This is a genomic window from Bacteroides sp. AR29, assembly GCF_900217715.1.
GTDB lineage: Bacteria > Bacteroidota > Bacteroidia > Bacteroidales > Bacteroidaceae > Bacteroides > Bacteroides uniformis.
Genome location: NZ_OBMS01000010.1, coordinates 16,410 through 74,080 on the forward strand (window position 1 = coordinate 16,410; position 57,671 = coordinate 74,080).

Genomic DNA, 57,671 nt, shown 5'->3' on the forward strand with positions numbered 1-57,671 from the left:
TTACCTGCGAAGTAACGGAATACTTTGTAACAAAACAAGTATGCGAAAGGGGTTCAAAATGAGAGATTATTCACTTTTTATTTTTTTAAATTTATAAATTTAAAGTTTTCAATTATGAACAAAAAGTTTCTAAGTGTGATCCTGTTCAGCGCCTTAATGGTGGGCACTGCAGGAACGTTCACGTCTTGTAAGGACTATGATGACGACATCGAAAGCTTGGACAACCGCGTATCAGCAGTAGAAAAGCTGGTAAGTGACCTTCAAGCTAAGATTGACGCTGGATCGGTCATTACCGGCGTTGACAAAACAGAAGATGGCATTGTCATCAAATTAAGCAATGGCGAATCTTATCCTATCAAGAATGGAACAAACGGCACAAACGCTCCCGTCTGGAGTATTGTAAAAGACGCTAACGGTGACTATTGGTGGGCTAAAGACAATGTACAAACAGAGTTCCCTGCACGCGGTGAAAAAGGTGAACCGGGTAACGGTAGCGCTGGTCAAGACGCTAAAACCATCTATTACTACCCAGGTACTGAAGAAACTGGCAAGTTGCATGGCCAAGCAGAAGCTGGCTACTGGGTGAAAGTAACAGAAGAGAAGGGTAAAGATCCTTTGTATGAAGTACAAACAACAAAATGGTTACCGGAAGGGACTCTTTCAGCAGTTTGGAATACAAAAGATGAAACTCTGACCCTTGGTAACATGAAGGATGAGAACGGCAAATTGGTTGAAAAGACTATTTCTCTGACTACTAAGTTGAAAGCATTGGTATTCATTCCTGATTTGTATGAAGACGGAGTAGAAGCTACTAAATACAAATATGCCAACGGTGATTTCATCGAAGCTGAAAAGAAGGGAATAAGCGGTAGTAAAGACGATCACGGAATAGATTATGTAATCAAAGTAGGAACAAGTGCCACCAATTGGATTGCCTTGAAAGATGCCAATAAAAGAACTTATTGGATGCCTTCAACCAGCGCAATGTACTATCACTTGAACCCGCTGAATGCCAAGCTGAAAGATATTGAGTGGAAATTCTTGGCAGCTACTCCGGAATATGTAACTACAAAAGCTGCTCCTGCTGTGGTAACCCCTATCTTCCAAAACGCAGGTAAGACCATTGACGGCGAAAGAATGTATGCTACATACAAACTCTCTGTAGAGGATTTGAAGAAGGGCAATTTGAGCACTCCCGGTGAAAACAACTATATTTCTATCGCAGCTCTGGAAGCAACATTGGTTAATGGCGAAAAAGAAGGTGAAGAAAAGTCTACAGTTACTTCTGACTATGCAGCCATCATGCCGATGATTCAAGGTTTTAAAGCCATTGCGTATACCGATGACAGCAAAATCGTAACAAAAAACACTTGTAAACCTGAACTGTATAAGACAGCTAAGGAAGCTATCGAAAACGTATATACTGTTCCTGCACAATACAATGGTGGTTCCATCGAATTGGCAGATTTACTGTGTATCCATCATGTAGAAAACTTTGGAGAGAAAATTACTGCAACCACTCACAAAAGCATGAGTCTTGCTGAAGCTGCCCAGCTATATAATCTGACTCTCAAGTTTGAAGCTGTTCACTATATCAGCGGTAACAATGATACAGAGGAAAATGCTTACTCTCAATTGGAAGAAGACGGTACTTTCACTCCTTGCTATGTAAACGACAAAGAAGAAAGTGTAGTTATTCCTGAAGGAAGTACAGAAAAGATTGGTAGAAGTGCTATCGGTCGTCGTCCGGCAGTATTGGTTAAACTGGTTGATGCAGCAAATAATGTAGTATTAGCAGGTTACATCAAGTTGGAAATCACTGAAAAAGCCGCTACTCCTGATGCAATTGTTATTGACAAGAGCACTCCGCAGTTGCCGTACTTGTGTGGTGAACAAGCTGTATCCATCACTTGGAAAGACATGTCCGGTAAGATTCTTGAAGAACTGGGTATGACCAAGGAAGAATTCACAAAGGGTTATACATTTGTAAAAAACGAAACTTATGTAGCAGACGGTAAGGGTGGCTTCATTCAAGTAACAGCTGCTAATAAATTTGCAGCAGACAATACTTACGGTGTAGTTACTGAAACTCCTGACGGTAACACTAGTACAAATGCTATCCTGAACTGGACTAGCAATAAGACTCAAAGAGACCAACTCATCAAGGATTACAAAGATCGCACCTTGACACTTTATGGCAAGTACAAACCTGTAGCAGATGGAACAACTTACGCTATTTACGTAGGTATCAAGATTTCCATCGCAGAATTGCCGACTACAGCAAGTTATGGTAACAAACGTGATGCGTTCTGGTATCCTGCTGAAACAGCTTTGGCTGACAGAGATACTGTACGTACCAATGTTCCTGCTCCGGATGCAGCAAACAATGTAGCAAATTATGTGAAGAATCTTGATGACTACTTCTATCACTACGTAACAGAAGCTGGAAAAGAAGTTGAAAAATCAGGCATCGAATTCATTGTATCAGAAGCTTCTAAGCCGGTTTATGGTGAAATCTGGAACAACAAAGACAAAGGTATGGAAATCAAGTACAGCTACTTGTTCTCTGCTAAGAACGATGGTCTGACTATAGGTGGAAAGAAGTTGTTTGTAAGTACAGTTGAAGCTGACAAGAGCAAGAGCAGCACTAAGTTATACTGGGGTGAAAAGAGAGCAACCGCTTCTCTCATCGCAACTCTTGATAAGACAGCCAAGACAATTACTTATGCAAACAACGATGAAGCAAAAGTATTCTTGAACCTTTTCGGTCATAACGAAAACAAGCCTAACCAACAGTTTGCCATCATCGAGGTATCCGCTGTTTATGGTGACTGCGAAATTGAACTGGCTCCCGCTTACAACTTCAACGCTCGCTTCTTGCGTCCGCTGGATATTGAAAGCAACGACAAAGCCAAGTTCTTGGATGCAGAGGCTAACGGTTCTTCCGTATTACTTGGTAACTTGTTCAAGGCCAACGACTGGCGCGACAAACCGGTTATCGTATACAATGATAAAGACAAAGTATATGAAGCTGCTAAAGAAAACAACGTTAACTTGTACGAATACTACGGTATCAGCGCAATAACTTTGGATATTGACAATGCAACTTGTGACGTTAATGTTATCGGTGAACAGAAGCCTATCAACAAGGACGTTATCAAGCTGACAATCCTTGATAAAGTAGGTGGTACTGCAATTTCTAACCCGATTGACATCAAAACTACCAACATCAGCAAGTTGAACTCTGTAGTATTGAACTACAAGAACAATATGGGTAACACTAAAGACTTCACCATCATGGTTCCTGTAAAGGTCACATACACATGGGGTACAGTAAGTGCTAAAGTTGCCATTGCTGTTGATGGTACTATTGCCAACAGATAATTTTGTAAAGAACTCATCGCATCCTAAAATGCGGTAATATAATAAAGGTGCGTCATAATAAGGTGACGCACCTTTTTCTTTAACAATGCATGATTAATAAATATATCGACAATGAAGAATAAACAAATCCTTTTTATGCTTTTTCTCTCAGCAGGCTTTCTACTCGGAGCATGTTCAACAAAAGGACACGAAGAGAAGATGAAGACACAGAAAGAGGCAGAAGACGAGTTTGTAGCTACTTTGACTGCTGCAGACTCAAGCGCTGTTCTTACATTATGTACACAGTGTATGGATCTTCTAAAAGCTAAAGAGACTGACAAAGCTCTTGATATGCTTTACTCCATTGATGAAGCTGGTATAGCCAAACCCCTAACGATACAGCAACGGGAAGCACTGGCCAAACGTTTCCAGCGTTTCCCGGTAATTCGTTATCGATTGGATTACCTCAGCTTCTCTACACAAGGAAATAATGACGTGAAGTACAAAATAGAATTTACGCCACGTTCAGATTCTGACACTCCAGGTAGTAGTATGGGGTTCATGTTCAACCCCATAAAAGCAAATGGGGAATGGGTACTCGCCATCAAAGACGGTAGACAGCCTAGTCGCGAAGCTGCTACCCCACTCCATGATGATGCACCTGCCCCAGTAGATGTAATTGTAGAAAAGTAATCAAAAACACAAGAAAGGCCCTCCTTTTTGTAGGAGAGCCTTTCTTTATATTCCACAAATCGTTTTACTACATTTAGAAGAGATACGCCGCAGACACCTGCCAAGTCTTATTCTTGGCACCGAAAGCCTTACCCGCCTCCTCCCACGTAAATGAGTCGCCCATCGGGAGCTGATAGGTCACGCCAACCTGGAGATGCTTCAGCAGCTTCACACCGGCACCCAAATTAAGTGCCACTTGAGCCTTCTTGCGGTCTACGTAATCCTTCTTCTTGAAGTCGAAGAAGAAATCAGGACCGGCTGCCACATAAATACCCAACAAGCTACCCAAGCCAATGGTATATTTCAGATTTACGGGTACTTCAAGTCCTGTTTGCTTCACCTCGTCCTTGCCGCGCTGAGAGAACAGCAAAGCACCATCAACACCCAAGCCTACAATGGGAATGGTAAACTCAGCCATCGGACCAATAAAGAAACCGGTAGAATTATCCTTGTTTCCCTTATATCCACCATCCCAATCTATTTTCGTCATATTCACACCACCCTTAACACCCCACTTCAATAGTTGGGCCTGGGCAGGCATAGCCATAAACATACAGCATACAGCTATCACGAAAGCACTAAAAATCTTTTTCATAATCAATTGTGTTTAATATTACGGGACAAATATATGCAAATTCTTCCTAAAGAAACAACATCTATTAGCATTTGTTCATTTAAGAGAACAATGAATCACAAAACGCATTACCTTTGCAACCTAAATCAAAGAAAGATACCACACAGATAAAATAAAAAGCTATGATAAAAATCAGAAAGACGCAACCCACAGACATTACAATCCTTATGGACATCTTTGAACAAGCGAAGCACATCATGCGGAAAGACGGAAATATGCTGCAGTGGAGAGGCAACTACCCTTCCAGGGAAATCGTCATAGCAGACATCGAACAAGGAAACAGCTATGTGTGCACCGACGATACCGAAGAAATTATCGGAACCTTCGCCTTTATCCGTGGAAACGACCCCACATATACGCATATCTATGAAGGAAAATGGGTGGAAGATACGCTTCCTTACGGCGTCATTCACCGGCTGGCAAGTACAGAACACAGCAAAGGAGTGGCCAATGCCTGCCTGCAATGGTGCTACGAACAAATACCCAACCTACGTGCAGATACCCACCGGGACAATCATATCCTGCAATACATACTGAAGAAGCACGGATTCAAATATTGCGGCATCATCCTTCTGGCCAATGGAGACGAACGGCTGGCATTCCAAAAAGTAGAAGGATAGACAAGGAAACCACGAATCTTTCATTTAAAGGAGTTATCAGCCGACAAGTCGGCTTAGGAGTTAAAGCCAATACTCGTGCGTATGTATTCACAGAAGTATCGGCTTTAACTTCTTCAACTCCTGACGGAGCGGAGCGAAGTGATAACTCCTCCAATTCCTTTAAATGAAAGAACCGGGCAAGAAAACTCAAATAATCATAACCCTTCAAACATTATCTGCCATATAATTGTATATATAGCAGGTTTCCACAATGTTGTGGAAAACAAAAACAAGATAACATATGAAGGATTATAAACGTATGACAGTCGGCGAAATCGTAGCCGACAACTTCAACAATGCCGGGATATTTGATAAATATGGCATTGATTTCTGCTGCCATGGTTCCGCACTGCTTCCCGAAGCCAGTAAAACTGCCGGAGCCGATATGGAGAAGGTGATAGAAGAAATAGAGCATCTGGCTCCGACAACCTCCGAAAATATTGATTTCAAGAGTTGGCCTCTGGACTTATTGGTGGACTATATTCTCAAAATCCACCACCGTAATATCCGTACACAAGGTCCCGAGATTGAAGAACTGCTGGATAAAATATGTCGCGTACACGGTGAAAAACATCCGTCACTCTACAATGTGCAGGCTCTCTTTCATGATTCCCTCTCCGACCTCAATGCCCATCTCGACAAAGAGGAACTGGTACTGTTTCCCTACATCTATGAGATGGTAAAGGCTAAGCTGGAAAATACTCCCCTGCCCGAATTCCACTGTGGAAGCATCGAAGCTCCCATATCCGTCATGATGGCAGAACATGACATTGAAGGAGAACGCTATCGCCACATAGAGCATCTGACCAACGGCTATACAGCTCCAGAAGATGCCTGCAACAGTTACCGCCTCGTACTCCAACAGCTTAAAGCATTTGAAGAGGCCTTGCACCAGCACATCCATCTGGAAAATAATATCGTTTTCCCACGCTCCATCAAAATGGAAGCAAAATTAAGAGAACAGCCATGACACAAATCAGAATCAAACGGGTATATGAAGAACCCGATGCAACAGACGGCTACCGTGTATTGGTGGACCGGCTGTGGCCTCGCGGCATAAAAAAGGAACATCTGAAATACGATGTCTGGGAAAAGGATATTACCCCTTCACCTGAATTAAGAAAATGGTTTCACGAAGACCAAGCGGAACACTGGGAGGGGTTTGCAGCCATGTATCGCAAGGAACTGGAAAATTCGGAAGCCGCCCTTAGGTTCATTGACACCATAAAACACCACCATACCATAACCTTACTATATGCTTCCAAAGCACCGATATACAACCATGCACGCATCCTGCAACGGTTTCTGCAGGAGCACTTAGACTAATTACTCACAATCTTTACAGTAAAAGCAAAGATGAACTGTAACTCTGGAAAGGCTGTTCAACGAATTAGTGCTACAAGGACACAAACTTCTTTTTCAAGTCGTCCACTCCCATTCCCGTAAAATAATCCTCGATAAAGTCCCAGCGCTGTTCATCCGTCAGCTTATCTGTTCCGAAGAAGAAAGAGAACAAGTCAATCTGCTCCTGGAATATCTGCTCGTTGGTATCCAGAATCAGATTGCGGTAATCATCGCCAAGCGCAAGTTCCTGCAGAGTTTCGGGGTCATTGAAACGGACAAATACGCAAGGCGTACCGCCACCCTCCACACTGAACGAAAGGCAGTCGAGCATAGAAAGCAGATTAAGCAGCATATTCAAGTCCGAGAAAGGAGTGCAATAAAACAACAGGCGGTCTCCCTTACTGCCCACTATACGTTGGCTAAACAGTTTTTGATAGCGCGATAGAAGCAAATCAAAGCCTTTGGTCACCGTAAAAGAGAGTTCATTGGAATCTTTCTTTTTCACACTGCTGATATAGCTCACACTGCGGCCTTCCTCCGTGCGGCTCTCCAGCAGGGAACCGATAAAGCGTTTGGCAGAGCGCACGTCCATGCCATGCTCGGCAAAGACAGCCCGCAGTTCTTCTTCATCAAAACGTCCTTTCGACTTTATCAATGCCGTTTTCAGCATCATTGTCAGACTCTTGAACAAGGCATCCATCCGCTCACGGATGACAGTGGCATCTTCCTTTAACAACACCTCATGCTTGCCTACAGACACAGTACGGGCACCTTCCCACAACGTTCCATTATTCAACTTCTGTTTGAATTCCTTGTAGCCAAGCTCAGGGAAACGCTCTTCCCAAAGCGCTTCCAGACGTGCGACGTAAACCCCGTCCTCCCCTTCTACCTTTGTCAGATAGCTATGGAATTCACGGGCAAAGACATCACCCGTCTTGTCCTGGACATATCCTTCGGTCAACAGATTCTTGGGACTGATTTCAAGCAGATGCCTTCCATAACGCTGCATCAAATCGTCTTCCAGCCAAAGCAAGGCAGTCTTGATGAGCTGTCCCAACTCTGCTTCATACTCCAGCTTGTTCTTTGTACGCGGCAGTTTCACCACAAACTCAAAATCGGACAAAGACACCATGATTTCCGGTTTTTCCCCTTTCATGCGGTACACTTCCATGAGCTTTCTCAGAATAAGCACCAGCTGTTCCTGGGCAATGTTCCCCGTCTGATGCAGACGCTTCATATAATAGAAGTCACGCTCATGGTAGTCGGTAGCGGCAATACCCTGTATCTCCGTATCACGCGCAGCACGCCCTATCTCCTGAATATAGTCGACAAACGTACTGGATGGCGCCACATGATATACACGGTCTATATCACTGATGTCCACTCCCATACCAAAAGCTTTCGTAGCCACAATCAGTTTCTTGGTTCCTTCCTTGAACTCCTGCACAATGACAGCTTTCTGTTCCTTGTCCTTCTTGCCATAATAGGAGGCGACCAGACGCCAGTCTGCCGGCTTCACCCACGTCTTCAGGCGCATGTCGATGCCACCCGCAAAAGGATAATAGAGCAGTGTCTTGTGACCGTCCAGGAAGTCTTCGACCCGCGCAGCAACTACGCGCTGCTTTGCCTTGTCGTATGTCTCCCCGTCCTCCATCTCCATCTGACGGATGTCAAAGCCAATATTCCGGCGCTTCACCGTACCTACATAAAGCACACAAGGCTCCATCTGCAGGGAACGGATAGTCTCGAATATCATGTCATTGCCCCCTTTGGGATTCCAGACAGCCGTGGCGGTCAATGCAAACAACGGGAAATTATAACCGAGAGTCTGTTTCAGCGTATTCAAGTAACGTCCCAAGAACCAATAGTCCACACGGAACTCCTTGCCCCATGTCGTTACCGTATGTGCCTCATCGACCACTACCAGACCGATGCGGCGCTCGCCTACAAAATGCTTGATGTCGTAAGAGAGAAGCAATTCCGGCGAGAGATAGAACAAATCAATCTCCCCCTCACGCACCTGCCGGTAAACCTCCATCTTCTGTTCCGGCGATAAATCGGACGAGGCGTATGCCACACGCGTATACCCCAGTTCTTGCAGACTTTCCACCTGGTCTACAATCAACGCCTTCAAAGGGGAAACCACAATGGTAAGCAGATTATACTCCTTCCCCAGATAGATGGCAGGAAGCTGGAACAACAAGGATTTTCCGGAGCCGGTAGGGGCAGTCAGCAAGATATTGTCTACCTGCGTTTCACCTTTCCAAGCCTTTTCAGCCTCCAGTATAACGTTCTCTATCAGCTGTCCCTGCGAAATGCAGAGTTTCTCTTTTCCCTTGGACAAGTCATCGTAAATCTCAAGATTACGAAACTGTTCGTAGCCGTAAGTCTCCTTTAAAATCGTGTTTATGGTTTCGCGGCAGTTTTCAGGCAGATGCCTTTCCTTCAAATCCGGTAACCGGCGTGTTGTTGCTTCTTGTACATTCATTATTATTGTAGTGTGGGGGTATTAAAAAGAAAAGAAGCAATTCTTCAACCATAGTTATCGGTTTTGGAATTACTTCTCCCTATGTTTCAAAATATTACCAGACATACCGGTAAGTTTTTTCTTTTAAAGCGTATCAATATTCCTCCTCGTTAAAGAAAAAGTCCTCTTTACTGGGATAATCGGGCCAAATATCTTCTATGCTTTCATAAATCTCGCCCTCATCTTCCATTTCCTGCAGATTCTCAATCACTTCAAGCGGAGCACCCGAACGCATGGCATAATCTATCAATTCATCCTTAGTTGCCGGCCAAGGAGCATCTTCCAATTTAGATGCTAATTCCAATGTCCAATACATAGTCTCTAGTATTAAAATTGTGAATATTAAATCCTATTTCTATTTTTCGGCAAAAGTATAACAATTTATTTCACTTGCAACTATTATTCCAAAATATTTCACCTTTTTTGTCGTCTTGATTCATTTTACGGGAAAGGACGAACAAATAATCAGACAAGCGGTTCACATAAGCCAATAATTCTGAAGAGATTTCCACTTGCTCGGCCAAAGCAAGAATCCGACGCTCTGCACGGCGGCAAACCGTACGGCAAACGTGGCAGAGTGCCGCACCGCGACTTCCGCCGGGAAGAATAAAGGCTGAAAGAGGAGGCAAAAGAGTATCCAAACGGTCTATCTCCCGCTCCACCATTTCCACCTGCTCCGAGCTGATGATACTGGCTTCTTTCAGCTCCATTTTCTCCCGGTCTGTGGCCAGATGAGAGCCTACGGCAAAAAGTCTGTCTTGCACTTGCTGCAGAAAATCTTTATCCTTTCCGTCAAGCAGGTACGTGATGAGAAGACCCAGATTGGAATTTAGCTCATCCACCGTACCGTATGCCTCAAGGCGGATATGCGTTTTAGGTACACGGGTTCCGCCTACAAGAGAGGTGGTTCCTTTATCTCCGGTTTTGGTGTATATCTTCATAAAGGATTAATGTTTAGGGGTTAATGTTTAGCAGCTAGTAAGTGGAGCTAATCACTAACCGCTGTTCACTATTGAAACGCCTAAAGATAATCAAAAGTTGACAATATAGTCTTGTTTTATCTTTGTTTTATCGAAAAATATGATACCAAGGTCATAAAGGTCGAACGTAATACCTGCCTGTCCGTCCTGCTTCATGCGCTTCCAGAGGGCAAACATCTGCGGAGTGTAACGGATACCTTCAATTACAAAAACAGACTTTCCCCTGGTACGGGTGGAACAGATGCGGAAGACCTCCTCTACAAAATCGGGATGACGATAATCGTGCAAATAAAGGAAATCAACGGGAACGCCACTCTCCAGAAAGAGCTCGGAAAGGTCGGAAGCCGAAGTATAATCTGCCCCCTCCTTCCCCGCTTTCAAATAGAGGGCAGAAGCGGCAAGCGTACCGGCATCTACAATGGTCTCCGGCTGGGTATAGTTTACCAGACGGAACAGAAGGCGTTTTACTTTCTTCGATTCGTACTTCCAACGTTTATCTTTCTCCAGCTCCAGTTGCTTCTGTGCCTTGGCCAGCTCTTCATATTTATAATAAGCCGTACTTTCGTAAATTACATGCGTAATCAGGTTAAAGGCAAAAGGAGAATGTACACCGTAGCCGCAACGGTGCCGGAAACGGTACAGCCAGATAAAAGGCCGTTTTAGAGTAAGCAAAATACGATTCATTATTTTAATGTGCTAATGTACCTTCGAAAGTCACCCCTTCACCCGAAGAATAATTCTCCGTAACAGTCAGGAGTACCTTGTTATCCTCAAAGCAGAGCGTAAGCCCAAGAGCGCTTATCCAGTTGACATAATGTACTTTCAGTTGCAAAGCATCAAGTGACGCCCACGCATAACTGCCTGCCACCTGGAAAGGGCCTTCTATACCCTTAAAACGCCCCTTTGCAGCAACCGAATACGGAGGATAGCCATCAATTGCCGCTTTCGACCATTGCTTATAGCCAAACGGAAGACTGTATGTCTTTCCGTCTTTCTCCACCACAGTCATCACTACTTCTTGCTGCTTGAATTGCAGCTCGATGGATTGCCATCCGTATTTGTTCTCTCCGAGCAGGATGCGCTTGCCTGCGTATTTCTGTGAAAGGGAGGAAGCAGCCTTTCCTTGCACTAACGGCAGTTGATAAGAACGCTGTTTCTTCTGCAGGCGCTTGTAGTCCTTACCGGGCGCTAATACCTGGTCACCGACCTCCGGCAACAAGCGGTTCCAGACCAGACGACGCTGCCGACGACCGTCTATCAATGTACATTCGGTAATGACCACTACCATATCCTTATCCGGAACAATCAGAATGTATTGTCCCAAAGCCCCGTCAGCACGTACAGCACCCGGATATTCGCAAAGCCACATCTGATAGCCATAATCTCCTATCTGTCTGGTCATCATCTGCTCCACCCAGGAAGCCGGGAGCAACTGCCTGCCTTCCCAAACACCCCGGTTCAGCAGCAGCAATCCGAATTTTGCCAGTGACTCGCTCTGAATATGCAGTCCCCAGCCACCGGTATTGATGCCTTCGGGGCTTATCTCCCACGCAACGTCCGTGATATGCATCGGGGTGAAAAGCTTCTGCTTCAGATAATCCAGCAAGGTCATGCCCGTCACCTTCTGCACGATAGCAGAAAGCATATAGGTACTAATCGAATCATATTCAAACTTCTTGCCCGGAGTTTTCACCGGTTTGGCAAGGAAGGTACGTATCCAGTCGGAAGTGAGGTTGCGCATATTCCAGTCGGGAGTGATACCCGACGTCATGGTAAGCAGGTCACGGACAGTCATGTCTGCCAGATTAGCGGAAACCGAATCCGGAAGAAGTTCCGGGAAGAAGGTACCGACACGGTCTGTCAAGAGCAAACGGTTGTCTGCAATGGCAAGTCCTACGGCAGCCCCGACAAAGGTTTTGGAGCAGGAATACATGGTATGGCGATATTCCGGCGCGAACGGAGCCGGATAGATTTCTCCGATGACCTTGCCGTGACGCAGCACGACCACGCTGTGGATGTCTGTTTTTGGCAATGCCATCAGTGAATCAAACAAGGCAGTGACAGCCTTGGAAGGGACTCCTTCTGCCTCGGGTGTGGAACGTGGCAACTCATTGATTTGTGCATGAGCTGCCAACGCTCCCAGCAAGCCGAGAAACAAGAAGAAAAAACGTACTCTATTTTTCATAATTATCTAAGATATTTGTTCTACATGCGCTGCAAATGTACAGCATTCGGGCGCGAAAGACAAATAACTTGATAATTTTGTCGGAAGGGAACGTTCTTATAAGAAATGTATGGTCGCCGCCTCTCCCTTGTTCAAGTCCAACGAGAATGCCGGTTTCTTGTAAGTATGCGTATGTCCTCCTACCTTCACCTCGGCACGGACAGTACTTGCGGGCATCTTTACTGTAAATTTCCCCGGAACAAGAGCGGTAACAACAGCCCTCGTTGCCCGTCCATCCTTCCAATCCAGGTCTATGGAAGCACCGCCGCGTACGCGCATTCCACGGAAGTTGCCGGTAGTCCAGCTATCCGGCAGGGCAGGAAGCAGATGGATAAAGCCTTCATGACTTTGCAGCAGCATTTCGCCGACTCCCGCCGCACCACCGTAGTTGCCATCAATCTGGAAAGGAGGATGCGAACAGAACAAATTAGGGAAAGTGCCGCTACCATGACCTCCCGTCGCAGCATCGACAGCAGGATGCAGCAAACTCTTGAAGAGTTTCCAAGCACGGTTTCCGTCACCCAAACGAGCCCAGAAGTTTATCTTCCAAGCACGGCTCCAACCAGTACCCTCATCTCCACGACGGTTCAAGGTCATCCGGCAGGCTTCGGCAAGCTCGGGGGTGGACTCCGGCGAAATCAGGTTTCCCGGATGCAGGCCGTAGAGATGGGAGACATGGCGGTGGTGCACATCCACTTCCTTATAATCCTCCAGCCATTCCTGCAAATATCCTTCCTTACTGATTTGCATGGGTGGGAATCTCTTCAGGTCCGCCTCAAGCTTCGCCACATAATCCGCATCACAATCCAGCAGGCGAGCGGCGGCGATGACATTAATATAAAGCTCGGTGAGCAGTTGCACATCCATAGTGGGACCCATACAAATGCTGACGGGAGTCACGCTGTCACCCGGCACATAGAAGCTGTTTTCCGGAGAAGAAGTGGGGGCAGTTACCAGCCAGCCATGCGAAGGCTCCTGCACGGTAGTGGAACTAAAGAACCGGGCGGCACCTTTCAAGACGGGATAGATACGGCGCAGATAATCCTTGTCCTGCGTATACAGATAGTGTTCCCACAAATGGGCACACAACCAAGCGCCACCGGTATTGGTAGCTCCCCAGGAGGGGTGTTCGCCGGGAGCGGTATAATTCCATACGTTGGTCATCATGTGGAGCACCCAGCCATCTGCCTCATCGCCATAGAAGGTACGCGCACTTGCCTCTCCCGAAGGGATAAGGCGCTCCATCAGCGTCGTCAGCGGCTGATAGAGTTCGGAGAGGCCGGCTTGCTCCAAGGGCCAGTGGTTCATCTGGATATTGATGTTCGTATGATAGTCCCCGTTCCAGGGAGTCGATACTCCATTTGCCCAGAGTCCTTGCAGATTGGGCGGCAAGCTGCCGGGACGGGTACTGCTGATGAGCAGATAGCGTCCGTAGTTATAGTACAGAGCAGCCAATGCCGGCGACTCCTGCTGTGTGAAGCGGAGGATGCGCTCGTTCGTCGGGAGCGTATCATCCGGCGTGGCAGGAAGCGTCAAGGAAACACGGTCGTAGAGGAAACGGTGGGCAGTGACATGGCTGGAGAATGAAGAATGGAGAATGGAACATGGAGAATTAGCGGGGGCGGTGAAAGGACGGAGCAAGCTGTCGCAGACTTCCGCATAGCGTTCGCCCGGGAAGTCGGTACCGGCAGCGGCATAGGAGGTAGCGGCAGAAAGTATCAGCCAGGCTTCCTGCCCGTTCTTCAAGCGGATACCGTTTTCCGGGCTGACAGACGATTCACCACCGTTCTGCACGAGTTGCATGGCCACACGGTATTTCATACCGTCCAAACCGGGCTTACCGCTTTCCAACATGCCGTCCATCAAAAGGGTGTTCCCTTGGACAGTCACCGAGCTATGTTCCGCACGGCTCAAACGGGCAGAGAAATTCAGAGCTCCTTCACGTCCGGCAACCAGATGAATCAGCATGACATCACGGTCACGGGAAACAAAATACTCACGGCGATAATCGACATCTTCCAGCCTGAAAGCCGTATATGCCACCGCATCGCGCAAGTTGAGCCAACGGCGATAGTTGTTTAATGGAGAGTTGAGAATGGATAATGAAGAATTGTAGGTAAAATCTATATCCAAATCGCCCAATACCTGATAGGTTCCATATCTCCCGTCAGTCTCCTGCTTCTTCGGAACAAAACTGCTGTACATCAGCTCCTGTGCCTCTCGGTTCTTTCCCTCAAACAACAGTTGCCGGATGGCAGGCAGACTCTTCGAAGCATCCGGATTGCTATAATCCGCCTCCATTCCGCTCCATAATGATATTTCATTCAGCACAATGTGCTCACGGAGAATGCCTCCGTCGGGCATCATGCCCAAGCGTCCGTTGCCCAAAGGAAGAGTCTCCTCCCAGATAGCGGCAGGTGACGTATAATACAACTGATGATTACAACTGTCGGCAGGCGCATCGGCTGCACGAAGCAGCAACGAGGCTGCAAGCAGAAATAGAGTGGCAAGTGTCTTCATATTGTTTTTTGATTCTGATTTCAGGCTGCAAACTTACTGCATACACTTTGCAGCATTGCTGCATACCTTTTGCAGTGACGCTGCAAAGCAATTGCAGTAGCGCTGCAAAAGGTATGCAGTACCACTGCAAAACAGTTGTACTGATTTTGCAGTGGTTACGCACTGATTATAAGATTATTGCATTTCGAACGAAACTACACCACGGACGTCGGCAGACGAAGCGCAAACGTATGCCTTGAACTTACCCGGTTCGTACTTCCAAGCTGCGGAAGCCTCATCGTAGAACTTCAAATCATCCGGAGTAAGGGTGAAAGTCACACTCTTCTCCTCGCCCGGCGCCAAACCGACTTTTGCAAAATGTTTCAGTTCCTTTACAGGACGAAGCACACTGCATTTATCATCGCCTACATAAAGCTGTACAATCTCTTTTCCGGCAATGCTACCCGTATTCTTCACGGCAACTGTCACCGTCAGCGTACCGTCGGCAGCCATGGCCTTGGCAGAAGCCACCGGTTTGCCATATGTAAAGGTAGTATAGCTCAAGCCATGACCGAAGGGGAAGAGAGCCGGAATCTCCTTGGTGTCGTGCCAACGATAGCCCACCAGAATATCTTCCTTATACTCCTGCTTAATGCTGTCGCCCGGATAACTGAGTTCATCAAAAGCATGTGCACCGCAATCCGTCAACTTGGCAGGGAAAGAAAAGGGCAACTTTCCGCTTGGATTCACCGCACCACTCAGGATGTCAGCCAGAGACTTGCCACCCATGGAGCCTAAATACCAGCCTTGCACAATGGCAGGAACCCGGGATACCCACGGCATTTCCACCGCATTACCACTGAGAAGCACCAGAACCAGGTTCTTGTTTACCCCCAGCAAAGCTTCAATCAGTTCATCCTGCCCGAAAGGCAAGCCGTATTCCAGACGGTCGCCGCCTTCACAATCCTGGAAGTGGTTCTTGTTCAATCCGCCTACCAGTATCACCAAGTCTGCCTTTTTCGCCATTTCTACGGCTTCTGCACGGAGTGAGTCTACCACATTCTGCGGAATTTCATCTGCACGGCCGTACATCGGACGACCGGCGGCATAGCCTTTCGCATAGGCTACCTTATCACCATAAACGGCACGCAAGCCATCCAGCGGAGATACCATATCCTTCACTTTCAGTTCGGAAGAGCCTCCTCCCTGATTCAGCAAGCGTACGGCATTATCGCCCACCACCAGGATATTCTGATACTTGGCTGCATCAATCGGCAGCAACGGGGCACCTTTCTTTATCACCGGAGCATTCTTCAACAGCACAATTCCCTCATTGCCTATCTCGCGGGCAGCGGCATAATGCTCTTCCGTAGCTACCGAACCATAGGGTTTCTGACGGTTCATCGCCGTACGGAATATCAAGCGAAGAATGCGGGAAGCCTTGTCGTCTATTGTAGACATCGGCACTTTGCCATCTTTCAACATCTGGAGATAAGGGTTGGCAAGGTAATAATCGTTATAGGTAAATACACTCTCGGACGTCAGACCGTTGGTGTAAGAACCCATTTCAATATCCAGACCGTTGACGGTAGCTTCATAGGTGTCGTGGGCACCGCCCCAGTCGGTAATGACACAGCCGTCGAACTTCCAGTCATCTTTCAGAATCTTGTTCAGTGTGAAATCGTTATGGCAGGCGTGCTGGCCGCGAATCTTATTGTAAGCGCCCATAATGCTCCAGGCACCTCCCTCTTCTACTGCAGCCTTGAATGCCGGCAGATAGATTTCATACAGAGCACGGTCGCTAAGATTCACATCAATATGTCCGCGCCACAGTTCCTGGTTGTTCAGCGCATAGTGCTTGACACAAGCTGCCACTCCGTTCTTCTGCAACTCCTGGATGTAAGGTACGCACATCACACTGGCCAGATAAGGGTCCTCGCCCATATATTCAAAATTACGACCGTTCATCGGAGTACGGTAGATGTTGACGCCGGGGCCCAGCAACACATCCTTTTCACGATAGCGCGCTTCCTCACCGATGGCCTTGCCATACTTGGCAGACATGTCCGGATTCCAGGTAGCGGCCAGACAAGTCAAGGCCGGGAAAGCGGTAATGCTGTCATTGGTCCAGTTGGCATATCCCCAGTCATTCCAGTTGATTTCGGCACGGACACCGTGAGGGCCGTCGCTCATCCAAAGCTCGGGAATGCCGAGCCGCGGAACACCCGCACTGCTGAATTTACTCTGCGCATGGCAAAGGGCTACCTTCTCTTCCAGTGTCATCCGGCTGAGAGCATCCTTTACACGTGCTTCAATAGGTTGTGCATCGTCCATATAGACCGGTGTCTGTGCAGACACGGTACTGATGGAGCATGCAAGAAATAAGGTTGCTAAAAATTTATTCTTCATGTCTTAATTGGTTAATATGCTAATGTGCCAATTAGCACATCAAATTATCATTTAACTTTAATCGCCGCCGTCGCCTTCTCCAGTCCATCAGCCGTAGCCGTCACCTTGACACCACCCGGTTCACCGTTGTTCTGCAGTACCACCAGGCACTTTCCGTAGAAAGCCTTGCGGTGGTTGTCCTTGAACTTCTCCATAGAGATGGGGCTTCCGTTATCCACTCCAGCAATGAAGCCGGCACCTTCTACGGCAAAGGTCACATCGTTTTCGGCATTCGGACACAAATTTCCATCTTTGTCCAGAATCTCAACCGTAATGAAACTCAAGTCTTTGCCATCTGCCTGAATGGTACTGCGGTCGGGGCTGAGACGAATCTGCGCAGGTTCGCCCGCTGTCCGGATTTCCTGCTCGGCCACAGTCTTTCCTTCCTTGCGGGAAACAGCCTTTACCGTACCCGGCTCATACTTCACGCGCCACATGACGTGGAAATCGTCTTTTCCCTTGCTGCGCACACCCTGCGACTTTCCATTCACGAAAAGCTCCACTTCGTCGGCATTGTTATAATATGCCCACAAATCGATGTCTTGTCCCTCCGTCCAATTCCAATGCGGGAAAAGATGCAACACCGCCTTATCCGGACGCCACTCGGACTGATACATGTAGTAGACATCCTTCGGGAAGCCGGCCAAGTCGATAATGCCAAAGTAAGAGCTGCGTGCCGGCCAACCGTAAGGAGTAGGCTCACCGATATAATCGAAGCCCGTCCAGACGTATTGTCCACTGATAAAGTCGTTGTTCTTCACATGACGCATAGTACCTTCGTGACGGTTGCCCCAAGGAACATGACAGTTGTCGTAGGAGGAGCAAGAGAACGAGGCATCATAGAAAGGCTTGTCCCAACGTTCGGGCCAGATGAACATCGAATCACTCGGCATCCGGTAGTAACCGCGTGTCATCAGGCCGGAAACACTTTCCGTCACGATGAACGGCTTGCCGGGGAAGTTCTCGGGAACACCTGCAAACCAGTCGTCATGGTAATTGAAGCCGATAATATCAAGCGCACCGGAACGGAACAAATGATTGTTCGGGTTCGGCTCGTTGCAGCCTGCCGTCACGGGGCGCGTGGCATCGAGCTTTCTCACCATATCTGCCAGTTTCTTTGTCAGCAGTGAGTTGACGGACATTTCTCCGTCCTTTGCCAGCATATCCGCACTGTGACCGAAGTTCAAGACCAGATTGGCCTCTTCCAGACTCAAGGTGTCGGCTTTGGCATCCGTCCACTGCTCCAGCACTTCGTTGCCGATGCTCCACATGAAGATGGAAGGATGATTGCGGTCACGCACGATAAGGTCAGTCAAATCGCGTTCGTGCCATTCGTTGAAATAGCGTGAATAGTCGTGGCGGGTCTTTTTCTTGCGCCACATGTCGAAAGTCTCGTCCATCACGATGAAGCCCATACGGTCGCAAAGGTCGAGCAGCTCCGGTGCAGGAGGGTTATGGGAACAACGGATTCCGTTGCAACCCATTTCTTTCAGAATCTCCAACTGGCGCTCGATGGCGCGCGTATTCACCGCAGCTCCCAGGCAACCCAGGTCATGATGCATGCAGACACCGTTTATCTTCACTTGTTCACCATTCAGGATAAATCCTTTTTGTGCATCGAAGCGGAAAGTACGGATGCCGGTAGGAGTATAGTAACGGTCGAGTACCTCGCCGGTCTGCTTATCCTTGAGGATGCTTTCTACCTTATACATATAAGGTGCATCAATACTCCAGAGATTAGGATTCTTCAATTCTATTTCCTGCTCCATTTCTGCCGGAGCGACAGGCATCAGCTGAGCTTCCGACACAGCCTCACCCACCACATGACCGTCGGCATCCACTAACCGGGATTGCAGGACGACATCAATCAGAGGAATAATTTCCGAATCGAACACAACATATGTACCGTCGGCCTGCTGCACGGAATCTTCCGTCTGCGTCTCTACATCGTACTGTAAACTGGTACGTATCTTCAACCGGGCACTGTTCTTCGACACTTCTTCTGCCGTCACGTAGGTACCCCACTGTGCCACATGCACCGGATTCAGTTTCGTCAACCACACATTACGGTAGATACCGCAACCGGAATACCAACGTGAATTGGGTTGTTCGGCATTGTCCACTCTTACAGCAATCACATTCTTCTCCCCCCATTTGATATAAGGAGTCAAATCATAACTAAACGAGATGTATCCATAGGGGCGTGTTCCCAGTTCATGCCCATTAATATAAACGGTGGAGTTCATATAGACACCATCGAAATCTATGCGATAGCGCTTGCCCTCATCGACCTTATCGGCAATAAAAGTCTTACGATACCAACCTATACCACCAGGCAGAGCACCTCCCCCTGTTCCTGACGGATTGTCCCGACTGAACTCTCCTTCAACAGCCCAATCGTGGGGCAAGTTCAGTTTCCGCCAGTCTGCGTCATTATAATCCAGACGGGCTGCCGCCGTATCATCTCCCAAGCGAAAGGCCCAGTCGGCAGTAAAATCCAAGCTACGGTCATCGCCAGCTACCTCTTTAGGAGCATTGCAACCGGCCAATAGGGACAGCCCGATGGCCAAAGACAATATGATTTTATTCATGGTAATAAATATCTAAAAGATTATCGAGTGCCTACTCCTCTCTCACAGCTATTCAGAAGTGGGGAAGTGCCCGGCACCGAGGAACGACGAGATCGGTACCGGGAAGATTTCTCTCCCTGGCACCGTCGTCTATCATTCTGATTATAATTTTACGGTTTGTGCTTTTCCGTCATACTTCACCGTTGTACCTTTAGCCTTTAAGTCGAACGGTTGCGGCCGGTCTTTGCTTACCTTCACTACATTGAAAGTACGTTCCTTCAGCATACCAGGGAAGTCACCCGTACGGTCGCCGATAACCAGTGTACCCTCAGCATCGTTATAGGCAAACGGTATAGTGGCATATTGTCCCTTCTCATAATTATAGTTCACACCTTCATCCTCATAGAGCGTAAATGCGCCGTCCTTACCCGTATAAACATAGAGGGTGATTTCCGAAGCCGGTTTTTCATCACTGTATTGCATGTCCGGACCATAAGGTACAATGGCACCTTCGCATACGTAGAGCGGAATACGTTCATAAGGAGCATCTACTGTCAACTTCTGGCCGCCATCCACATACTTGCCGGAGTAGAAGTCATACCAACCACAGCTTGCCGGGAAATAAACCTCGCGGCTGCGTGCGCCATATTCGTAAACCGGAGCCACCATCAAGGCAGAACCGAACATGAACTGGTCACCTATATTGTTGACGTTTGCATCAGCTGTGAAGTCCATTACGAGCGGACGCATGATGGTATAATCATTGAAATAAGTCATACCTGCCAAAGAATAGATATACGGCATCATGTTGTAACGCAGCTTCGTATAATAAACGATGGAGTTGTAGCACGGATGTCCTGCCGGAGCGATATTCCAAACCTCACGGTACGGATACTGGCCGTGTGCACGGAACAACGGGCAGAAAGCACCGAACTGATACCAACGGGTATTCAACTCTCTCCATTCCTTGTAATCAGCATTTTCACGTCCAGTCTTGTTGAATTCCATCTGACCAGCCACATAACGGTTCTCTACACAGAATCCGCCGATGTCCATGGTCCAATAAGGGATACCGCTGACAGCAAAGTTCAAGCCGGCAGAGATTTGCGCTTTCATATCTTCCCAACGGGTAGCGATGTCACCACTCCAGGTGGCAGTAGAATAGCGTTGCAACCCTGCAAAGCCGGAACGTGTCAACAAGAAGACGCGCTTGTCCGGTTCCACGCCGCGCTGTCCGTCATAGATAGCTTCGGCATTCATCAGTGCGTATGCATTGAAGAACTTGGCAGAGGGGCCAAGTGCCGTCGGGCCGCAAAGGTCCTTGCGGTATTGCAAATCCGTACAGTCGCGTATGTTCGGTTCGCTGGCATCCATCCACCAAGCGTCAACACCCAGAGGATAGTAGTGGTCTTGCATCTGCTTCCAGAAGAGCTTGCGTGCATCGGCATCGTATGCGTCATAGAAAGAGCCCAGATAGCCGGGGCCTACCCAGTCTTTGATGCTGTCTTTGATAGCCTGCTGATACATCCAGCCTTTTTCGTCAAATTCCTTGAAGTGTTCGGTCGTAGCATAGAACTTGGGCCATACGGAAATCATCAGACATCCGTTCATGGCGTGAATGGAGTCGACCATTCCTTTCGGGTCGGGGAAACGTTCGGGGTCGAACTCATGGCTTCCCCAAGAATCCTGCTTCCAGTGCAGCCAGTCGATTACGATATTGTCGATAGGAATCTGACGTTCACGGAATTCCTTCAAGGTGGAGAGAACCTCCTCACGCGTATTGTACTTCTCACGGCTCTGCCAGTAACCCATCGCCCATTTCGGCATAATCTGGGATTTACCTGTCAATGTACGGTAGCCGCTAATCACATCGTCCATATCATCACCATAAACGAAATAGTAGTCTATTTCATTCTGCATTTCACCCCACCAGGAGAGTTTGTTCTGTTCTTCATCAGCCACCGGACTCAATACCCGCAGACCGCAGTAAGAAACACCGGCATCAGGCTTCCACTCTATCTTCAACGGAACGCGCTTGCCCGCTTCCAGATTGACAGCAAACTTATAACTGTTAGGATTCCAAGCCGTACGCCAACGTTCGGGAACCACCAACTCATTATCAATATATACTTTCATGTAGCCTGCATAGTAAAGGATGAAACGGAATAAGCCGCTTTCTGCCGGTTCTATTTCTCCCTCATAAACTACATCAGACCCTCCGAACGGGAAACCCGCAGGCAAATTAATCACCTTACTCAGATGTGCGGCACGGTCCAGATGTTCAAAATAAAGAGAATCCTCACGACGTACAAGGGTTTCCACATCTTTCTTGCCCGGAATATATGTACCGGTCAAAGCACCTTCCTTGCCCTCTTTATCATAAAGTTTGAAGACATCACCCAGTTGTGAGTAGTCACGCGGGTCACCGAAACGGCAGAGCGAATAGCTGTCCCAAAGCACACCGTAGTTTTTATTAGACACGATGAAGGGTACAGACACCTTTGTATTGTACTGGAACAGTTCCTCATTCTTACCTTTATAGTTGAACTCATCCGCCTGGTGCTGGCCCAAGCCATAGAAAGCCTCATCATTGCCTGCCGACTGGAATACCTGACGTACTGTATATCCTTTCGTACCTTCCACTTCCACCGGAGTAAAGGTCCGCCCGTCAGAGTCTTCAGCCAGAATCTGCTTGCCGTCGGCATCCGTGAAGCGTACCTCACCCGTTGTCTTGGACACAATGGCACATAATTCCGATGTCTTGACAGTCACTTCATCGCCCTGCTCTTCGACCTTAAAGTCGGTCTTATTCTGTTGAGGGATCACAATGAGACTCTGCTCCTTTGAGAATTCCTTCTCAGGAGTAGCCGATACATGAATGAGCTTCTCGCCCATTACTTCTAATCTTACTTTACGCACATCCGTCGGTTGCTGCTGCTTGACTTCCACAACAACACCGTTCTCGGTCTTTTGGAATCCGCCTCCGGAACATGCGGCGAGCATCCATCCGGCAAGCAAATAAACTGAAGTGTTTTTCAATTTCATATTACTGTTTTTAAAGTGAATTTTCTCTGATGTAAAAATAGAAAATTTCCTCCAAAAACGAGCCCCCCTGATGTTGAAACAAAAGGGCGCTTTTGATTCCCCTAAAAAACAATATGTTTCCATAAAGGGTATCTTTTGTTATTTGCCCTCTCTTTCCTGATAAACAGAGGGCAAAACACCGAATTCATCCTTGAAATATTTGCTGAAATACTTGGGGTTGTTAAAGCCCAACTGATACGCTATCTCCGATACATTCTGCTGACTCTCGCGCAGCATCTGCGCCGCTCTTTTCAGACGGATGACACGGATAAATTCAATGGGTGTCTTACCGGTTATCTGCAAGAGTTTCTTGTAAAGATGTACCCGGCTCATACCCAATCCCCGGCTCAACTCTTCTACGGACAAGTCACACCGACCGATGTTCGCCTCCACATATTTGATGGCATTTTCCACCAACTTTTCGTCCAGCGAAGTAATGGCTATCTCGCTCGGTTCGGGGTCGATGAGCGACTTTGCCTTGCGCTTCTTGCTCAGGTCAATCAGCTTGCGCATACGCAGAATCAGGATTTCCACATTGAAAGGTTTCGTCACATAATCATCTGCACCGATGGTCAACCCCTCCACTTTATCTTCCACAGCCTGCCGTGCAGTGAGCAATATCATCGGAATGTCACTCGTGCGTTTATCGGTCTTCACCCAGCGACACAGTTCATTTCCATCCATCTCGGGCATCATTACGTCGCTGACAATAACATCCGGCATCAGTTCCGGTATTTTCTGCCAAGCTTCCCGGCCATTAGAAGCTGACTGTATACGGAAATACAAGCTCAGACTATCTTTCATGAAGGCAACCAAATCTTCATTATCATCCACAATCAGGGCCAACGGCTTCTCTTTTTCATCTTCATTATCCTCCTCCATATCGTCCGGCAAATCATCCGGAAGCGGTTCCTCTTCCATATCCGGCAAAAGTTCCTCATGCTCTTCCACCTCTTCTGCAAGCGGTGCAGGCTTGGAAGGACTTACATGCACATGTTTAACCGGAAGCTCAATCAGGAACACACTACCGGACCCCACATTGTCAACAACGCGCACCGTGCCCTCATGCAGCGTCACAAAGTCGCGTACCAGGCTCAAGCCAATACCGCTACCCGTTGACTGGTGTTCCGGTTCTTCCTGCTCCACCTGATAGAAACGTTCAAAAATTCGCTCCTTGTCTTCATCCCTAATGCCAACACCGGTATCCGATACCTTTATCAGCAATCTTCCGGACATCTCTTTCGACATTTCCAATGCCACATCCACACGTCCCCCGTCCGGGGTAAATTTGAAGGCATTGGATAGAAGATTCATCACAACTTTACCAATTTTATCCTCGTCGAATGACATATTCAGCGATTCCATGGCCGAAAAAAATGTCAGATGTACATGTTTCTTTTCAGAAAGCATCAGGAAAGAAGCACAGATGCTACGCACATACGCCACAATATCCCCCTCGGACAAAGTGAGATGCAATCCTGCCATCTCATTCTTACGGAAATCGAGCAACTGGTTGACCAAATTCAACAAACGCTGCGCATTGCGGTACATCAGTTGCAGCTTGCCATGCAGTTTTTCGTCCGTAATCTCCTTCATCATACTTTCCATCGGCGATATAATCAGCGTAAGCGGCGTACGCAACTCATGGCTGACATTCGTAAAAAAGCGGAATTTCATCTGGCTCAACTCCTCCCTCTTCTTCGCATCTTCCTCTATCTGGCGGATTCTGAACTTATTACGTTCCCTCCGTTGTACGGCATAAAGTGAAAAGGAAACAACTCCTACTATCAGAAGAGCATAAACGATATATGCCCACGGAGTCATCCAGAAAGGCGGAAGAATGACAATCTTGAGCGAAGCCTCTTCAGTGCCCGCATATCCGTCACTGTTTGTAGCCTTCACTTTTAAGATGTAAGTCCCCGGAGCCAGATTGGTATAGGTAACGCGATGCATATCGGACATACTCGTCAGCCAGTTCTCATTAAATCCTTCCAATTTATAGAAATACTGTGTCTTTTCGGGCAGCACGAAATTGTCCGACGCAAACAGCACCGTGAACACATTCTGCTTATAATCCAAGACAACTTCTTCTGTTTCATTCAAAGCTTCCTTCAAGATGACACGTCCTGCATACTCCTTGCCCACCTTCACGTCTTCATTGAACAACTGGAAACCGGTAAACATAACCTTGGGCAACGTACGGTTATACTTTATGTTGCCCGGCTGGAAGCGATTCAGCCCATACAGTCCTCCCACTACAATCTCGCCCGTATGCAGTCGTTTGAGGGAACGCTGGTTGAAGTCACAACTCTGCAACCCGTCCTTGTCATTATAGGTATAGCAACGGAACACGGGCTGCTCCGTCTTGCTGTCAACGGACAACACCACGTTTATCAGTTCTCCTCCGGTGCTGATCCATATACTTTTGTTTTCATCTTCCGTAATACCTAATATCAATAGTTTGGAGAAACCGGGCTTGATAGGCACTTCGTACAATTCATCCCGTTTGCTGTCATATACATTCAAGCCTTCACGCGTGGCTATCCATAGCAAACCGCGACTATCTTCGTAAACTTGATTGATATTTTGGTTGGAAAGTCTGGTCTTACCCGATTTTGTACCTGCAAAATTTGTAATCTCGCCGGTCCTCAGGTCCATGAAAGCCATCCCTGCCGAAGTACCGATAACCAGATTATTGTCACAGCTGATGCAGAGGGATGAGATATAGTCCGACACAAGGTTTGAATTACCTGTAGAATAGGTGGTAAATATCCCCGTCTGAGGATTCAGGCATTGCAATCCTCCCCCCAACGTACCGATCCAGATATTTTTGTCCGCATCTTCTGCCAATGCCCATACATTGTCGTAGACCAGTGAGTTACTGTCTCCCTTACGGGACCGGTAATGGATAAAGCGGTTCCCATCATAGCAATTCAGTCCGCCCCAGAAAGTACCTGCCCACACTCTGCCGCTACTGTCCCGAAGAAGGCAGACTATGACATCACTCGAGATAGAGTGGGGATCTGCCGTATGCGAAAAAACCATACGTTCATCTGTCACGCTATTCCAGCGCACCAGCCCGCGGTCGTTGGTTCCCAGCCATACGATGTCACCGCCTCCGTCCTCCACGCAATTGATGTCGCCTACATCGGCAATACCGAACTTGAAAATGCTTTCATTATAGAAAGAGATGCCTTTCTTGTAGGTTCCCACCCACATCGTACCGGCCTCATCTTCATAAAGAGCCGTTATTGTATTGTTGGACAGAGTACGCCCGTTATTAGGTTCATTCGCCAGACGGATTTTCCGTCCCGCCGGTTCTATCAATTCAACGCCATCCTGATCCCTGCCTACCCATATACATCCGTATTTATCCTGTGCCACTGCACGTACGGTATTGTAGGTGTCCGTTCGGGGAGAACGCTGTTCCCAAACCTTCTGAGAAAGGCTATAAATCCACATCCCCTCCACACTGAATATCCACGCCCGCCCACTATGGTCGACAAACAAATCAAAGGTAGCATTCTTTACTTCCCTGCAATCTTCGGCAATGTCCGGATTGGTCCACTTGATATTTTGCTTTTCCTCATCTATACAAGCCAAGATACCGTTACTCAGAACCAGCAGGATTCCTTCGCCGCATTCTTTCATGTCGGACACTTCGGCTTTCGCAAGCAGTTCATCCGCCCCCTTTACTGCTACGGCATTTTTCTGTTCCTCTCTATAGCTGTAAACACCTTTACCATTAATATAGATCCAGAAAGTCTTTTCCTTATCAATATAGATAAGCGAAGGATTTCCGGTCAGACCGATGTTCCACATCCAGGCTTCCACATTACGGTCAAAAACATCGGAAGCCGAGTTGTAAATGGCATACCCGCCTCCCGTACGTATCCACAAATTACCGGACGTATCTTCTTGTATATCCTCGACATAACTATCGGGAAGAGATTTCTCATCATCTTTCTGGCTGCGATAAATCTTTATATTGTAACCATCATAGCGGTTCAGCCCCGAAGCTGTACCAAACCACATGAATCCGTTTGAATCTTTATAAATAGCATTAACCTGATTATTGGAAAGTCCGTCTTTCACTTCCAAATGTTTAAACATGTAGTCGTGTGAAGCAGCAGAGAAACATACCATCCAAACCCACAAGAGCAGTAGTTGCAGTCTTTTCATACTATCAGAGCTAAGGGAAGTTATTTTTATTGCAAATGAAGTGAAAAACGAACAGAAAAGCAAGAAAAGGCAAGGATTTTTAAAGAAGGAGAAGCATATCCCTCGCGGACATACTTCTCCGTAACCAATCAAAAAAACTATATCAACAATCCTTGTAACCTATAAAACCTATTTGTATGATACTTTTAAAAACTGTCTTTTATTCTATCCACCACTCAATCAATAAGGGTATTGACCGGCTGCGGCTCCCTTCATGATGCCCTCAATGGCATAAGCCTCCTTCGGCGTACCCGTACCACGGTTCATGTCACCGCCGGTTTCCCAATAGAAGGGGACACAACCGTGTTTTTTGGCCTCTCGGGTGACTACCTCATTCCAATAGGCGCGGCTCTTGTTGTGCATCTCCCGGTCAATGTCGGGATAGGCAAGTTCGGAAGTACCCTCTATCTTGTCTTCTTTTGTCCGCTTCATGGCGCTGTACTCGCCTACAATCACAGGAATTCCCTTATCTGCATAGGCTGTCTTCATCTTCTGGAATTGCTGCTTCACATAATCTTCTTCGTAACCGGTGGCGTTATGAATGGAACCGGATACATGATTGTCCTTACCCCAATAAAGGAATACCTTGCCCCAAGTTTCGTCATGGTTCATCATGGTGAACTGATAGGGATCATAGAAGTGAACTTCCACCATCAGACGGTCGGGTACCTCATCCTTGGGCATCGTGTAGTCGTTCACCGTTTTGTCGATATTGGTATAAGGACCTTGCACAATCAGGCAACGGCTCGCATTATTCCCTCCGGTGGCACGCACGGCATCAATGAAGGTCTGTTCGTATTTCAAGATGACATCTATGGCCGATGTTCCAACGTTCCCCTGGTCTTGCTGTCCGGGTTCGTTACATCCGGCAAAGAGCAGGTGTTCGTCATAAGCATTCAGTTTATTGGCAATCTGTGTCCAGATAGCTTTCTGCTTGGCATCTACTTCGCTGCTGTAACCATGAGTGATACTCTCTTCAAGCCAACCGCCATCCCAATGGATATTGACAATGGCATACATATCATTGGCTACACAGTAGCCCACCACTTCGCTCACACGGTCGAGCCATGCAGCATCTATCTCATAGGTCGATGGATTCACAATGTAGTAATCCCACGCGCAAGGGATGCGCACCGCATTAAATCCCAATGCCTTCAGCCCTTTGATATATGCCTCGCTCACTTTAGGATTTCCCCATAACGTTTCGCTCGCTATCTTGTTCTTGTTATCACAAGCTTCCAGCGTGTTGCCGATATTGATACCTGCATACATCTTGGCGGCAAGTGTCCTGGCGTCGCTTCCCATATTGCCGACCTCGCCCGCAGCCTGTTTTACGGTCACAGTCTCCGTCAGGCTACCCAAAGTAAAAGTGATATGGCCTTCGCGCGCTCCCAGAGGATTGGAAGAGACGGTAAACTTGAAAATCTTGTCTTCCATGGCACGGGTATTGACCGCCTTTATCCAAGAAACATCAGAAACGGCTTGTACGTCACCATTGGTTTCCACCACCACAGAAACATCTCCTCCCGCAGCTGGCAGGTCGAAAGAGGTAGAGTTGGATATGATTAATCCGTCCGCAGCCGTTTGTTTCACTGTGAAGCTCCCTACTTCGCTGCCTCCGGCTTTCACCGTTACCTTGGCTTCACGGTCACTCGTGTCCGTATTGGCTTCTGCCATAACGGTATACTTCAAAATACTACTCGAAGCAGAACTTTCGGCAGTAACCTTACACCACTCCGGTGCACTGCTGGTAACTTCCAATGCAACGTTCGACTTGATGTTCAGCGTACTTGTTCCTCCGGTCTTGGAGAAAGTCATTCCATCCGTCAGAATGTTCGCGGGAATCGTTATTTCCGGAGTCACAGTATCATCATTGCCGGAACATGCGGCAACGAAAGAAGAGAAAAGCAGTGCCGACAGCACCAGGCAAATTTGGAATTTTTCAATGATATTCTTCATCATGTCTTTACGTATTAAAAATAATGGTTAAATCAGTGAAAGCAAAAGTAACGGAAAAGGCGGAAAACACACCGATGTCATGTTATCTGCAACGGTATCATTTGTTTCCGAATAGGGTTCAAAAGTAATCATTGAATGACATCGGACACATCCGGCTTGTTTGAACCGAAGGAATACTTTATTTTTGCGTATAAATACTTCCTTCAACTACTGATTCGTATATCTGATAAACTATTTAAAATACAATGTACTTATGAGAAAAAAGATGATGTTATTTTTAGGACTGGCGCTCAGCCTGTCCTGCTTTTCACAAAACCGGCAAGGTTATCAAAATCCCGTTATTCCCGGTTTCCATCCCGACCCGAGTGTCTGCCGCGCAGGAGATGACTTTTATCTGGTCAACAGTAGTTTCCAATATTTTCCGGGCGTACCGTTGTTCCACAGCAAAGACCTCATCAACTGGGAACAAATCGGACACTGCCTGACGCGCCCCTCACAACTGCCGCTTCACGACGCCGGCCCGTGGGGAGGAATCTATGCACCCACCATCCGCTACAACGACGGTACATTCTACATGATTACCACCAACGTGTCCGACAAAGGCAACTTCCTTGTACACACTACCGACCCGCGTGGCGAATGGTCGGAACCCGTATGGCTCAAGCAAGGCGGCATAGACCCGTCCCTCTATTTTGAAGACGGCAAGTGTTACCTTGTCAGCAATCCGGGCGTAGGTATCTATCTGTGCGAAATCAACCCCAAAACCGGCGAACAACTCAACGAGTCCAAACGCATCTGGAACGGTACGGGCGGACGGCACCCTGAAGGGCCGCACATTTACAAGAAAGACGGCTGGTATTACCTGCTGATTTCCGAAGGCGGCACGGAATACGGGCACAAAGTGACAATAGCCCGTAGCCGCGATATAGACGGCCCGTACGAAGAGAACCCCGCCAATCCCATCCTGACCCACATCAACAAGAATGCACAGAACAGCCCGATACAAGGAACCGGCCATGCCGACCTGATACAAGCTCCTGACGGTTCGTGGTGGATGGTGTGTCTCGCTTTCCGTCCGCAAAGCGGCAGCCATCACCTGCTGGGACGCGAAACGTACCTTGCTCCCGTGCGCTGGGACAAGAATGCCTGGCCGGTAGTAAACGGAGATGGTACAATAGCCCTGCAAATGGATGTACCAACCCTACCGCAACATCCTCTTGCCCCCAAGCCTGCACGCACCGATTTCAAAAACGGCAAATTAGGTCCCGAATGGGTTCATATCAGAAACTATCATCCGGAAAACTATACTTTTGCTTCCGGTAACCTCCGTCTGAAAGCAACCCCCGTAAACCTGAACAACGGGAAAGGCAGTCCTACTTTTGCCGGCCGCCGGCAAGAACATATCGACTTCACAGCCACCACTTCCATGCAACTGAAAAAAGCCGCCAGTGGCGACGAAGCCGGCCTGACGGTCTACATGTTCGAATCGTCCCATTACGATTTATTAGTCAAGCAATTGGCAGACGGGAAACAAGCTGTAGTATTGCGCTACCAATTGAATGAATTGACCCATACGGAAAAGGAAGTTATTCTGCCCCAGGGGAAAGTACAACTCCGTGTAAAAGGCAGCAACGAAATCTATTCGTTCGAGTATGCCACAAACGGAAAGGACTTCAAAGAACTGGGCCGAATGAATACGCGCTATATCAGTACAGAAACTGCCGGTGGCTTTACGGGAATCATGCTGGGATTGTATGCCGTCTCCGGTTCTCAAACCTCAAAAGCATATGCAGACTTTGAATACTTTGATTACGAAGGAAAATAGCAGCCAATCTTAGAGAAAGCCCCTGCTTTTCTCCGCTTCCGCCCTTTTGTCTGTCCGGTTCAGTACAAAGATTCATGAACGGCCCACTTAGGTGAACAAGTTTGTTCACCTAAGTGGGCTGATTTGTTCACTACTATGAACAAGGCGGACCACTTTAGTGGAGATACCATAAAATCACTATGTTTATCGCAATAAGTACCCATCCCGTCCGAACAAAGTACAAGGCAAAGAGCTATCAAAGCGCCGCCTTACGGACCACCTCCTTTATTTTATTCTCTCTATGGTTCTTCAATCTATATCAGAACGATGCACACCGGTGAGGGCAAAACAAAAAATCCGGGATGGCCTGCATCCCGGATTTCCTATCTAACCAGTATATTTCCGTCTATCCCTCTTACCATTCAGGAACAGAGAAAAGAGTGTGGAACGTGAACTTCACTTCCATAGAACTGCTGAAACCAAGTTCCTTGATAACATCACCATCAGGAGTACCGAAAGCGCACCCTTTATCCTTTGTTGCCCCATAGCAATTCCAAAGTTCCAGACGATACTTCGGGGATTCATTGGCATCGAGCACTTTGGATGCATCAAATGTCACTTCCTTGCCATCCAGATAGAGGTTGTCAAGTGTGGCATGTAAACCGGGGAAATACTTGTAAATGTCAGCCACTTCAACGAAGGTCATGATGGAACCTGCCGCATAGTCGGCAGATTCGTACTTAATGTCGAACTGAGAAGCCACAAGGCTGTACTGGAAGTTCTCGTATTTCACCTCGAACGTAGCTCCTGCGTTATATCCCCATGCACTTCCCCAATCCGGATTGACAGTAACCAGATTGGGCGTATAAATACCTGCACCGGTACCGTCGGTAATGACGGTGCAGACAATCTCAAGCTTCTCCTTGAAATGGATGGCAGGCTCGGTACCTTGATTTTCTACATTGCTGAACGGACTGAGGGGAACTGCATTGCCTACAGAACCAGCCCCATAAGCATTGAACAACTGAACACGGTACTTACCGTTTCCTTCAATGTCGCCATAATAGAAGCGGTTGGCATCAAACCGGATGGAAGTACCGTCCAGCTTGATGTCGTCAATGCGTACAAACGAATTGGGATAGCGCTTCGCCATACCGGCAAAGTCAAGCGTAAACACCATAGCATCGGTACAAGTTCCCTCGAAAACAAACGTGTGCTGTCCAGCCAAGTCTTCGGGTGAAATGGCTACAAGCAGTGCATCCCAACTTCCTGCCCATGATGAATCGGCGATATTGAGCAATACAGGAACCTGCGCATCGGCATCGGCCTTGGCCTGGCTGTAATAGTTCAACGAATAGCCATAGTCGCCATCGGGCAGGGCAATCTGCAGGCCGTCGGCAGTCAACGACAGAATGTTCAGCTTACCACTCTTCGTGCCAATCCAAGTATTGGCACAAAGCACATCTATGTCGATGTCAATCACTTTATTCGCCTCGTCAATCGTAAACTTACCGGTTTCATCGGTCACGGTACCGTCTTCGGCAATACGATGAATATTCACCGTACCGTCCTCCTTGAGCTCCATATAACCATAGTCCTTTCCGTAAGTATAACCTATCCAGCCATTATCCGTACCCATCTCCCAATGAATCTGCTGTTCAATGTTGGGTTGTCCGTTGGAAACCGTACTCCAGTTGTCCGTAACACCCCACTGCGTGAAAGGTCCTTCAAACGCGTGCTGCTTACCGTCCTGGCCATTGTCAAGATACCACTTCTGATAGAGCAGAGCCTTGTTGAACGGTACGTTCTTGGCTGTGGAAACAGCGCGTACAGCCATACCTTGATAAACTGCGGCAGTGATACGGTGATTGACAGAAGCTGCAAACTGGTAACCTACCGCAAATTCTGTATTGGAAGAGTTGACAGTACCGGTGAGGTAATATCCTTCAGTACCCAGCGCTGTCACATCGTTTGCCACACGCGTACCGGCTGCAGGCAGGAAGATGGAATTACCATTAGGACCGGTGAACTTGAAACCTGTCACTCCATTCTGCTCAGTCCACTCTTTCTGGCACAACGTGAAGAGTTCCTCGAAATCATCGGCAGTAGGCAGTGTGGCACGCCCTTGAAATGCACGGAAAGCCAAGTCGGAAGCCGTTTTATAAGTATCGGCCGAAGCATAGTCGGCAGGGTCGATGCTATTGTTGCATCCGGTCAAGTCACCGAATCCGAAAAGGCCACCCAGTCCAGTCTCGCTCTTGGCACCCACATTGAAGCGAGCCCACATCACGGAGAGTCCCAGGTCGACAAGGTCATTGTCGAGATTGAAGTCATAGGCAGGAGTAGTGAAGCTCTTCACCTCACCATACACAATGCCGCTACCCAGATTGAGGTAAGCCGCATAATAGTATTGCGTTTCGGGCACCAACCCTTCATGGACGAATGAATAGCTGTCCTTAAGTTCCTCACTCTTCACTATAAGGCCTGCACGAACCGCTTCTACATCGGATGAAGTAGAGATAACAACACCACAAGTAGCATCGGCCGTAGCATCGGTCAGCGTTCCACCCAATACAGCCGAAGCGAAGTCGACAGATGCGGCATCGGCAGTAGCCACCTTGGCATTGGTGGTGAGCAGACTCTTCACCTCGCCCCTGTAATACACCTTGCCCTGCAAGCATACATAAGCCTGATAATAGAGCGTGGAGTTATTGCTCAACCCATTCAACTGAGCACTGAAGGCGCTGCCGTCATAAGCAGCCTGCACGTCCTCGGGCAGGTTGTCTTGCGCAGAGCCATAGAAGAAGCCGGTCTTATAGCTTCCGGCATCCATGCCATCCAACCCGGAGAGCGTGGCATGGAGCGTAGCGGTAGTGGCGGTCACATCGGACGACCCCGTCACCACCGACGATTCGTTCAGAATCGGGGTGGTGTGGATAGTATAGTCGTCATCTTCACTGCACGAAGCCAGCGAAAGACCCAATGCAAGTGAAAGTATTCCTAAATATATCTTTGTCTTCATATATACTAAATTCATTTAAGTGGTTATTCAATGGTCATCGAAATTATCTCAACCTTCACATCCGGCTGTCCGTCTTCGGTGGCAGCCACAGTAGCAAGTCCCTTATTCTGGATACCGATACAGATACAACTGCTTCCTTCGTAAGTCACAGTGGCACCGGTGGTATTGGTCACGGACACAGTCTGTACAGCTCCTTCGGCAGTGTCAAAGGCCACGGCGTGAGCCAGGTTGTAGCAGTCGTCTTCCCAAGCATTTCCGATGTTATTGTCCATAATCACGGTCTTAGGAGTCGCGCCCTCGTTCCAAGTGATTCCACTCAGCACTTTGTACTGTATCTTCAGCGTCTGGTTCTTTTTCAACTTCACCTTCGTGATGTCGATCGGCCATCCCGCGTCACCACCGCCCCAAGGATTGTAGAACTGCAAGCGCAAACGATCGGGATTTCCGTCACCGAAAAGAATTTGTACCTTGCTGTTGTCTACCTTGATTTCAGTAGGCCCGGTAGGTCCGGTAGCGATAGGTTTGTAGTTGAGGTTGGCACAAAGATAAGAATCCACGGCTCCCTTGTCATTGGTCGTTGCAGGCACACCCATCTGGAAAGAGCTGGTGACATCGCAAGCCATTACGGTAAACTCGCTTCCCTTCACTTCCACCGTGCGCTTATCACCGGTAGCGGTGAGGACGGTTATCTCAACCGGATTGCCGTCGGCATCCATAAATTTCAATTTGCCGTCTTCAATGGCAAGCTTACCGGCATTGGTACCGTCATCCCATTTGTAGCCATCGGCCGTGCTGCTCAATACCAGCTCATAGTCGGCAATGGAAGCATCGGCCACAGGTGCCCATGAAGAACCGTACTGTCCCTTCACTACGCTTTCCCAAGCAGCAGAGCCACCATTCCACCATGTCCAGTCATAAGGTTCTTCATCATTGATGAGGAAGCGTGCCTCATTGCCCACATAGGTGACACCGTTGATTTCAGTAGTGAACAGTTTGGTTGCCAAATCTTCAATGGCAGGCTGTTGTACTTCGGCAGGCTGAAGCAAACCCGGATCTTCAGTCGGTATGATACTGGGGTCATTATAAGCCTCTTCGGAAATGAAGTTCCACACCAGCCACCACGGACCTTCGCTATTGGTACGCATCGTAGCTACCTGCAGCAGATAAGGAGTACATTCTATAATCTTGATGTCGTTGGTATAGTTGGAACAGACATCATCAAAACCCTCGTTATGCAATGAATAGGTACCGCCATAGAAAGATATGACAGGGCGTTTCGGGTCAGACACATTCAAGTTGAAAGTTCCGGTGGCATCCGTCGTGCCCGAAGCAGCCACCCGATGAAGTTCCACCGTACAGCCTTTCACAGCATCCAGGCCGAAAGTGATGTACGACTGGAAATAGGGGTCGTCTGCCGGAATGAGCCACGATTGGATACCCGGATCCCAGTTGGGAGCCCAATTGGCGCTACCAATCATAAGGTCGGTAATATTGCTTCCATCATTTTTCACATCAGTGTGGCTCATGTACATCACCGGTCCCGAACAACGGCCAATACCAAAGTTCTTGTCAATGGGAACCCACTTACGGCTCTTGCCCACTCCACCTGCAAGGTTAGCCCAGATAGGGTCTTCGAGCATGGCAAAGTTATTGGTCTCTACCTTGAAGGTATATGGTTCGCCATATACCGGACCTGCCGGTGTGGAAGCGCCGAAAGTCACGCTATATTCTCCGGCAAAAGGAAGTGCCAAGTCAAGAGTGGTCTTTTGAGAAGGACCGCTTGGAGTGACCCACAAGGGAGTGGCTCCCTTGATGAGCGAAGTCAGATGAATCGTATTAGGATCATTGGCATCAGGGGTCACCGTATAGGCGATACCTTCCACCAAATCATCGGAGACATAGGTTTTTGCCCCCATCTCGTACTCTTCGGGCGAGCAAGCGGAAAATATCAAAGCCGCTCCTGCCAATATGGAAAAGAATGATTTAAGTCTCATATCTTATTGTTTTTATTTTTTATTTACTCTATTAATGGTACTCACCATCCGGGATTCTGCACAAGTACACTCTGTGAAAGGTTAATTTGATTATAAGGAATCTGGCTCAAGCCTTTGGTGGCTTTCACACGGTCGGCCCGTATGGTTACCGCATCATCAGTGCCTCCACTCTTCACCTTGACACCATTCAAGGCGAGCTTCTCGGCTGCCACGTCTATACCTTGACGCAGGAGATCCCAATAATTAATGCTTTCAAAAGCAAATTCAAGACGACGTTCTTCCATAATAGCTTGTTGAGACACACTCTTAGCTTGATAGTTGGCCGATACTGTTCCGTTGTCATCAACCTGATAAGCACGCTTACGCACTTGGTCGAAATAAGTTTGCGCATTGGGGCTGCCCAGTTCTGCGGCCATCAACAATACGTCGGCATAACGGATAATAACGTAGTCTTGGCGGTTCTGTGTCTGGAAGTCACCGCTACCATCCTGCTTACCGGCATGGCTTCCATCGGCATAGCAAAGGGGAGCATACTTCTTCACAGCATAGCCGGTATATTCACGCCAGTCATTAAAACTGGTGGTAAAGTCGGCCGAACCGGTGATTCCTTCCCCTACCAAATCAATGATAGAAGCCGAACGGCGGAGGTCACCAGAGGGAAACGCTTCCACAAAATCAGGATTTACCGTCAATGCGCCCCATCCCTTGCAATAGGGAGCAGCATTAAGCTGGCGCATACCCAACATCACCTGCCAACGGTTGGAGTCATTATTCCCGTTATAATCCTGAGTAGCGGTAAATTTCAACGCAAGAATGGTTTCCTTGTTTCCATCACCGGCATATGTACCCTTCAAAGTTTCATAGTCTCCTTTTTCGGCCACTTTTGCAGAAGAAGCCGGCCATAAATTCTTGAATTGCGGTACCAAACCATATTCTCCTGAAGCGATTACGTCTTCTACAGCAGCCAAAGCTTCGGCACGAGTCACCTCTACAGGTTCTTCACCGTAATATCCGGTATAGAAAAGATAGGCACGTGCCAGCAAAGCCTCGGCGGCATATTTTGTAATATGTCCGTCGTTCTTGGTATAGTCGGCCTTGGGATAAGCGTCACCGGGAATATTCTCGATAGCATATTTTAAGTCAGTAAATATGGCACTGAACACCTCTTTGGCAGGTGAAGGAGCGCGATTTTCGTTTACCGGTTCCAGAAAGAGTGGGATATTCCCCCATAAACGAACCATATCCAGATAAAGCAATGCACGCAACGTACGACATTCGCCCATATAGATACCACGTTTGCTATCCGATTCATTCCATACAATCTGCTCTTCATGAGCTATCAGCTCGTTGCAACGATAGACGCCCGCATAATAATTTTTCCAGTCACCTTCGTATAGGTTGAGGTCAGCCGGCGATTGGGAGATGTCAAAACGGTCAATGGCCTGATAGCCACGTCCATCGGCATTTCCGGTAGCGCCAAAACACTCGGCACTCATCACCTCGGAAGCCATATAAAACCCTACCATCATGGCTGATGAAGTCTGGCGCCAACCATCATAACAACCTATCAGAGCACGATAAGCATCTTTTTCAGTCTTATAGAATGTACCGGTTGAAGATTCAGTCTTCGACGTAACATCGAGAAAACTGTCGGTACACGAAGCCAGTCCCAAACTCAGGAGCAGGACACTTGCCATAAATATATTTTTGTTTTTCTTCATATCAGTCTATATTTTAAAATTTCAAGTTAACGCCAAACAATACGGTACGGGGACGGGGGTAATAACCTAAATCAACGCCCGACACCCAACCTTGTCCGTTATCTCCTTCGGGACCATAACCTATTTCCGGATCCATGCCGTCATATTTGGTAAATGTGAACGCATTCTGTACCTGAGCATAGATACGGCACTGGCTGATGGCCTTACATCTCAGTAGCTTGGCAAAGTCGTAGCCCAAAGTAATGTTACTGATTCGCAGGTAATCACCATCCTGCACGTAAAGGTCGGAGAACTGCCAGTTGAGATTCTGGTCTGTGACACGAGGTATGCGATTGCTGGTTCCCTCTCCTGTCCAACGCCCTAAAATAGCAGTAGTATAATTGGCTTGCTTGGAGGTATGGTTACGGTAACTCTGGACAATCTGCTGCCCGAAAGCGCCGTTGGCCACTACAGAGAAATCAAGCCCTTTCCAGTTGAAACCGAGATTGAAGCCCATGGTGAAATCAGGAATACCGTTGCCAAGATCGGTCTTGTCAAGCTCGTTCACCCGTCCGTCATGGTTGATGTCCACAAACTTCACGTCACCCGGTTGTACGTCAGCCTGCAGCACACCGTTACCGGCCTTAATCCAATCCTCTATTTCCTGATTGTTTTGGAATACGCCTGTTGTCTTGAAACCATAGAAATAACCGATAGGCTTGCCATTCTCGGCACGATAGAATTCAGGAGTATTGTCATACAACTGGTTGGTAGAACCATGAATGATACCATCGTCGTTAGGAATCTCTCCGACCTTATTCTTATTGTAGGCACCGTTGATACCGATATTGTAACTAAAGTCCTTGCCTATCTGGTCATTCCAAGTAAGATTGAGTTCCACACCGGTGTTTTTCACTCCACCGCCATTAATATAAGGAGCACCTGCTCCGGCAGTAGCAAGAATAGGAGCCACCACGAGCCAGTCTTTAGTATCTTTAATGTAGAAATCGAAATTAACACCCAGGCGACTGTTGAGGAATCGGGCATCAAGACCGATATTGGTCTGCTGTGAAGTCTCCCACTTGATGTTCGCATTAGCCAGACGACTGGGGTAAGCTCCCCAGTTGGTTCCGAGCTGTGCCGCAGCATCCGAATCGCCGTAACCGCTACCGAAAAGATAGTGAGTATTGGTACTCTTGATAGGAGCCAGATATTGGAATGCGTCAATGTTGGCATTACCCACTTGTCCCCAGCTGGCACGTAGTTTCAGGAAGTCGAGCCAGTTTTGCGTATTTTCCATGAATTTTTCGTTAGTAATGGTCCATCCTGCCGATACCGAAGGGAAGTAACCAAAACGGTTGCCTTTGGCAAAGTTGCTCGAACCGTCTGCACGCAAAGTAGCATTGACCATATAAGTTTCTTTCCAGTTCCAACCCAATCGGCCGAAATAGGACACCTTGCGGCTCTCGGTATGCGGATTGCCACTGGCACCCAAGCCGTTGGTCGAATCGGAGGCCGTTCCGTTGCCCACAAAAGCATGTTCCCAATCATCAAAACCTTCTTTCAGCATACCATTTTTAGCTTCGATATAAGTGCCCTCGTAACGATAGGCTTCCATACCCAGCAAGGCGTTGAACGAATGTTCTCCCATAGTCCAGTCATAAGAAGCCGTATTGGTCCATGTCATACCCAAAGAGTGATTGGCATTCTGAGATACGGTAGTACGTTCTTCATTATATATATATTGGCTGAACTTGTAGAGAGGCTTGAAACTACGGTATTCGCTGGAACCATAAACCACACCGAATACAGACTTTATCTTCAAATTCTTGACAGGCTGCAATTCAGCATAAACATTACCGGAAAAAGTAGCCGTTTTGTTCTCATTGTTGCTGTCGGTCATCATTAAACCATAAGGGTTTCCATCACCTTTATTCCAGTCACTGGTACTGGTGTCATTGTAAGGCGAATCATAAAGATTATTATCGCTATAGACAGGAGCGATAGGCGATGTTCCGAATGCACCGCGTAAGGTATTATTATATTGGTTGCCTACACTGATACCGTTATTCATCTTATATACAAAACTCACCTGCTCGCCCACTTTCAAAATATCCTTGAAAAGTTTGTGCTCGCTGTTCACACGGAAATTGTAACGCGAATAGTTAGACACATCCGAACCGCCGACAATACCTTCCTGACTCATATATCCTAACGAAAGGGCATAAGTGGAAGTTGCGCTTCCACCAGTGACACCCAGCGTATAGCTCTCCGTTGTGGCATTATCTTTGAACATAGTATCTACCCAATCCGTATCATACACATTGCCGTTGGCATCGTAAATAGACTGGTATTGGCTCCAATCGTAAGCCGAAAGTCCGCTATTCAAAGCCTGCTCATCCATAATGGCCATATACTCTTTTGCATTCAGCATATTGGCCTTACGAGCTACATTCTGTATTCCATAATAAGCATCGAAACTAATCTGCGCTTTACCTTCGCGCCCTTGCTTGGTAGTAATAAGCACTACACCATTAGCACCGGCCGAACCGTAGATAGCCGCACTAGCCGCATCTTTCAGTACATCTATACTTTCAATATCGGCAGGATTCAAAGTAGAAATATCACCACCCACACCATCAATCAGATAAAGAGGAGCACTATTTCCCACGGTACCAAGACCACGGATACTCACTTTCATGTCAGCACCCGGTTGACCGGAAGTCGAAGCAATACTTACACCCGGTGTCTGTCCCTGCATAGCCTGCAAGGGATTGGTTGTATTCATCTTGGCTATTTCGTCACCCTTCACCTGAACAGTGGCACCCGTCACCAATTTCTTCTTCTGGACACCATAGCCCACTACAACCACTTCATCCAACATTTCCGTGTCCTCCTTCAGCACCACATTGATGACGGAAGAAGTACCTACCTTGATTTCCTGTGATTGATAACCGATGTAAGAAAACACCAGTGTCTGTCCTTGTTGGGCACTTACCGAATACCGGCCATCAATGTCGGTAATTCCACCCGTAGCGGTTTCTCTCACCTGCACGCTGACACCTATCAACGGCTCACTATCCGTAGCCGATGTCACAACACCCGAAATGGTCTTGTTTTGAGAAGGATTAGCCTGCAGGCTACTGATTGCAGGTACAAGAAACAAAAGTACCAATGCAACACGGCATAAACGCAGATTTATGCACTTTTCCAAGAATGTTTTTCTCATTGTACATTATTTAATGGTTAATATCAAAGATTCATTGTGTTCTTCAATTAATACCAAAGAACTCGGATGCAAATGTATGGAGGAACAAGAAAAGAATGTCGAGAAATTGTTACGAAGAGTATATGATTTCGTTAATCAAGGCTTCTAAAATGTTACTAAAAAAGGTATAATTTGTTTTCCGTCCCTTCTCTAAGCCTTTTGAAGAGGGGCTATTCTTCCCATTCCCCTCAATACCGGAATTGGTTTCACCTCACTTTTCCATCCCCAATATACTTTCTCCGGAGTACAAAGAACCATTTCTTTCTAAAAACGTTCTCAAGGAAGAACAACCTAAAGCTTAACAGATAATGAAAAAATTAGTAGTATTTGCAGTACTTGCCGCAATCGTGGCAAGCTGCGCCGATGACAATCCGCCCCAGATAGAAAAAAGCAGTGAGTTGGTATCACCACGACTTTTGATGGACGTGTCCACAGAAAGCGGACAAAGCCCGCTGACCGGCATACTGACCATCATGCCCTGCAAGGCGGGCACCTCTATTTATTATGGAAACTACATAAACCGGAAGCTGACACCTTTTTACGGTTACTACCAAGTTAAAGACGGAGCTTTCTATAACGATGGCGTCAATCGAGAGTTATCCTTACCCGCAGGTCTCTATAACATGATTTATTGGGGAACCCCTAAATACGAGGAGCCGATTTATGCACATCCTCTCATGAGGGACCCGGTCTACATCTTAGGCGAAGACATGTCCCGGCAACACTTCTCCCTATTCAAAATGGAAGCGGACACAACCTATTATCCGGTATTCGACCTGGTACACGCCGTCCAGCCTGCCAACATTGGAAGTGAGGACCTGAAAGCATCCCTCAAACGGGTAGTGACCGGACTGAAAGTAATCATCAAGGACAAGAACAACGGCATCCTCAGTTCGAGCATCGACAGCATGGTGGTGCGCATCACCAATATTGCTGGAGAACTGAATTTCTACACCGCCGCTCCTCAAGGAAGCCCACGCACAGTAGCCTTCCCTCTGGTCCGTTCCGTCGACGGTACACAAATGAGCAACGCCACCGTCATGCTCTTCCCTTCTTTCGGGAAACCGGAATTCCAGATGAGCATCATACTGAAAAATGGAAACGTGAAAAGTTTCAAGCAAACATTGAACGGACCTTTGGAAGCAAACTCCAAACTGACCCTGACCCTCACTCTGGGAGACATCTTTTCCGAAGAATCATCCGGAGAATTCACCCTTGACAACTGGAACGAGGAAAGCCAGACAATCGATGTCCCTTCATTGGATTGAGCTTGCAGCATCAAGGAAAGATAGAACGGTGCGCGTCCATCTTATAAAAAGGCAACGTGAACCAGAAAGTGGAGCCCTTGCTCAACTGTGACTCCACCCCTATCTCTCCTTTCAGTTCCTTCACAATGTTTTGCGAAATGGCCAGTCCCAGTCCGGTACCTTGCTTAAAGGAATCCAGCTTCACAAAGCGGTTAAAAATCCCCTGCGCATTCTCAGATGATATCCCCGTCCCGGTATCGGTGACATAAAAACGGATATAGCTATTTTCGGGCATTCCGTAACCAATGGTAATGCTACCGGCAGCAGTAAACTTCAGCGCATTACTGATGAAGTTATTGAATACCTGAGTAATTCTGCGCTGATCGGTATACAGCAGCAAACCGGGCAATGGCGTAACCGTGACCAGACGCACGTCTTTATTGGTCAGCCTGATACTTGTAGCCTGCTCTATCTCGGACACCATTTTATTGATATCCACGTTAGCATAGACATACTCCAATGTACCGGCTTCTATCTTCGACAAATCCAGAATGTCATTGATGAGCTGCAACAGCAGTTCATTATTCCGCTCTATAATATCGAGATACTCCACCCGTTCTTCCTCAGACACTTCCGTGGCCAAAATACTCGAAAAACCAACTATTGCATTGAGCGGAGTACGTATCTCATGACTCATATTGGCCAGGAAAGCCGATTTTATCCGGTTGGACTCCTCAGCCTCCTCTTTGGCCAGACGTAGCTTGCGCTCCATGATTTTCAAATCAGTAATGTCCCAAGCAGTATAAACAATCCACTTGCGACCATCAGAAAGCTTTATAAAATTATTGTTCTGGAAGGTAAACCGCTCCTCGTTCTTCTTGGTAAAAAAACGTCGTATACCTTCTTGTGGAATCCCCGTCTTGACCAACTCTTCATCCTCCTTCCTAATTAAAGCCGCAGCCTCTGGCATTGTTTCAAAATCCGTCTTGCCTATAGCCTCTCTGGCCGAACATTCAAAGAGTTCCTCTGCCTTTTTATTCCAAAAAGTATAGCGCATCCCATCATTCACATCCTTCACTTTTGCCGCAATGGGAAGATTATCAAGAATGCCTTCCAACAGTTGCAGATACCTCTCCCGGTCCCTTTCCCTCAATTTCTTCATCCGCCTCTGCATGAAGAAAAAGAAGAGGCACAGCACCAATGTACCTAAAAGAATGGAAATATAGACCATCTCTCTTTGAACAAACCCGTCGGGAATATCAAGCCTTTCCTGCAAGGTGAAAGCAGTATCGAAAAGTTCGGGGCTTTCAGCCATTTTGTCAGCTAATGCCGGATGAACAAAGATTATACAAAAAGAGAAGAATATCGTCAGTAACCGAATACTTCCGAGAGGTAAAAAAAGAGGAACATGTTTTGTCATAATTGGCAAACATTTAATAATTAAATAGTTAGATAAGATTCCAGCTACTGCAAATTTAGAAAAAAATAAATGCGAAAACAGTATCTACGAAATAAATTTGCATTTTACACCCATTATTTTGTATTTAATGCCGAGAAGAGAATATTTTGAGAATAACCCAATACAAAAGGATGATACAGCACAATCAGCTAATGCCTATATGAGCTTATCAGGAAGGAATCGTCGCTTTTCAAAACATGAGATTAAAACCTTTTTTACGTCCCGTATTGTATTTCTCAATCTCTGACGCAAATGATTTTTTCAGCTGCGCTGCCATAAAGTCCAAGAAAGGCTGACTGTTCTCATCTTCTTGCGACTGCCGCAAAGAAAGAATATAGTCGCCCCTATCTTCTTTAAAGATTTTCGTCGGAAAAAGATGATGGCAGAACTGGATATAGTTCATCAACAAACGAGCCGTTCTCCCATTGCCATCTACCCACGGATGAACGGTTACCAAATTGAGATGAGCATTGAAACTCAATTCATATCGTTCCCGAAATGTTTCCATATTCTTTTGCTTTTCTCTCAATATAGAACAAAGTTCTTCTACTTTAGCGGGAACTTTAGGATAGCTCATATAAGAACACCCGCCCACCCCAGCAGTAACGCCGCACAAACGAAATTCACCTTTAGAAGAATCAAAAGAACCGCCCATTACATTATATACACTCCCAGTAGTACGCATTAGAGCAGCATTCAATTTTTGTAAGAAAACAGGCGTAATTTCCGCATTTTGTGCACTTTCTTCTTTGGCGAGTTCGTATGCCTTCTTCAAATCCTCATTCATCAGATGATAGACCAACGGCTTTCCTTTAGCTGTTATCCCCTCATCAAAAAGCAACTGGGTATCCAATTCGGTAAGTGTAGAGCCCTCAATAGCAGTAGAATGGGTAATAAGCGAATAGAGGTAGTACTTTTCATAGTCTACCGACTGACTGATACCAAGCCTCACAAATTCTTGATTCAGTACTTCTATCTCTTGCCAGATATCTGTTCCCATGAGCAAAGGGCATAAAAGATAAGTATAAAAAGAAAGCGGGAAAAGCATTAAAACTTTCCCCGCTTCTTTATTTCGTACCCAGACCCGGGGTCGAACCGGGATGGAAGTGAATCCACTGGTGTTTGAGACCAGCGCGTCTACCGATTCCGCCATCTGGGCATGTTTGACTTCTCAAATGCGGTGCAAAGATACAGCTTTTTTCTAAACCTGCAATACTTTTCCTAAAAAAAGGCGAAAAAAACGATAAAACCTGCTTGAATCATTCCTTGTTTGTAAAATATGCAGTACATTAGCAGAAACTTTTAAAATCAATAGCATGGTAACCAATAAGGATAATTTCTGTGTAATTATGGGCGGAGGAATCGGCAGCCGTTTCTGGCCATTCAGCCGCAAGACACTTCCAAAACAGTTTCTGGATTTCTTCGGTACAGGACGTTCCTTGCTGCAGCAAACCTTCGACCGCTTCAAGCAGGTAATCCCCATGGAAAATATACTTATCGTAACAAATGACTTGTATGCCGACCTTGTAAAAGAACAGCTTCCCGAACTTAAACCCGAACAGATTCTACTGGAGCCGACACGCAGGAATACAGCCCCCTGCATTGCGTGGGCTTCCTATCATATCCGCGCCTTGAATCCGAACGCCAATATAGTGGTAGCTCCTTCGGACCACTTAATCCTGAAGGAAGGCGAATTTCTGGCAGCTATCGAAAAAGGGCTGGACTTCGTTTCCCAATCGGACAATCTGCTGACACTCGGCATCAAGCCCAACCGTCCGGAAACCGGATATGGCTATATACAAATAGCCGAAGCCGCCGGTGATAATTTCTACAAGGTAAAAACCTTCACTGAAAAGCCCGAACTGGAACTGGCAAAAGTATTCGTGGAAAGTGGAGAATTCTATTGGAACTCTGGTCTGTTCATGTGGAACGTAAATACCATCATCAAGGCAAACGAAGCCCTGCTGCCCGAGCTGACTTCCAAACTGGCCCCCGGCAAAGATGTGTATGGAACAGTCCAAGAGAAACAATTCATTGATGAGAACTTCCCTGCTTGCCCCAATGTCTCCATAGACTTCGGCATCATGGAAAAGGCAGACAATGTATATGTGTCATTAGGCGATTTCGGCTGGTCTGATTTAGGAACCTGGGGGTCTTTGTATGATTTGTCTCCCAAAGATGAAGCAGGCAATGTAGCCTTAAAATGTAAATCCCTCATCTATAATAGCAAAGACAATATCGTGGTGCTGCCCGACAACAAACTTGCAGTTATCGACGGTTTGGAAGGTTATCTCATAGCCGAGTCGGACAATGTATTACTGATTTGCAAGAAAGATGAAGAACATACCATCCGCAAATATGTGAATGATGCCCAGATAAAACTGGGAGAGGAATACATTTAAATTAAAAATTAAAGGATAGGTGCCGAAGGCAAAAAAATAGCGGGAGCTGGATGAAGTCCAACTCCCGCTTCCGTTTATTTAGGGGAGGAAAATAAACCGATTAAAGCACTGCACGGATAGCTTCTGCCACAGCCTTGAATTCTTCGTCCGTCAGTTTCAGTTTGGGATTGGAGAAAAGCATATCTTTTTCGTTCTGCATAGGAATCAAATGTATGTGCGCATGAGGCACTTCCAGCCCCAATACCGCTTCTCCTACCTTTCTACACGGAAAGGCCTTGCCGATGGCAAGCGCCACTCTCTTGGCGAAAACATGCATCGCCGCCAAATCCTCATCGTTCAAATCGAAGATATAATCCACTTCCTGCTTGGGAATGACCAATGTATGACCTTTTACCAACGGATTGATGTCAAGGAACGCAAAGAATCTGTCATCCTCCGCCACCTTGTAGCAAGGTATTTCACCTGCGATAATTCTACTGAATATTGTTGCCATAGCTATAAATTATAAAATAAGGCAAGCCCGTATGCGGACCTGCCTTCCTTTAAAAGGATATGTTCACTACTTCCAGGTTAATCATGCCCTGCGGAACTTTAATTTCTGCGATGTCACCTACTTTCTTGCCAAGCAGACCTTGTGCAATCGGAGTATTGACGGAAATCTTTCCTTCCTTCAGATTGGCTTCACTTTCGGAAACGATAGTATAAACCATCTTCATGCCATTCTTCACGTTCTTAAGCTCTACCTTATTGAGAATCTGTACAGAATCGGTTTTCAACTTCGACTCATCAATAATCTTAGCGTCGGCAATGGTCAGCTTCAAGTTGTTAATTTTCATCTCAAGCATACCTTGAGCTTCCTTGGCAGCGTCATACTCTGCATTTTCCGACAAATCACCTTTGTCACGCGCTTCGGCAATGGCAGCCGATATTTTGGGACGTTCCACCGTCTCCAGGTGTTTCAATTCGGCCATCAATTTCTTGTAGCCGTCTTCTGACATATAAGCCATACTTTTTCCTCCTTAAATGTTATGTTAGTTTTTAATGGTACTATAAACAAAAAAGAATTCCAACATGGTCAGCATGCTGGAACCCTCTTTCCGATTTTCCTTTGCAAAGATAGCCTTTTATACAATGCGTGTCAAGCATAAAAGGCTGCTTTGTAACATATTTAAACGAAAACTTCTTATTTATAACATGTTACAGCAATGCTTTCACTGCCGCCTCCAGGTCTTTAATGCTCTCTCCACGGGCACTCAACTCATTGTTCTTGTTGACCAGGAACACAGAAGGCACATTCTTCACATTATAAGAAGCCGCTATAGACGAATAAATTCCATTGCCGTCGCGCACACAAATCCAAGGTAGATTGTCGGCAGTTGTTTTCCAATAGTGCTCGTCTGCATCCAGAGAAACCTGATAGATTTCCAATCCCTGGGCGGCATACTTGTCGTACAAGTCGCGCAACATATAATTATGTGTAGCAGAAACGGCACTCTGATAAACAGTGAAGTCCACAATAACAGCCTTGCCCTTCAGTTCGCTCAACTTACGTGTATTGCCCTTCATGTCACGCAGGTTAATGTCGATGATGCCGGTTTCGGAAATTGCCTCTTCGGGGATTTCCACCACCTTCTGCTGCGGAGTACGGGTATTCTTCATTCCCTTTATCACAATATTGTAGAGGTTCTTGGAGCGGTCGGCATCCGGATAATAATTGTTTAGGCTGGTTGCCACGGCTGCAAAACACTTAATGTCTTCCTTATTGTTCAGAGGGTCGAAAATCAAATAATTATTCAACTTCTGGAACAAGGCGAAATAGGCAGCAGCCGTATTGGGAGCGGCAAAAATATAGCTGATTTTCACTTCATCCTTATAGTTCTTCAATAAAGAGGCAAGGCTGTCCTCAAAAACATCGGCACCTATCTTATGTGCCTGCACCGACTGCAGCAATGCATTCACATTATCCTGAAGCTTCATCTGCTTCAGCGTCAAGTCCTTTATCTTCGAGCTATTCGGAGAACCTTCCACTGTATAGGCAGTGGCGAAATCGGTATAAGGTGCCTTTACCAAAACCGTTTCCGTCGAATCTACCGAGAAATTAATAACCTTGTCGTCTACCCGCAGACGGTAAAATTCCGGAGACACCGGACGTACCTGCTTGAAGTGGAAAGAGCCATCCCCTTCCAGCTTTACAGAATCCAAAGGAACAATACCTTCCAATGCCGAGGCTTCCAAATAAAGCATCTTGCCGTCGGCACCAGACACTTCACCCTCTACTTTGAATTTCGGTTCGGAATTACATGCACCCAATGCTATTGCAGCAAGTGCCATAAAAAAGATTTTCTTCATATCGTATCTTCAGTTTTGTTTTGCAAACGTGCCTGCAAATATACTTCTTTTCAAGTTCAGTCAAAGCATTTTCCCTCGTTCTTCCATATAGAAAACTGCAAAAAACAACTAAATACAAACTTTTTATCTCATTCCCACCATTTTACATGAATAAATTATGTATCTTTGCACGAATTTTGAAAGAAAATTAGATATAAAACATTTTTTATGATTAACCCAATTGTTAAGACGATCGAGCTTCCTGATGGCAGAACCATCACGCTCGAAACGGGAAAGCTGGCAAAACAGGCAGACGGTTCTGTAATGCTTCGTATGGGCAACACCATGCTTTTAGCTACTGTTTGTGCCGCCAAGGACGCAGTTCCCGGAACAGATTTCATGCCATTACAGGTAGAGTACAAAGAAAAATTCTCCGCATTCGGACGTTTCCCCGGCGGTTTCACAAAGCGCGAAGGACGCGCTTCTGACTACGAAATCCTCACTTGCCGCCTCGTTGACCGTGCTCTCCGCCCCTTATTCCCTGATAATTTCCATGCAGAGGTATACGTAAACATCATTCTTTTCTCAGCAGACGGCGTAGATATGCCCGACGCTCTGGCCGGACTCGCAGCTTCTGCCGCACTTGCAGTTTCAGATATCCCCTTCAACGGACCTATTTCCGAAGTACGCGTAGCACGCATCAACGGACAATTCGTCATCAACCCTACCTTCGAACAACTAGAACAAGCCGATATGGACTTGATGGTGGGCGCCACTTATGAAAACATCATGATGGTGGAAGGCGAAATGGACGAGGTTTCCGAGCAGGACTTGCTGGAAGCGATGAAGGCCGCACACGAAGCCATTAAGATTCAGTGCAAGGCACAGATGGAACTGGCAGAAGAAGTAGGCTCTACCGTGAAACGCGAATATTGCCACGAAGTGAACGACGAAGAACTCCGTAAGGCCGTTCACGACGCTTGCTACGACAAGGCTTATGCCATTGCCGCTTCCGGAAACAAGAACAAGCACGAACGCATGGATGCTTTCGATGCCATCCGCGAAGAATTCAAGGCACAGTTCTCCGAAGAAGAACTGGAAGAAAAGGCAGCCCTCATCGACCGTTACTATCACGATGTGGAAAAAGAGGCGATGCGCCGTTCCATTCTGGACGAAGGCAAGCGCCTTGACGGACGTAAGACGACCGAAATCCGTCCTATCTGGTGTGAGACCAGCTACCTGCCCGGCCCTCACGGTTCCGCTATCTTTACACGTGGCGAAACACAGTCTTTGTCTACTGTGACTTTAGGCACCAAGTTGGACGAGAAGATTATCGACGACGTATTGGAACACGGAAAAGAACGTTTCCTTCTGCACTACAACTTCCCTCCGTTCTCTACGGGCGAAGCCAAGGCACAGCGCGGTGTAGGCCGTCGTGAAATCGGCCACGGCCATCTGGCATGGCGTGCATTGAAGGGTCAGATTCCTGCAAACTATCCGTATGTAGTACGCGTGGTATCCGATATCCTCGAATCAAACGGTTCTTCTTCCATGGCTACCGTATGTGCCGGAACTCTGGCATTGATGGATGCAGGTGTGAAAATCAAGAAACCGGTATCAGGTATCGCCATGGGATTGATTAAGAATGCAGGCGAAGACAAATATGCCGTATTGTCCGATATCCTCGGTGATGAGGACCACTTGGGCGACATGGACTTCAAGGTGACCGGAACAAAAGACGGTATCACCGCCACTCAGATGGACATCAAAGTGGACGGTCTGTCATACGAAATCCTCGAAAAGGCATTGCTGCAGGCTAAAGAAGGCCGCGAATATATCTTGGGCAAAATCACCGAGTGCATTGCCGAGCCTCGCGAAGACCTGAAACCTCACGCTCCGCGTATCGAGACAATGACCATTCCCAAGGAATTCATCGGTGCTGTCATCGGCCCTGGTGGAAAGATTATCCAAGGTATGCAGGAAGAAACCGGTGCTACCATTACTATTGAAGAAGTGGACAACATCGGTAGAATCGAAATCGCCGGTACCAACAAGAAGAGCATCGATGATGCTATGCGTATCATCAAAGGGATTGTAGCTGTCCCCGAAGTAGGCGAAGTCTACAAAGGCAAGGTACGCTCCATTATGCCTTACGGTGCATTCGTTGAATTCCTGCCGGGTAAGGACGGCTTGCTCCATATCTCCGAAATCGACTGGAAACGTCTGGAAACAGTAGAAGAAGCCGGTATCAAGGAAGGTGATGAAATTGACGTAAAACTTCTCGACATCGACCCGAAGACCGGAAAATTTAAGCTGTCACGCAAAGTATTGCTTCCGAGACCGGAAAGACAAGAAAGACCGGAAAAGAAATAAGAAATCTCTTATTCTTTAAGTATATAAAGCCTGGTGGAACCCCATCAGGCTTTCTTTTTGTCAATACTGCCAGAAATGGCTCTGAAAAAACAAGGCATAATGCTTGCATATTCCAAAAAGATTATGTTTTTTTGCTATGTAAAGCCTTATATTCCATAAAGAACCTCAATTAATGTCCGGTTTAAGGAGCCTACATACTATGAATCTTTTCTCACGCTTTTTCCAGGAAAACCAAGAAAAGTTTTTGGCTTTTGCTTATTCTTATCTCAGGGATAAAGCAGAAGCGGAAGACGTTGTGATGGAATCCATGATTGCCTTATGGGAAAACCGAGACCGCTGGGAAGAAAACAGTAACCTGCATGCCCTGCTGCTGACCATCATAAAGAACAAAGCCCTGCACGTACTCGAGCACAAGCAGGTGCGTCTGCGAGCGGAAGAAACCATCAGCAGCCACAACCTGCGCGAACTGGACTTACGCATCTCCACCTTGAAAGCCTGCGAACCGGACCAGATATTCAACACGGAAATACAGCATATCGTAAATAAGACCTTACAGGAAATGCCCGAGCAAAGCCGGAAGATATTCATGTTGAGCCGATACCAGAACCTGGCAAACAAGCAGATTGCCGATAGTCTGGACATATCACTTAAAACCGTAGAGGCACACATCACCAAAGTGCTGCGGATTCTCCGGCTGAGACTGAAAGATTATCTTGTTACCATACTCATAATATTAATATCCTAAAAAATGCTTCTACGGAATAGGGTTACCGCCCACTTTCCGGTTATATATACAAAAGGTAAAAAGAGCACGTTTTAGAAAAGAAATAAATTATTGACAATGAACCAAGAGCTATTATATAAATATTTCAAAGGTATTACTTCCGTTGAAGAAGAAAAGATGATACTCGACTGGATAGACGCCTCGGATGAAAACCGGGACATCTTCCTGAAAGAGCGCATGATATACGACATTTCCTTGTTCTCGGACAAGCAGGGAAACAATGAAAAGAAAACGGTGCACATCATGCCGATGCTCCGCTGGGCGGCCCGTATAGCCGCCGTCACCATTGTCGCCATTGCCGGTTATTTCATCACCTCCGACTTTTTATATAACAAGGAGGTGCAGTTGCAAACAGTCACTGTGCCTGCCGGACAACGGGCCCAAATTATCCTCGCCGATGGAACACGCGTATGGCTGAACTCCAAGTCCACCATGAAATATGCCGCCAACTTCGGACGCAACGAACGAAATGTGGAATTGGACGGAGAGGCCTACTTTGAAGTAGCCAAAAACAAGAATATCCCATTCTATGTACATACAGAAACGAACAAGGTAAAAGTTGTAGGAACGAGTTTCAACGTCTGTGCCTACAGTGGGAGCCATGAGTTCGGAACCACATTGGTGGAAGGTATCGTCGATATCTATCCGGCCAACAGCAGCCAGATAATCACCAGGTTGCAGAAAGACGAGGTATTTCTCAATGAAAACGGAAAATGTAGAAAGGCCGTCCTTCCTTCCTATGAATATCTACGCTGGAAAGAGGGACTATACTGTTTTGACGACGCTCCATTCAGCGGTATCCTCGGTAGACTGGAGAAATACTATAATGTAAAGATAACCGTTGCCAGTCCTCAACTGCTGAACTACGGCAGCTTTACCGGCAAGTTCAGAGAGCAGGACGGCATCGAACATATACTGCGGACCATCTCGAAAGACCATCCTTTCAAGTTCCGCATCAACGAAGAAAAGGATTCAATTGTTATATATGAGTAAGAAAAAAAGATCGGAAAGTACCCCCATACTTTCCGATCCGAAACAGTCAAAAATCGACCTTAATCAATTTATTAACTTAACACAGTGACAAAGATATGAGAAAAATTTTGTTGATGAGGCTTTTTTATCTAAAAAAATTAGATTTTAAGCAATTATTGCAAACCTATGAAAATCACATTATTCCTTCTCCTGTTTGTTATATTTCAGGTATACAGCGGGAACTGCTACTCTCAGAATGCCAGGGTCAGCATTCAAAATGCCCGGCTGAGGGTAGGGCAAGTTCTCGAGCAAATTGAATCGCAAACAGAATACTTATTTGTATATAACAAACAGAACGTCGATGTACGCCGTACCGTCGACATCAATGCAAGCAACCAAACTGTTTCCGAAGTACTTGACCAAATGTTCAAAGGGACAGACATCAAGTATGTGATGGAAGGCAAAAACATCGTTTTAACCAAAAACAGCAGGAGTGCTGAGGATAAGACAGACACTCTGCAGGAAATGGCTACTGTAAGAGGAAAGGTGACGGACTCCAAAGGCGAACCGATTATCGGTGCCAACATTCTTGAAAAAGGGACCGCCAAAGGTGTTATCACCAATACCGAAGGAGAATTTAGTATGAATATCCCTCCTTATGCCACTATTGTCGTATCCTACATCAGTTATGAACCGCAAACCATTGCCCTGAACGGTAGAAATAATCTCCACATCCGGATGGAAGAAAAGAGCCTCGCCCTGGAGCAAGTAGTGGTAACCGCCATGGGTATCCAGAAGAAAATGTCCTCATTGACCTATTCTACCCAACAGATAAGCAGCAGTGAGCTGACCCGTGCCAAAGAGCCGAACATGATTAATACACTGGCAGGAAAGACGGCCGGAGTACAAATCAATAAAACCGCCAATTTAGGAGGTTCTGCCAAAGTCGTCATTCGCGGTGCACGCTCTGCATTTGCCAGCGGCAACAACCAGCCCTTGTACGTAATTGACGGTGTTCCTATGCTGAACAGCTCAACAGAATCCACCTCCACCGTAATCGGCGGTAACTACGATGGATTGAACCGTGATGCCGGTGACGGGATTTCCAACCTGAATCCGGACGACATAGAAAGCATCAACATCCTGAAAGGTTCTTCTGCCGCCGCGCTTTATGGTTCGCAGGCAGCTAATGGCGTCATTCTGATCACCACTAAAAAGGGAAAGGCCGGACTGCAGCGCGTTACATTCTCCTCCAACCTGACCGTAAGTCACGCCATCAGTACCCCCGAATTCCAAAATACATACGGCCGGAACGAAGATGGCGGTACGGCAAGCTGGGGTACAAAAGGCAATGTAACGGACTATGACAACATAGGCGAATTCTTCAGCAATGGCATCACCACTTTCAATTCGCTGGCCATCACTACCGGAAATGAAAAGGTACAAACTTATTTCTCATACGCCAACACCACGGCTAAAGGAATTGTGGACAATAACAAACTACAGAAGAATAACCTGAACCTACACGAAACGGCCAGCCTCTTCAACAACAAGCTGAAACTGGACGGCATTGCAACACTAATGACCCAAACCGTCAAGAACTCCCCTGCTACCGGCGGCTATTATCTGAATCCGCTGGTCAGCTTGTACAGTTTCCCACGTGGCATAGACATGAGCACTTACAGAGAAAACTTTGAAACGTGGAATGCCGACCGCAATATGATGACACAAAACTGGATTGAAAAGAATGGAGATGGTACCGTCAGTGAATGGGGACAGAATCCCTACTGGCTGAAAAACCGCGTGCTCAGTGGCTACAAGCGTTATCGCGCTGTGGCATCGGCCAGAGCCAATCTGCACATTACGGACTACTTCAACCTGCAGGTACGGGGTAATGTGGATTATATCAGTGATAAATTCGACAATAAGATGTATGCCACTACAGCTCCCAACATCGCCGGCAAATACGAGGACAAGGAAAACGGACGTTACATCTGGTCGGACAGCCAGGAAATCCAAGTCTACGGTGACGCAATGGTCTTGTTCAACAAGGAATTTGATGACTTTTCCCTCAATACGGCACTGGGAGCCAGCATCAACATGAGTAAAGTCAATTCACTGACGATAGACTCAAGGCTTGCTTCCCTCTACAAACCGAATGTATTTACCGTCCCCAATGTAGTGATGGACTCCAAAGCAGCCGTAAATCAGAGCATCGACAGCAAACGCACGCTCCAATCAGTATTTGCCACCATGCAGTGGGGCTGGAAAGGACTACTATACTTGGACATTACCGCACGTAACGACTGGTCATCCACATTAGCCCACACAGACAGCAAGAATACCGGATTCTTCTATCCCTCCATAGGAGCTACCTGGATTCTTAACAAAACCTGCTCCCTGCCCAAATGGATAAGTTTTGCAAAAGTGCGCGCTTCATGGGCGGAAGTCGGTAATGACCTCCCGATAGGAATCACCAATCCGGTAGACATCATCATGGTAGGCGGCAGTATCAATGTAAATACCGTAGAACAGCGCGGTGACCTAAAACCGGAAATCAGCAGCTCCATCGAATTCGGTACAGAATGGCGCTTCTTCCATCACCGCTTCGGGATAGACTTCACTTGGTATCAGACCAATACCAAGAACCAGTTGTTGAGAATGGACAATCCTACGGGCTCCACCTATAAATACCGGTATGTCAATGCCGGAAAAATACGTAACCAGGGTTTTGAGCTGACGGTAGACGCCACTCCGCTACTATACAGAAACTTTTCGTGGAAGAGTCTCATCAACATGTCCGCCAACAAGAACAAAGTAGTGACCCTGCATCCTGACTATCCGGAATTTTCCTACTACGAAGAAGGTTTCAACGCAGGCTATCAGATGCGTGTCAAAGAAGGAGGCAGCCTGGGGGATATTTATGGAAATGCTTTCCGCCGTAACGAGGATGGCAGCATCATGGTTGATGAAACCAGCAAAAGGCCTTTAGGAAATACCGGAAACAAGGATTTGCTTGGGAATGCCAATCCTGACTTCACCATGGGATGTAGCAACACACTTACCTACAAGAACCTGGAGCTCTATTTCCTGATAGATTTCCGCTTTGGCGGCGAAGTCATGTCACTGACACAGTCTGAGTTGGATGCCAACGGCGTGACCAAAGTCACCGAAGATGCCCGCACCCGGGGATATGTAGAATACCAGGGACAGAAGTTCAACGACCCGAGAGCATTTTACAGCGCAGTAGGCGGCAGAAATGCCATCTCCGAATATTATATGTACGACGCAACCTGCATCAGACTCCGTGAAGTATCACTGAGCTATTCTTTCCCGAAAACGATACTGGAAAACAGTAGATTCATAAAGGGAATCGACGTATCATTGGCAGCGCGCAACTTGTGTTTCTTAAAGAAGGAAGCACCGTTCGACCCCGATGCAGTAATGTCCGTAGGCAACAACAATCAAGGAGTAGACGTGTTTGGCATGCCTACTACCCGGAATATCGGCTTTAACCTAAGATTAACCTTTTAAAATGAATACCTTATGAAAAACAAGTGCATCATATTCCTTTTCTGCCATAGCATATTGCTGCTTGCAGCTTGCACCGGCGGTTTTGAGAACGACAACGAAATCAAGGGAGGTTTCTCGGACGACAAAAAGGAAATAGATTTCCAGAACCTGACTGCTCCATTCGAACCCATACAGTCGGGCATCTACTTCAATATAGGTTCTGTAGGCTTAAATTGGGTATGGCAGATGACACAATCCCTGAACCATGACATGTTCTCCGGCTACTTCATGGACCCTATTCCTAAATTCATGAAATCCAACGCCTGCTACAACCTGAACTCAGGCTGGACCAATGCCGCATGGCAATGTACTTACGGATATGTCTACACGGAGGTGCAGAAGGCAGAAAAGAACTTTTATGGCAATGACAACTTGAAAGGCTACCTCGGCATTACCGAAATTTTGAAAGTGGAACTGATGCACCGCATTGCCGATACATACGGTCCGCTGGTCTACCATCAACTGGGTGAGACACCCCGGGTTTACGGACAGCAAGAAGCCTATACACGCTTCTTTGCAGACCTGGACGAAGGGCAGCAATTGATAAGGGAATACCTGGACGAGGGCGGTGACAACAACAAATTCAAAGAGTATGATATGCTGACCAACGGCAAGACCTTGAAGGAGTGGTTAAAGTTTGCCAACTCACTACGTTTGCGCCTTGCCATGCGCATCTCCAATGTAGATGCAACACTTGCCAAAGACCAAGCAACCAAAGCACTGAATGACAATCAAGGTGTACTGGAAGGTGCAAGGGAAACCATCGCTGTAATGGGCAAGAACTATATCAATCCTTTGTGTGCCGTTGCCGGTTGGGGTGAAGTCTACATGAATGCCTCGATGGAATCCATTGTCAACGGTTATGAGGACCCGCGTGGCAAGAAATGGTATAACACCGCCCTTCTCGAAGGTTATCAAAAACAGTTGTTAGGCATTCCCATCGGCTTACCCATGAAAGACGGTGACGCCAACATTTACAGTTTTTGCTCTTCCCTCAACACAAGTACCATCGGCGAAAAGACCGGAGCCGTATTGATGAGTGCGGCGGAAGTCTGGCTGCTCAGGGCCGAAGCAGCCCTCCGCGGCTATACCAAAGAGAATCCCCGCACATGCTATGAATACGGGGTAAGTACTTCATTTACACAGTGGGACTGTGCTGGTGCCTCCGAATATCTGGAAAGCGACAAAACCCCTGCCGATTATAAAGATGTAGTCTCGGGCGGTAAGGTAGGCAAGGACATGAAAGCCTTGATTACCATATCCCCCAAATGGGAAGAAGATGCAGACATAGAGACGAAACTCGAAAAGATTATTACCCAGAAGTGGCTGGCATGCTGGCCCGAAAGTTATGAGGCATGGGCTGAGCAACGCCGTACCGGATACCCCAAACTTTTCAAGGTCCAAAACAACACCGGAAAAGTGATTGATACGGATATCATGATCCGCCGCCTTCCGTTCTCGACGGACGCCGCCACTGCCGACCCGGCACAATACGCCACCC

34 protein-coding genes and 1 tRNA gene (1 of these 35 only partly in view) are annotated in these 57,671 nt (G+C 47.0%); 13 read left to right on the forward strand and 22 right to left on the reverse strand.

What is annotated here, in order from left to right; translation table 11 throughout:
• Positions 1 to 114 precede the first annotated feature (114 nt).
• The gene (locus CSD97_RS08350) at positions 115 to 3,384 is read left to right on the forward strand and encodes a PL29 family lyase N-terminal domain-containing protein (protein WP_244284021.1); all 3,270 of its coding nucleotides are present in this window, start codon (positions 115 to 117) and stop codon (positions 3,382 to 3,384) included.
• Positions 3,385 to 3,495: 111 nt separating this feature from the next.
• A complete protein-coding gene (locus CSD97_RS08355) occupies positions 3,496 to 4,056 on the forward strand; it encodes a hypothetical protein (RefSeq protein WP_034529132.1) in 561 nt (186 codons plus the stop codon).
• Between the two features lie 73 nt (positions 4,057 to 4,129).
• On the opposite strand, the gene CSD97_RS08360 is transcribed toward CSD97_RS08355, so the two are convergent.
• Complete coding sequence (locus tag CSD97_RS08360; RefSeq protein ID WP_098032264.1) at positions 4,130 to 4,690, reverse strand: porin family protein; 561 nt, start codon at positions 4,688 to 4,690, stop codon at positions 4,130 to 4,132.
• A 161-nt stretch (positions 4,691 to 4,851) separates the two neighbouring features.
• Here CSD97_RS08360 and CSD97_RS08365 point away from each other — a divergent pair, with 161 nt between their 5' ends.
• The 3 genes from CSD97_RS08365 to CSD97_RS08375 all read left to right on the forward strand — a co-directional run bounded on the left by CSD97_RS08365 (position 4,852) and on the right by CSD97_RS08375 (position 6,714).
• Positions 4,852 to 5,349, forward strand: coding sequence for a hypothetical protein (locus CSD97_RS08365; RefSeq protein ID WP_005824447.1), 498 nt, complete (start codon positions 4,852 to 4,854; stop codon positions 5,347 to 5,349).
• A gap of 280 nt (positions 5,350 to 5,629) precedes the next feature.
• Positions 5,630 to 6,358, forward strand: coding sequence for an iron-sulfur cluster repair di-iron protein (ric, locus tag CSD97_RS08370; protein WP_005824443.1), 729 nt, complete (start codon positions 5,630 to 5,632; stop codon positions 6,356 to 6,358).
• Positions 6,355 to 6,714 carry a DUF488 family protein gene (locus tag CSD97_RS08375; RefSeq protein WP_005824440.1) on the forward strand — a complete coding sequence of 120 codons (360 nt, stop codon included), beginning with the start codon at positions 6,355 to 6,357 and terminating at the stop codon, positions 6,712 to 6,714. The genes ric and CSD97_RS08375 overlap by 4 nt, the downstream gene beginning before the upstream one ends.
• A gap of 70 nt (positions 6,715 to 6,784) precedes the next feature.
• Here the strand turns inward: CSD97_RS08375 and CSD97_RS08380 are convergent, their stop codons facing one another.
• The 11 genes from CSD97_RS08380 to CSD97_RS08430 form a co-directional block, all read right to left on the reverse strand.
• A complete protein-coding gene (locus tag CSD97_RS08380; protein ID WP_098032265.1) occupies positions 6,785 to 9,220 on the reverse strand; it encodes a DEAD/DEAH box helicase in 2,436 nt (811 codons plus the stop codon).
• Between the two features lie 133 nt (positions 9,221 to 9,353).
• Positions 9,354 to 9,575, reverse strand: coding sequence for a DUF2795 domain-containing protein (locus CSD97_RS08385; protein WP_002558131.1), 222 nt, complete (start codon positions 9,573 to 9,575; stop codon positions 9,354 to 9,356).
• 70 nt (positions 9,576 to 9,645) lie between these two features.
• Positions 9,646 to 10,200 carry a cob(I)yrinic acid a,c-diamide adenosyltransferase gene (locus CSD97_RS08390; protein ID WP_005833621.1) on the reverse strand — a complete coding sequence of 185 codons (555 nt, stop codon included), beginning with the start codon at positions 10,198 to 10,200 and terminating at the stop codon, positions 9,646 to 9,648.
• A 90-nt stretch (positions 10,201 to 10,290) separates the two neighbouring features.
• Positions 10,291 to 10,923 carry a hypothetical protein gene (locus tag CSD97_RS08395; protein WP_005833623.1) on the reverse strand — a complete coding sequence of 211 codons (633 nt, stop codon included), beginning with the start codon at positions 10,921 to 10,923 and terminating at the stop codon, positions 10,291 to 10,293.
• Between the two features lie 4 nt (positions 10,924 to 10,927).
• Complete coding sequence (gene bas-suc, locus CSD97_RS08400; protein WP_005833625.1) at positions 10,928 to 12,424, reverse strand: 3-succinylated cholic acid synthase; 1,497 nt, start codon at positions 12,422 to 12,424, stop codon at positions 10,928 to 10,930.
• A 96-nt stretch (positions 12,425 to 12,520) separates the two neighbouring features.
• On the reverse strand, positions 12,521 to 14,983 hold the full coding sequence (locus CSD97_RS08405) for a glycoside hydrolase family 95 protein (RefSeq protein ID WP_005833627.1): 2,463 nt from the start codon (positions 14,981 to 14,983) through the stop codon (positions 12,521 to 12,523).
• Positions 14,984 to 15,157: 174 nt separating this feature from the next.
• The gene (locus CSD97_RS08410; protein WP_098032266.1) at positions 15,158 to 17,371 is read right to left on the reverse strand and encodes a glycoside hydrolase family 3 C-terminal domain-containing protein; all 2,214 of its coding nucleotides are present in this window, start codon (positions 17,369 to 17,371) and stop codon (positions 15,158 to 15,160) included.
• Positions 17,372 to 17,418: 47 nt separating this feature from the next.
• Positions 17,419 to 20,001, reverse strand: coding sequence for a glycoside hydrolase family 2 TIM barrel-domain containing protein (locus tag CSD97_RS08415; RefSeq protein ID WP_098032267.1), 2,583 nt, complete (start codon positions 19,999 to 20,001; stop codon positions 17,419 to 17,421).
• Between the two features lie 141 nt (positions 20,002 to 20,142).
• Entirely contained in the window at positions 20,143 to 23,025 is a 2,883-nt protein-coding gene (locus CSD97_RS08420; protein WP_098032268.1) for a TIM-barrel domain-containing protein, read from the reverse strand.
• Positions 23,026 to 23,163: 138 nt separating this feature from the next.
• Complete coding sequence (locus CSD97_RS08425) at positions 23,164 to 27,246, reverse strand: hybrid sensor histidine kinase/response regulator transcription factor (protein ID WP_244284022.1); 4,083 nt, start codon at positions 27,244 to 27,246, stop codon at positions 23,164 to 23,166.
• Between the two features lie 219 nt (positions 27,247 to 27,465).
• Positions 27,466 to 29,247, reverse strand: a complete 1,782-nt coding sequence (locus CSD97_RS08430) for a cellulase family glycosylhydrolase (RefSeq protein WP_098032270.1) — start codon at positions 29,245 to 29,247, stop codon at positions 27,466 to 27,468.
• Positions 29,248 to 29,497: 250 nt separating this feature from the next.
• Between CSD97_RS08430 and CSD97_RS08435 the strand changes: the two genes are divergently transcribed.
• Positions 29,498 to 31,069 carry a glycoside hydrolase family 43 protein gene (locus CSD97_RS08435; protein WP_098032271.1) on the forward strand — a complete coding sequence of 524 codons (1,572 nt, stop codon included), beginning with the start codon at positions 29,498 to 29,500 and terminating at the stop codon, positions 31,067 to 31,069.
• 394 nt (positions 31,070 to 31,463) lie between these two features.
• On the opposite strand, the gene CSD97_RS08440 is transcribed toward CSD97_RS08435, so the two are convergent.
• From CSD97_RS08440 to CSD97_RS08455, 4 genes are read right to left on the reverse strand one after another with little or no spacing between them, the layout of a single operon-like run.
• Positions 31,464 to 34,085 carry a hypothetical protein gene (locus CSD97_RS08440; RefSeq protein WP_098032272.1) on the reverse strand — a complete coding sequence of 874 codons (2,622 nt, stop codon included), beginning with the start codon at positions 34,083 to 34,085 and terminating at the stop codon, positions 31,464 to 31,466.
• Positions 34,086 to 34,093: 8 nt separating this feature from the next.
• Positions 34,094 to 36,064 carry a hypothetical protein gene (locus CSD97_RS08445; protein ID WP_005824411.1) on the reverse strand — a complete coding sequence of 657 codons (1,971 nt, stop codon included), beginning with the start codon at positions 36,062 to 36,064 and terminating at the stop codon, positions 34,094 to 34,096.
• Between the two features lie 41 nt (positions 36,065 to 36,105).
• Positions 36,106 to 37,785, reverse strand: coding sequence for a RagB/SusD family nutrient uptake outer membrane protein (locus CSD97_RS08450; protein ID WP_016272026.1), 1,680 nt, complete (start codon positions 37,783 to 37,785; stop codon positions 36,106 to 36,108).
• A gap of 13 nt (positions 37,786 to 37,798) precedes the next feature.
• The gene (locus CSD97_RS08455; protein WP_098032273.1) at positions 37,799 to 40,993 is read right to left on the reverse strand and encodes a TonB-dependent receptor; all 3,195 of its coding nucleotides are present in this window, start codon (positions 40,991 to 40,993) and stop codon (positions 37,799 to 37,801) included.
• 347 nt (positions 40,994 to 41,340) lie between these two features.
• Here CSD97_RS08455 and CSD97_RS08460 point away from each other — a divergent pair, with 347 nt between their 5' ends.
• Entirely contained in the window at positions 41,341 to 42,300 is a 960-nt protein-coding gene (locus tag CSD97_RS08460) for a FimB/Mfa2 family fimbrial subunit (RefSeq protein ID WP_005833650.1), read from the forward strand.
• A 10-nt stretch (positions 42,301 to 42,310) separates the two neighbouring features.
• On the opposite strand, the gene CSD97_RS08465 is transcribed toward CSD97_RS08460, so the two are convergent.
• The 3 genes from CSD97_RS08465 to CSD97_RS08475 all read right to left on the reverse strand — a co-directional run bounded on the left by CSD97_RS08465 (position 42,311) and on the right by CSD97_RS08475 (position 44,897).
• Positions 42,311 to 43,594, reverse strand: coding sequence for a PAS domain-containing protein (locus tag CSD97_RS08465; protein WP_120136858.1), 1,284 nt, complete (start codon positions 43,592 to 43,594; stop codon positions 42,311 to 42,313).
• A 334-nt stretch (positions 43,595 to 43,928) separates the two neighbouring features.
• Positions 43,929 to 44,738, reverse strand: a complete 810-nt coding sequence (locus CSD97_RS08470) for a Fic family protein (RefSeq protein WP_098032296.1) — start codon at positions 44,736 to 44,738, stop codon at positions 43,929 to 43,931.
• A 75-nt stretch (positions 44,739 to 44,813) separates the two neighbouring features.
• A tRNA-Leu gene (locus CSD97_RS08475) sits at positions 44,814 to 44,897 on the reverse strand.
• Positions 44,898 to 45,054: 157 nt separating this feature from the next.
• Between CSD97_RS08475 and CSD97_RS08480 the strand changes: the two genes are divergently transcribed.
• Positions 45,055 to 46,140: a mannose-1-phosphate guanylyltransferase gene (locus CSD97_RS08480; RefSeq protein WP_005824399.1), complete on the forward strand. Its 1,086-nt coding sequence runs from the start codon at positions 45,055 to 45,057 to the stop codon at positions 46,138 to 46,140.
• A 100-nt stretch (positions 46,141 to 46,240) separates the two neighbouring features.
• Here CSD97_RS08480 and CSD97_RS08485 read toward each other — a convergent pair whose 3' ends face one another.
• The 3 genes from CSD97_RS08485 to CSD97_RS08495 form a co-directional block, all read right to left on the reverse strand.
• On the reverse strand, positions 46,241 to 46,633 hold the full coding sequence (locus CSD97_RS08485) for an HIT family protein (RefSeq protein WP_005824396.1): 393 nt from the start codon (positions 46,631 to 46,633) through the stop codon (positions 46,241 to 46,243).
• A 49-nt stretch (positions 46,634 to 46,682) separates the two neighbouring features.
• Positions 46,683 to 47,147: a transcription elongation factor GreA gene (greA, locus tag CSD97_RS08490; RefSeq protein ID WP_005824394.1), complete on the reverse strand. Its 465-nt coding sequence runs from the start codon at positions 47,145 to 47,147 to the stop codon at positions 46,683 to 46,685.
• A 190-nt stretch (positions 47,148 to 47,337) separates the two neighbouring features.
• Positions 47,338 to 48,489, reverse strand: coding sequence for a thioredoxin-like domain-containing protein (locus CSD97_RS08495; protein ID WP_005824390.1), 1,152 nt, complete (start codon positions 48,487 to 48,489; stop codon positions 47,338 to 47,340).
• A gap of 207 nt (positions 48,490 to 48,696) precedes the next feature.
• On the opposite strand from CSD97_RS08495, the gene pnp reads away from it, so the two are divergent.
• From pnp to CSD97_RS08520, 5 genes are all read left to right on the forward strand, one after another.
• On the forward strand, positions 48,697 to 50,841 hold the full coding sequence (pnp, locus tag CSD97_RS08500; RefSeq protein WP_005824386.1) for a polyribonucleotide nucleotidyltransferase: 2,145 nt from the start codon (positions 48,697 to 48,699) through the stop codon (positions 50,839 to 50,841).
• A 172-nt stretch (positions 50,842 to 51,013) separates the two neighbouring features.
• Positions 51,014 to 51,586 (forward strand): RNA polymerase sigma-70 factor, encoded by a 573-nt coding sequence (locus tag CSD97_RS08505; protein ID WP_005833682.1) that lies wholly within the window; start codon positions 51,014 to 51,016, stop codon positions 51,584 to 51,586.
• A gap of 96 nt (positions 51,587 to 51,682) precedes the next feature.
• On the forward strand, positions 51,683 to 52,618 hold the full coding sequence (locus CSD97_RS08510; protein WP_005824380.1) for a FecR family protein: 936 nt from the start codon (positions 51,683 to 51,685) through the stop codon (positions 52,616 to 52,618).
• Between the two features lie 165 nt (positions 52,619 to 52,783).
• Positions 52,784 to 56,131: a SusC/RagA family TonB-linked outer membrane protein gene (locus CSD97_RS08515; RefSeq protein ID WP_098032274.1), complete on the forward strand. Its 3,348-nt coding sequence runs from the start codon at positions 52,784 to 52,786 to the stop codon at positions 56,129 to 56,131.
• 12 nt (positions 56,132 to 56,143) lie between these two features.
• On the forward strand, positions 56,144 to 57,671 hold the 5' portion of the coding sequence (locus tag CSD97_RS08520; RefSeq protein ID WP_005824376.1) for a SusD/RagB family nutrient-binding outer membrane lipoprotein. It continues 74 nt past the right edge of the window; only the first 1,528 of its 1,602 coding nucleotides appear in the window; its start codon is at positions 56,144 to 56,146; its stop codon lies off the right edge, out of view.

What these genes read in the sequence shown, in the direction of transcription:
- CSD97_RS08365 (WP_005824447.1), top strand. Translation starts at nt 4,852, where the DNA reads ATGATAAAAATCAGAAAGACGCAACCCACAGACATTACAATCCTTATG.
- CSD97_RS08480 (WP_005824399.1), top strand. Translation starts at nt 45,055, where the DNA reads ATGGTAACCAATAAGGATAATTTCTGTGTAATTATGGGCGGAGGAATC.
- CSD97_RS08350 (WP_244284021.1), top strand. Translation starts at nt 115, where the DNA reads ATGAACAAAAAGTTTCTAAGTGTGATCCTGTTCAGCGCCTTAATGGTG.
- CSD97_RS08360 (WP_098032264.1), bottom strand. Translation starts at nt 4,690, where the DNA reads ATGAAAAAGATTTTTAGTGCTTTCGTGATAGCTGTATGCTGTATGTTT.
- CSD97_RS08410 (WP_098032266.1), bottom strand. Translation starts at nt 17,371, where the DNA reads ATGAAGAATAAATTTTTAGCAACCTTATTTCTTGCATGCTCCATCAGT.
- CSD97_RS08455 (WP_098032273.1), bottom strand. Translation starts at nt 40,993, where the DNA reads ATGAGAAAAACATTCTTGGAAAAGTGCATAAATCTGCGTTTATGCCGT.
- CSD97_RS08440 (WP_098032272.1), bottom strand. Translation starts at nt 34,085, where the DNA reads ATGAATTTAGTATATATGAAGACAAAGATATATTTAGGAATACTTTCA.
- CSD97_RS08390 (WP_005833621.1), bottom strand. Translation starts at nt 10,200, where the DNA reads ATGAAGATATACACCAAAACCGGAGATAAAGGAACCACCTCTCTTGTA.
- CSD97_RS08375 (WP_005824440.1), top strand. Translation starts at nt 6,355, where the DNA reads ATGACACAAATCAGAATCAAACGGGTATATGAAGAACCCGATGCAACA.
- CSD97_RS08465 (WP_120136858.1), bottom strand. Translation starts at nt 43,594, where the DNA reads ATGGCTGAAAGCCCCGAACTTTTCGATACTGCTTTCACCTTGCAGGAA.
- CSD97_RS08425 (WP_244284022.1), bottom strand. Translation starts at nt 27,246, where the DNA reads ATGAAAAGACTGCAACTACTGCTCTTGTGGGTTTGGATGGTATGTTTC.
- greA (WP_005824394.1), bottom strand. Translation starts at nt 47,147, where the DNA reads ATGGCTTATATGTCAGAAGACGGCTACAAGAAATTGATGGCCGAATTG.
- CSD97_RS08505 (WP_005833682.1), top strand. Translation starts at nt 51,014, where the DNA reads ATGTCCGGTTTAAGGAGCCTACATACTATGAATCTTTTCTCACGCTTT.
- CSD97_RS08405 (WP_005833627.1), bottom strand. Translation starts at nt 14,983, where the DNA reads ATGAAGACACTTGCCACTCTATTTCTGCTTGCAGCCTCGTTGCTGCTT.
- CSD97_RS08460 (WP_005833650.1), top strand. Translation starts at nt 41,341, where the DNA reads ATGAAAAAATTAGTAGTATTTGCAGTACTTGCCGCAATCGTGGCAAGC.
- CSD97_RS08435 (WP_098032271.1), top strand. Translation starts at nt 29,498, where the DNA reads ATGAGAAAAAAGATGATGTTATTTTTAGGACTGGCGCTCAGCCTGTCC.
- CSD97_RS08380 (WP_098032265.1), bottom strand. Translation starts at nt 9,220, where the DNA reads ATGAATGTACAAGAAGCAACAACACGCCGGTTACCGGATTTGAAGGAA.
- CSD97_RS08445 (WP_005824411.1), bottom strand. Translation starts at nt 36,064, where the DNA reads ATGAGACTTAAATCATTCTTTTCCATATTGGCAGGAGCGGCTTTGATA.
- CSD97_RS08355 (WP_034529132.1), top strand. Translation starts at nt 3,496, where the DNA reads ATGAAGAATAAACAAATCCTTTTTATGCTTTTTCTCTCAGCAGGCTTT.
- ric (WP_005824443.1), top strand. Translation starts at nt 5,630, where the DNA reads ATGAAGGATTATAAACGTATGACAGTCGGCGAAATCGTAGCCGACAAC.
- CSD97_RS08385 (WP_002558131.1), bottom strand. Translation starts at nt 9,575, where the DNA reads ATGTATTGGACATTGGAATTAGCATCTAAATTGGAAGATGCTCCTTGG.
- CSD97_RS08450 (WP_016272026.1), bottom strand. Translation starts at nt 37,785, where the DNA reads ATGAAGAAAAACAAAAATATATTTATGGCAAGTGTCCTGCTCCTGAGT.
- pnp (WP_005824386.1), top strand. Translation starts at nt 48,697, where the DNA reads ATGATTAACCCAATTGTTAAGACGATCGAGCTTCCTGATGGCAGAACC.
- CSD97_RS08485 (WP_005824396.1), bottom strand. Translation starts at nt 46,633, where the DNA reads ATGGCAACAATATTCAGTAGAATTATCGCAGGTGAAATACCTTGCTAC.
- CSD97_RS08395 (WP_005833623.1), bottom strand. Translation starts at nt 10,923, where the DNA reads ATGAATCGTATTTTGCTTACTCTAAAACGGCCTTTTATCTGGCTGTAC.
- CSD97_RS08415 (WP_098032267.1), bottom strand. Translation starts at nt 20,001, where the DNA reads ATGAATAAAATCATATTGTCTTTGGCCATCGGGCTGTCCCTATTGGCC.
- CSD97_RS08515 (WP_098032274.1), top strand. Translation starts at nt 52,784, where the DNA reads ATGAAAATCACATTATTCCTTCTCCTGTTTGTTATATTTCAGGTATAC.
- CSD97_RS08495 (WP_005824390.1), bottom strand. Translation starts at nt 48,489, where the DNA reads ATGAAGAAAATCTTTTTTATGGCACTTGCTGCAATAGCATTGGGTGCA.
- CSD97_RS08510 (WP_005824380.1), top strand. Translation starts at nt 51,683, where the DNA reads ATGAACCAAGAGCTATTATATAAATATTTCAAAGGTATTACTTCCGTT.
- CSD97_RS08470 (WP_098032296.1), bottom strand. Translation starts at nt 44,738, where the DNA reads ATGGGAACAGATATCTGGCAAGAGATAGAAGTACTGAATCAAGAATTT.
- bas-suc (WP_005833625.1), bottom strand. Translation starts at nt 12,424, where the DNA reads ATGAAAAATAGAGTACGTTTTTTCTTCTTGTTTCTCGGCTTGCTGGGA.
- CSD97_RS08430 (WP_098032270.1), bottom strand. Translation starts at nt 29,247, where the DNA reads ATGATGAAGAATATCATTGAAAAATTCCAAATTTGCCTGGTGCTGTCG.
- CSD97_RS08420 (WP_098032268.1), bottom strand. Translation starts at nt 23,025, where the DNA reads ATGAAATTGAAAAACACTTCAGTTTATTTGCTTGCCGGATGGATGCTC.